The organism is Micromonospora antibiotica (assembly GCF_017599305.1).
Lineage (GTDB): Bacteria > Actinomycetota > Actinomycetes > Mycobacteriales > Micromonosporaceae > Micromonospora > Micromonospora antibiotica.
The window spans coordinates 1-56,614 of record NZ_JAGFWR010000035.1; the positions used below are offsets into that span (position 1 = coordinate 1).

The 56,614-nt window shown below is 73.6% G+C and carries 52 protein-coding genes (1 of these 52 cut by a window edge); 36 read left to right on the forward strand and 16 right to left on the reverse strand.

Annotation, left to right across the window (positions count from 1 at the left end; genetic code table 11):
• Positions 1-182 precede the first annotated feature (182 nt).
• The 3 genes from JQN83_RS30870 to JQN83_RS30880 all read right to left on the reverse strand — a co-directional run bounded on the left by JQN83_RS30870 (position 183) and on the right by JQN83_RS30880 (position 2,357).
• Positions 183-683 carry a hemerythrin domain-containing protein gene (locus tag JQN83_RS30870; RefSeq protein WP_208570679.1) on the reverse strand — a complete coding sequence of 167 codons (501 nt, stop codon included), beginning with the start codon at positions 681-683 and terminating at the stop codon, positions 183-185.
• A gap of 89 nt (positions 684-772) precedes the next feature.
• Positions 773-1,642, reverse strand: coding sequence for an NAD(P)H-hydrate dehydratase (locus JQN83_RS30875; RefSeq protein WP_208570680.1), 870 nt, complete (start codon positions 1,640-1,642; stop codon positions 773-775).
• Positions 1,626-2,357 (reverse strand): histidine phosphatase family protein, encoded by a 732-nt coding sequence (locus JQN83_RS30880; protein WP_208570681.1) that lies wholly within the window; start codon positions 2,355-2,357, stop codon positions 1,626-1,628. The genes JQN83_RS30875 and JQN83_RS30880 overlap by 17 nt, the downstream gene beginning before the upstream one ends.
• 78 nt (positions 2,358-2,435) lie before the next feature.
• Between JQN83_RS30880 and JQN83_RS30885 the strand changes: the two genes are divergently transcribed.
• The 3 genes from JQN83_RS30885 to JQN83_RS30895 all read left to right on the forward strand — a co-directional run bounded on the left by JQN83_RS30885 (position 2,436) and on the right by JQN83_RS30895 (position 4,113).
• Positions 2,436-2,780: an ArsR/SmtB family transcription factor gene (locus JQN83_RS30885; protein WP_208570682.1), complete on the forward strand. Its 345-nt coding sequence runs from the start codon at positions 2,436-2,438 to the stop codon at positions 2,778-2,780.
• A complete protein-coding gene (locus tag JQN83_RS30890) occupies positions 2,780-3,484 on the forward strand; it encodes a cation efflux transmembrane domain-containing protein (protein ID WP_208570683.1) in 705 nt (234 codons plus the stop codon). Before JQN83_RS30885 ends, JQN83_RS30890 begins: the two co-directional genes overlap by 1 nt.
• A gap of 98 nt (positions 3,485-3,582) precedes the next feature.
• Positions 3,583-4,113: a hypothetical protein gene (locus JQN83_RS30895; protein ID WP_208570684.1), complete on the forward strand. Its 531-nt coding sequence runs from the start codon at positions 3,583-3,585 to the stop codon at positions 4,111-4,113.
• Positions 4,114-4,123: 10 nt separating this feature from the next.
• Here JQN83_RS30895 and JQN83_RS30900 read toward each other — a convergent pair whose 3' ends face one another.
• Complete coding sequence (locus tag JQN83_RS30900) at positions 4,124-4,744, reverse strand: L-threonylcarbamoyladenylate synthase (protein WP_208570685.1); 621 nt, start codon at positions 4,742-4,744, stop codon at positions 4,124-4,126.
• A gap of 366 nt (positions 4,745-5,110) precedes the next feature.
• On the opposite strand from JQN83_RS30900, the gene JQN83_RS30905 reads away from it, so the two are divergent.
• Both JQN83_RS30905 and JQN83_RS30910 read left to right on the forward strand, forming a co-directional pair.
• Positions 5,111-5,323 (forward strand): hypothetical protein, encoded by a 213-nt coding sequence (locus tag JQN83_RS30905; RefSeq protein ID WP_208570686.1) that lies wholly within the window; start codon positions 5,111-5,113, stop codon positions 5,321-5,323.
• Positions 5,324-5,362: 39 nt separating this feature from the next.
• Entirely contained in the window at positions 5,363-6,334 is a 972-nt protein-coding gene (locus JQN83_RS30910) for a DNA polymerase domain-containing protein (protein ID WP_208570687.1), read from the forward strand.
• A gap of 21 nt (positions 6,335-6,355) precedes the next feature.
• Here JQN83_RS30910 and JQN83_RS30915 read toward each other — a convergent pair whose 3' ends face one another.
• Positions 6,356-6,862, reverse strand: a complete 507-nt coding sequence (locus JQN83_RS30915; RefSeq protein ID WP_208570688.1) for an Lrp/AsnC family transcriptional regulator — start codon at positions 6,860-6,862, stop codon at positions 6,356-6,358.
• A gap of 72 nt (positions 6,863-6,934) precedes the next feature.
• Between JQN83_RS30915 and pdhA the strand changes: the two genes are divergently transcribed.
• The 6 genes from pdhA (at position 6,935) to JQN83_RS30945 (ending at position 14,494) form a co-directional block, all read left to right on the forward strand.
• Positions 6,935-8,134, forward strand: a complete 1,200-nt coding sequence (pdhA, locus tag JQN83_RS30920; RefSeq protein ID WP_208570730.1) for a pyruvate dehydrogenase (acetyl-transferring) E1 component subunit alpha — start codon at positions 6,935-6,937, stop codon at positions 8,132-8,134.
• Positions 8,134-9,150 carry an alpha-ketoacid dehydrogenase subunit beta gene (locus JQN83_RS30925; protein WP_208570689.1) on the forward strand — a complete coding sequence of 339 codons (1,017 nt, stop codon included), beginning with the start codon at positions 8,134-8,136 and terminating at the stop codon, positions 9,148-9,150. The genes pdhA and JQN83_RS30925 overlap by 1 nt, the downstream gene beginning before the upstream one ends.
• A complete protein-coding gene (locus JQN83_RS30930; protein WP_208570690.1) occupies positions 9,147-10,631 on the forward strand; it encodes a dihydrolipoamide acetyltransferase family protein in 1,485 nt (494 codons plus the stop codon). The genes JQN83_RS30925 and JQN83_RS30930 overlap by 4 nt, the downstream gene beginning before the upstream one ends.
• 183 nt (positions 10,632-10,814) lie before the next feature.
• A complete protein-coding gene (locus tag JQN83_RS30935; protein ID WP_208570691.1) occupies positions 10,815-12,494 on the forward strand; it encodes a right-handed parallel beta-helix repeat-containing protein in 1,680 nt (559 codons plus the stop codon).
• 178 nt (positions 12,495-12,672) lie between these two features.
• Entirely contained in the window at positions 12,673-13,947 is a 1,275-nt protein-coding gene (locus JQN83_RS30940; protein ID WP_208570692.1) for a L,D-transpeptidase, read from the forward strand.
• Positions 13,948-14,125: 178 nt separating this feature from the next.
• Entirely contained in the window at positions 14,126-14,494 is a 369-nt protein-coding gene (locus JQN83_RS30945; protein ID WP_208570693.1) for an STAS domain-containing protein, read from the forward strand.
• A 67-nt stretch (positions 14,495-14,561) separates the two neighbouring features.
• On the opposite strand, the gene JQN83_RS30950 is transcribed toward JQN83_RS30945, so the two are convergent.
• Both JQN83_RS30950 and JQN83_RS30955 read right to left on the reverse strand, forming a co-directional pair.
• Entirely contained in the window at positions 14,562-14,945 is a 384-nt protein-coding gene (locus JQN83_RS30950) for an FKBP-type peptidyl-prolyl cis-trans isomerase (RefSeq protein ID WP_208570694.1), read from the reverse strand.
• Positions 14,946-15,117: 172 nt separating this feature from the next.
• Entirely contained in the window at positions 15,118-15,681 is a 564-nt protein-coding gene (locus tag JQN83_RS30955) for a DoxX family protein (protein ID WP_208570695.1), read from the reverse strand.
• Positions 15,682-15,904: 223 nt separating this feature from the next.
• Between JQN83_RS30955 and JQN83_RS30960 the strand changes: the two genes are divergently transcribed.
• Positions 15,905-16,594, forward strand: coding sequence for a CBS domain-containing protein (locus JQN83_RS30960; RefSeq protein WP_208570696.1), 690 nt, complete (start codon positions 15,905-15,907; stop codon positions 16,592-16,594).
• Positions 16,595-16,626: 32 nt separating this feature from the next.
• Here JQN83_RS30960 and JQN83_RS30965 read toward each other — a convergent pair whose 3' ends face one another.
• Positions 16,627-17,343 carry a helical backbone metal receptor gene (locus JQN83_RS30965; RefSeq protein WP_208570697.1) on the reverse strand — a complete coding sequence of 239 codons (717 nt, stop codon included), beginning with the start codon at positions 17,341-17,343 and terminating at the stop codon, positions 16,627-16,629.
• 17 nt (positions 17,344-17,360) lie between these two features.
• Positions 17,361-18,470 carry a DICT sensory domain-containing protein gene (locus JQN83_RS30970; protein WP_307799955.1) on the reverse strand — a complete coding sequence of 370 codons (1,110 nt, stop codon included), beginning with the start codon at positions 18,468-18,470 and terminating at the stop codon, positions 17,361-17,363.
• A gap of 3 nt (positions 18,471-18,473) precedes the next feature.
• Here JQN83_RS30970 and JQN83_RS30975 point away from each other — a divergent pair, with 3 nt between their 5' ends.
• Together JQN83_RS30975 and JQN83_RS30980 are read left to right on the forward strand one after the other, a co-directional pair.
• Positions 18,474-19,604 (forward strand): hypothetical protein, encoded by a 1,131-nt coding sequence (locus JQN83_RS30975; protein ID WP_307799957.1) that lies wholly within the window; start codon positions 18,474-18,476, stop codon positions 19,602-19,604.
• Between the two features lie 306 nt (positions 19,605-19,910).
• Positions 19,911-21,230 (forward strand): hypothetical protein, encoded by a 1,320-nt coding sequence (locus JQN83_RS30980; protein WP_208570698.1) that lies wholly within the window; start codon positions 19,911-19,913, stop codon positions 21,228-21,230.
• 422 nt (positions 21,231-21,652) lie between these two features.
• Here JQN83_RS30980 and JQN83_RS30985 read toward each other — a convergent pair whose 3' ends face one another.
• Entirely contained in the window at positions 21,653-22,000 is a 348-nt protein-coding gene (locus JQN83_RS30985; protein WP_208570699.1) for a histone-like nucleoid-structuring protein Lsr2, read from the reverse strand.
• Positions 22,001-22,243: 243 nt separating this feature from the next.
• Here JQN83_RS30985 and lon point away from each other — a divergent pair, with 243 nt between their 5' ends.
• Positions 22,244-24,580: an endopeptidase La gene (gene lon, locus JQN83_RS30990; RefSeq protein ID WP_208570700.1), complete on the forward strand. Its 2,337-nt coding sequence runs from the start codon at positions 22,244-22,246 to the stop codon at positions 24,578-24,580.
• 132 nt (positions 24,581-24,712) lie between these two features.
• A complete protein-coding gene (locus tag JQN83_RS30995; RefSeq protein WP_208570701.1) occupies positions 24,713-25,084 on the forward strand; it encodes a DoxX family protein in 372 nt (123 codons plus the stop codon).
• Between the two features lie 57 nt (positions 25,085-25,141).
• Here the strand turns inward: JQN83_RS30995 and JQN83_RS31000 are convergent, their stop codons facing one another.
• A complete protein-coding gene (locus JQN83_RS31000; RefSeq protein WP_208570702.1) occupies positions 25,142-26,863 on the reverse strand; it encodes a DEAD/DEAH box helicase in 1,722 nt (573 codons plus the stop codon).
• A 100-nt stretch (positions 26,864-26,963) separates the two neighbouring features.
• Between JQN83_RS31000 and JQN83_RS31005 the strand changes: the two genes are divergently transcribed.
• The 3 genes from JQN83_RS31005 to JQN83_RS31015 all read left to right on the forward strand — a co-directional run bounded on the left by JQN83_RS31005 (position 26,964) and on the right by JQN83_RS31015 (position 31,036).
• Positions 26,964-27,491, forward strand: coding sequence for a 2'-5' RNA ligase family protein (locus tag JQN83_RS31005; protein ID WP_208570703.1), 528 nt, complete (start codon positions 26,964-26,966; stop codon positions 27,489-27,491).
• Between the two features lie 115 nt (positions 27,492-27,606).
• Positions 27,607-29,868, forward strand: coding sequence for a glycoside hydrolase family 9 protein (locus JQN83_RS31010; RefSeq protein WP_208570704.1), 2,262 nt, complete (start codon positions 27,607-27,609; stop codon positions 29,866-29,868).
• Positions 29,869-30,079: 211 nt separating this feature from the next.
• Positions 30,080-31,036 carry a hypothetical protein gene (locus JQN83_RS31015; RefSeq protein ID WP_208570705.1) on the forward strand — a complete coding sequence of 319 codons (957 nt, stop codon included), beginning with the start codon at positions 30,080-30,082 and terminating at the stop codon, positions 31,034-31,036.
• Positions 31,037-31,076: 40 nt separating this feature from the next.
• Here JQN83_RS31015 and JQN83_RS31020 read toward each other — a convergent pair whose 3' ends face one another.
• Positions 31,077-32,303: an SLC13 family permease gene (locus JQN83_RS31020; protein WP_307799960.1), complete on the reverse strand. Its 1,227-nt coding sequence runs from the start codon at positions 32,301-32,303 to the stop codon at positions 31,077-31,079.
• A 153-nt stretch (positions 32,304-32,456) separates the two neighbouring features.
• Here JQN83_RS31020 and JQN83_RS31025 point away from each other — a divergent pair, with 153 nt between their 5' ends.
• Entirely contained in the window at positions 32,457-33,491 is a 1,035-nt protein-coding gene (locus JQN83_RS31025; protein ID WP_208570706.1) for a linear amide C-N hydrolase, read from the forward strand.
• Between the two features lie 94 nt (positions 33,492-33,585).
• Here JQN83_RS31025 and JQN83_RS31030 read toward each other — a convergent pair whose 3' ends face one another.
• Positions 33,586-35,040 carry an LVIVD repeat-containing protein gene (locus tag JQN83_RS31030; protein WP_208570707.1) on the reverse strand — a complete coding sequence of 485 codons (1,455 nt, stop codon included), beginning with the start codon at positions 35,038-35,040 and terminating at the stop codon, positions 33,586-33,588.
• Positions 35,041-35,179: 139 nt separating this feature from the next.
• Between JQN83_RS31030 and JQN83_RS31035 the strand changes: the two genes are divergently transcribed.
• The 4 genes from JQN83_RS31035 to JQN83_RS31050 all read left to right on the forward strand — a co-directional run bounded on the left by JQN83_RS31035 (position 35,180) and on the right by JQN83_RS31050 (position 40,569).
• Entirely contained in the window at positions 35,180-35,860 is a 681-nt protein-coding gene (locus JQN83_RS31035) for a DUF305 domain-containing protein (RefSeq protein WP_208570708.1), read from the forward strand.
• Positions 35,861-35,917: 57 nt separating this feature from the next.
• On the forward strand, positions 35,918-37,150 hold the full coding sequence (locus JQN83_RS31040; RefSeq protein WP_208570709.1) for a sensor histidine kinase: 1,233 nt from the start codon (positions 35,918-35,920) through the stop codon (positions 37,148-37,150).
• Positions 37,147-37,812 (forward strand): response regulator, encoded by a 666-nt coding sequence (locus JQN83_RS31045; RefSeq protein WP_208570710.1) that lies wholly within the window; start codon positions 37,147-37,149, stop codon positions 37,810-37,812. Before JQN83_RS31040 ends, JQN83_RS31045 begins: the two co-directional genes overlap by 4 nt.
• Positions 37,813-38,091: 279 nt before the next feature.
• Positions 38,092-40,569, forward strand: a complete 2,478-nt coding sequence (locus JQN83_RS31050) for an ABC transporter permease (RefSeq protein ID WP_208570711.1) — start codon at positions 38,092-38,094, stop codon at positions 40,567-40,569.
• A gap of 86 nt (positions 40,570-40,655) precedes the next feature.
• Here the strand turns inward: JQN83_RS31050 and JQN83_RS31055 are convergent, their stop codons facing one another.
• Both JQN83_RS31055 and JQN83_RS31060 read right to left on the reverse strand, forming a co-directional pair.
• Entirely contained in the window at positions 40,656-41,918 is a 1,263-nt protein-coding gene (locus JQN83_RS31055) for a nucleotide sugar dehydrogenase (RefSeq protein WP_208570712.1), read from the reverse strand.
• A 116-nt stretch (positions 41,919-42,034) separates the two neighbouring features.
• Entirely contained in the window at positions 42,035-43,459 is a 1,425-nt protein-coding gene (locus JQN83_RS31060) for a serine/threonine-protein kinase (protein WP_208570713.1), read from the reverse strand.
• 491 nt (positions 43,460-43,950) lie between these two features.
• On the opposite strand from JQN83_RS31060, the gene JQN83_RS31065 reads away from it, so the two are divergent.
• The 10 genes from JQN83_RS31065 (at position 43,951) to JQN83_RS31110 (ending at position 51,843) form a co-directional block, all read left to right on the forward strand.
• On the forward strand, positions 43,951-44,574 hold the full coding sequence (locus JQN83_RS31065) for an RNA polymerase sigma factor (protein WP_208570714.1): 624 nt from the start codon (positions 43,951-43,953) through the stop codon (positions 44,572-44,574).
• 16 nt (positions 44,575-44,590) lie between these two features.
• Positions 44,591-45,325 (forward strand): hypothetical protein, encoded by a 735-nt coding sequence (locus tag JQN83_RS31070; protein WP_208570715.1) that lies wholly within the window; start codon positions 44,591-44,593, stop codon positions 45,323-45,325.
• Between the two features lie 147 nt (positions 45,326-45,472).
• On the forward strand, positions 45,473-46,708 hold the full coding sequence (egtA, locus tag JQN83_RS31075; RefSeq protein WP_208570716.1) for an ergothioneine biosynthesis glutamate--cysteine ligase EgtA: 1,236 nt from the start codon (positions 45,473-45,475) through the stop codon (positions 46,706-46,708).
• The gene (gene egtB, locus JQN83_RS31080; RefSeq protein WP_208570717.1) at positions 46,705-48,042 is read left to right on the forward strand and encodes an ergothioneine biosynthesis protein EgtB; all 1,338 of its coding nucleotides are present in this window, start codon (positions 46,705-46,707) and stop codon (positions 48,040-48,042) included. Before egtA ends, egtB begins: the two co-directional genes overlap by 4 nt.
• 16 nt (positions 48,043-48,058) lie before the next feature.
• Entirely contained in the window at positions 48,059-48,829 is a 771-nt protein-coding gene (gene egtC, locus JQN83_RS31085; RefSeq protein WP_208570718.1) for an ergothioneine biosynthesis protein EgtC, read from the forward strand.
• Positions 48,830-48,869: 40 nt separating this feature from the next.
• Positions 48,870-49,841, forward strand: a complete 972-nt coding sequence (gene egtD / locus JQN83_RS31090; protein WP_208570719.1) for an L-histidine N(alpha)-methyltransferase — start codon at positions 48,870-48,872, stop codon at positions 49,839-49,841.
• A 332-nt stretch (positions 49,842-50,173) separates the two neighbouring features.
• A complete protein-coding gene (locus JQN83_RS31095) occupies positions 50,174-50,761 on the forward strand; it encodes a TMEM165/GDT1 family protein (RefSeq protein WP_208570720.1) in 588 nt (195 codons plus the stop codon).
• A gap of 57 nt (positions 50,762-50,818) precedes the next feature.
• Entirely contained in the window at positions 50,819-51,238 is a 420-nt protein-coding gene (locus JQN83_RS31100) for a DUF1622 domain-containing protein (RefSeq protein WP_208570721.1), read from the forward strand.
• A complete protein-coding gene (locus JQN83_RS31105; protein WP_208570722.1) occupies positions 51,235-51,534 on the forward strand; it encodes a hypothetical protein in 300 nt (99 codons plus the stop codon). The genes JQN83_RS31100 and JQN83_RS31105 overlap by 4 nt, the downstream gene beginning before the upstream one ends.
• A gap of 105 nt (positions 51,535-51,639) precedes the next feature.
• Entirely contained in the window at positions 51,640-51,843 is a 204-nt protein-coding gene (locus JQN83_RS31110; RefSeq protein ID WP_208570723.1) for a hypothetical protein, read from the forward strand.
• A 60-nt stretch (positions 51,844-51,903) separates the two neighbouring features.
• On the opposite strand, the gene JQN83_RS31115 is transcribed toward JQN83_RS31110, so the two are convergent.
• Positions 51,904-53,781 (reverse strand): nucleoside-diphosphate sugar epimerase/dehydratase, encoded by a 1,878-nt coding sequence (locus tag JQN83_RS31115; RefSeq protein WP_208570724.1) that lies wholly within the window; start codon positions 53,779-53,781, stop codon positions 51,904-51,906.
• 188 nt (positions 53,782-53,969) lie between these two features.
• On the opposite strand from JQN83_RS31115, the gene JQN83_RS31120 reads away from it, so the two are divergent.
• Positions 53,970-55,427: a tyrosine-protein kinase domain-containing protein gene (locus JQN83_RS31120; RefSeq protein ID WP_208570725.1), complete on the forward strand. Its 1,458-nt coding sequence runs from the start codon at positions 53,970-53,972 to the stop codon at positions 55,425-55,427.
• 127 nt (positions 55,428-55,554) lie between these two features.
• Positions 55,555-56,614: the 5' portion of a glycosyltransferase family 4 protein gene (locus JQN83_RS31125; RefSeq protein WP_208570726.1), read on the forward strand. The gene runs 152 nt beyond the window's last position; 1,060 of the gene's 1,212 nt are visible here — the first part of the coding sequence; the start codon lies at positions 55,555-55,557; its stop codon lies beyond the right edge, outside the window.

The following is a 56,614-nucleotide window of genomic DNA, read 5'->3' on the forward strand; positions in this document are numbered from 1 at the left end:
GCTCCTCATCGAGGACCCTGCCCATTGATGATCTTTGTGTGAGAACTCAGATCATGGACAGGGTCCTCCCCATTCCGCTAGACCTCCACCACCACGAATCCCCCCGACGGTCAAAACACGAGGCCGAGGGGCCCGACCGGACGGTCGGGCCCCTCGGACGTGATGCGGGTCGAACGTGCGGGTCAGGCGGTGGTGGCGTGCCGGGCGCTCTTGATCGCCTTCGGGTCGTCGGGGGAACGGGGCGCGTCCGGGCGCAGCGCGATCATCCGCTCACCGATCTCCTGGAGCGGGTTGCGGCCGAGCGCCTCCCGCACCTTCGGGAACCACTCCTGCTCCTCCTCCTCGATGTGGTGCTCGACGTTCTCGATCAGCACCGTGGTCTTGGCGACGAAGTGGTCGTCGGAGGCGTCCATCGCGGACAGCTCGGCGCAGAGCACGTCGGCGACGTGGTGCTCCTCGTACGACTCCAGGATGTCGTCCTCCAGGTCCGGTAGGAGCTTGCGGACCTGCGGGTACATCACCTCGTTCTCGAGGTAGGTGTGGGTGGTGAGGGCGGCCACGATCTCGTCGACCACCTTGCGGCGGCGACCGGCCGGGCCCTCCTGCGCCTTTTCGAACTCGCGGAAGAGTCGGCGCATCTCCTTGTGGTCCTCTTTGAGCAGGACGATGGCGTCGGTGGACACCGGCAGACCTCCTTGATCGGCTGACGGCAATCCCGGTACCCCCGGACGAACTGCGCAAACGGATCGCGCCCGGCGAACGTCCGGCACGCTCAGACGGTGGCGATGGTGTGCGGGATCTCGTCGAGCAGTTCCCGGGCCAGGAACCCGATGCGGCCGAACCGGGGCACCAGCCGCTGCCCGCTCACCGCGTGCACCCACGCCGCCCAGCAGGCCGCCTGGGCGGGTTCCGCGCCCCGGGAGAGCAGCCCGGCGAGCAGCCCCGCCCGCACGTCACCGCTGCCCGAGGTGCCCAGCCCGGCGTCGCCGCTCTCCTCCCGCCAGCTCTGGCCGTCGGGGGTGGCGATGTGCCCGTAGAGGGAGACCACCGCCTCGTACCGGTGGGCCAGTTCGCGGGACTCGGCGTCCAGGTCGTCGCCGGGGTCGCGGCCGAGCAGGTGCCGGGCCTCGGTGAGGTTCGGGGTCAGCACCACCTTCCGGTCCGTGCCGACCAGCAGGTCCGGTTCGTGGCTGAGCGCGCCCAGCGCGTACGCGTCGAAGACCAGTGCGGTGTGCGGCCCGGCCGCCGACAGCACCAGGCGCAGCAGGGCGCGGGTCTGGTCGATGTCGTTGAGGCCCGGCCCGACGGTGACCACGTCGGCCTGTTCGACCAGCTCACCGAGGCGGTCGCCCGGGTCCCCGGCGACCGCGCCGTCGGCGGTCTCCGGCAGGCCGACCACCATCGCCTCGGGCACCTGGATGCTCAGCGCGGCGGCGGTGGACTCGGCGGTGGCCAGTTGCAGCACCCCCGCCCCGGCGCGCAGCGCGGCCACCCCGGCCAGCAGCACCGCGCCCGGGGTGAACCGGGAACCGCCGACGACCAGGACGGTGCCCCGGTTGTCCTTGCCGCCGGTCGGCACCGGCAGGGCCCAGTCGCGCAGCAGTCCCGGGGTGATGACCCGGGTGTCAGACCGGTTCGGCATGGATCTCGTCCTCCGTGGTGGGTGGGGCGCCCTGCGCGTGCAGGTGGGTGACGTCGTTGAAGGTGTCCGGGGTGAGCCGGCCGGTGGCGTCGGCCGACCAGCCGGTCACCGAGCAGTTGGCGATCACGTGTTCCCGGGTCAACCCCATCAGCTCCGCCTCGGTCAGCCCCTCCACCAGGTAGCGGAGCAGGAACACCAGGGCGTCGTGCCCGAACAGCAGCACCCGCCGCCCCTGGTGGTCGCGGCGCAGGTCGCCGAGGAGGGTACGCAGCCGCAGCGCCACGTCGGTCCAGGATTCACCGCCGGGCGGCCGGTAGTAGAACTTGCCGAGCCGGTGCCGTCGGGCCGCCTCGTCGGGGAACCGGCGGGCCACCCCGTGCCCGGTCAATCCGTCCAGGATGCCCAGTTCGCGGTCGCGTAGCCGTTCGTCGACACTCGCCGGGATGCCGGTGTCGGCCAGCGCCAGTTCCGCCGTGCGCACCGCCCGCAGGTAGGGCGAGACGACCGCCACGTCGGGTCGGCGGTCCGCCGGCAGGCCGGCCAGCCAGCGGGCGGTGGCCCGTGCCTGCTGCTCGCCGGTGTCCGACAGCGGCACGTCGGCGTCGCGGTGGGTCAGGTCGATCAGCTCCGCGCCGTTCGACTCGGCCGCCGAGGCGGCGACGTTCGCGGTGCTCTCCCCGTGCCGGACGATCCACAGCGCCCCCAGTTCCGCCATGCCCCTCTCCCTACCCCCCACCCCGACCGGGGTAACCGCCCACCAATCCGGTACACCTTCCGCTGAATACATGATCTGATGTACTTTAGTGGGGTGGAGACCGTCACCCACGGCGAGGCCCTCGCCCGCTTCGGCCATGCCCTGTCGGACGCGACCCGGGCCCGACTGCTTCTCGCCCTGCGCGACGCGCCCGGCTACCCGGCCGAGCTGGCCGATCTGCTCGGGGTGACCCGGCAGAACCTGTCAAACCATCTGGCCTGCCTGCGCGGCTGCGGCCTGGTCGTCGCCGTCCCCGAAGGTCGCCGCGTCCGCTACGAACTCGCCGACACCCGCATCCGCCATGCCCTCGACGATCTGCTCGGCCTCGTCCTCGCGGTCGACCCGGCAGTCTGCCCCGACGCCGCCGACAAGGACTGCTGCTGATGAGTCTCCCCCTGCTGCCCGTCACCGCCGCCCGGCCCGATCCGGCCCGCCGTGTCGTCCTTGCCCGCCGGATTCGGCTTCTGGTCGCCGCCACCATCGGCTACAACCTGATCGAGGCTGTCGTCGCCATCGGCGCCGGCACCACCGCAGACTCCACCGCACTGATCGGCTTCGGCCTCGACTCGATCATCGAGGTCTCCTCCGCCGCAGCGGTCGCCTGGCAGTTCGCCGGCCACGACCCCGAGGCCCGGGAGAGAACCGCCCTGCGGATCATCGCGATCTCCTTCTTCGCGCTCGCTGCCTACGTCACGGTCGAATCGGTCCGCGCCCTGGTCGGCGGCAGCGAAGCGGCACACTCCACCGTCGGCCTCGTGCTCGCCGCGCTCTCCCTAGCGGTCATGCCCGGTTTGTCCCACGCACAACGACGCGCCGGCCGGGAACTCGGCTCCCGCACCGCCGTCGCCGACTCCAAACAGACACTGCTGTGCACCTACCTGTCCGCCGTCCTGCTCGTCGGCCTCGGACTCAACAGCGTTCTGGGATGGAGCTGGGCCGACCCGGTCGCCGCCCTGGTCATCGCCGCTGTCGCCGTCAAGGAAGGCCGCGACGCCTGGCGCGGGGATGCCTGCTGCGCCCCGGCCCCCACCGGGGAGGCCCCGGCCTGCGCCGACCGGTGCTGCGCCCCCGCGAACAGGACGACCTGACCGGCCATCAGCCGGCTCCCCGGAGTGGGGTCGATGCCACCCCGCAGCCTCGGCTGGGTGGGGATGGACCGTGGTCGGTGGGCCGATACCCTGCCCGGGTGGACGGTGAACGGCTGGCGGCATCACTCACCGGGCGGCTGGCCGGGCTGGAGTTCGTCGACCTGGGCACCGACGAGGTGACCGCGCGGATCATCGACGCCGTGCTGGCCTGGGCCGCCGATCAGGGCTGGCGGTCCTACCGTCGGGCGGCGAGCGTGCTGCCGCTGCCGCCGCCGATGACCGACCGGCACTCGGTGCTGGACGTGGCGTGTGCCCGCCGGGACGGGCCGCCCGTGGTGATCGAGGTCGACCACACCGACCGGCGGCGTACCTGGGAGAAGCTCGCGGCGGAGGCCGCCGCCGGCCGGGTCGCCCTCTGGGTGCGCTGGGGTCCGGGGCGGTTCGCCGCGCCACCGGCCCCGATCCACCTGGTCACCTGCGAGGTGTCCCGGCACGCAGGGCCCCCGGGCGCGGGTCGCCGGCACAGCCGGACGACGGGGCCGGCCCGCCCGGCACCCGCGCACTCCACCCACGGCGTCGACCCGGTGGTCGAGCCGTTGCCGTTACTGCCCGTCGAACCCGGTTCCTGACCCGACGGGGCTACTCGAAGCGGGTCGGGTCGCCCGCGCCGTAGCGGACGATCTCCGGCTCGTCGGCGGAGAAGTCGACCACGGTGGTGGGCAGGGTGCCGCACTCGCCGGAGTCGAGCACCGCGTCGATCGCGTGGTCGAGCCGTTCCTTGATCTCCCAGCCCTGGGTCATCGGTTCGGTCTCGCCGGGCAGCAGCAGGGTGCTGGACACCAACGGCTCGCCCAGCGCCGCCAGCAGCGCCTGCGCGACCGGATGGTCGGGGATGCGTACCCCGACGGTCTTCTTGCGGGGGTGCAGCAGCCGGCGCGGCACCTCCTTGGTCGCGGGCAGGATGAAGGTGTAGCTGCCCGGGGTGGCCGCCTTCAGCGACCGGAACACCGCGTTGTTGATGTGCACGAACTGGCCGAGCTGCGCGAAGTCCCGGCACACCAGCGTGAAGTGGTGCTTGCTGTCCAGGTGCCGGATCTCCCGGATCCGGTCGAGGCCGTCCCGGTTGCCGAGCTGGCAGCCGAGTGCGAAACACGAGTCCGTCGGGTAGGCGACCAGGCCGTCGCCGCGCAGCAGGTCGACCACCCGGGTGATCGTCCGGGGCTGCGGGTTCTCCGGGTGTACGTCGAGATAGATCGCCATGGCGGCGAGCCTAGTGGGGGAGTGGCGGCGGTCGCCGGTGAGCCCGGAGCACGTCGCGCGCCCATGTCAACATGTGGCACCCGTCGTCGCGGCACTGGAAGCACCGGCGCGGGGGTGGCGGCCTGTCCGGCGTCTCGTGGTGCTGCGCCAGCACCCGCTGCGCGGTCCAGATGACCAGGGCGGGCGTGACCGGTCCGTCGTCCATCGGCATGGGACCCCTCCGGGTACGGGCAGATCCGGGCACCGATCCCCGATCAGGTACCCGGACCGCTACCAGATGTGCCTCATCAGCATCACCTGTAACGTGCACACCGTCAAGGTTGCAAGTGGCAACGTGTGCACGGCGCACGTACATACGGTCGGAGCGTGAGACTCGTGGCCCTCTCCGACATCGCGGACATGCTCGGTGGCGTGTCGCGCACCAGGGCCACCGAGATCACCAACCGTCCGACCTTCCCGGCACCTATCGACACGGTCGCTAGCGGCAAGGTCCGGGTCTGGGACCGGGCGGCAGTCGACGGGTGGATCAGGCAGTACCGACCGAACCAACCGCGTGGCGCGGAGGACGACGAGCGCTGAACGGCTCCGGGTGTCGGGGGTGGCCGTTACCGTGTGAGCGTGGCGACGGCGGCCGAGGAGATCCAGGTGGGGGAGCGGCTGGTCCGCATCTCCAGCCCCGACAAGCCCTACTTTCCTGAGCGCGGGCTGACCAAGCGGGACGTGGTGGGCTACTTCCTCGCCGTCGGCGACGGCATCCTGCGTGCCCTGCGGGACCGCCCCACGATGCTGGAGCGCTGGCCGCGCGGCGTGTTCGAGGGGGCGAAGATCGGCACCCGGCAGGACAACCGGGGTGACGCCTTCTATCAGAAACGGCTTCCGGCCGGCGCTCCCGACTGGGTGCGCACCGCCCACCTCACCTTCCCCAGTGGTCGTACCGCCAACGAGGTCGCGCCGGGCGAGCTGGCGGTGGTGATCTGGGCGGCCAACCTCGGCACCCTGCGGTTCCATCCGTGGCCGGTGACGGCGTCCGACGTGGAGCGCCCCGACCAGCTCCGGATCGACCTGGACCCGATGCCGGGGGTCGGCTTCGAGCAGGTGGTGCCGGTGGCGCACGAGGTCCGGGCCTTCCTCGCCGAGCTGGGCATGGTCGGCTACCCCAAGACGACAGGCGGGCGCGGCCTGCACGTCTACCTGTCCATCGAGCCCCGGTGGAGCTTCGGGGAGTGCCGGCGCGCGGTGTTGGCCCTGGGCCACGAGCTGGGGCGTCGGCTGCCCGACCTGGTCACCACCACCTGGTGGCGGGAGCAGCGGGACCGGCCGGTCTTCATCGACTACAACCAGATGGCCCGCGACCACACGGTGACGTCGGCGTACTCGATCCGGCCCACCACGGCGGCGCTGGTGTCGGCCCCACTGGACTGGGCGGAGCTGGACGACGCCCGCCCGGAGGACTTCGACGTGCTGACCATGCCGGCCCGGTTCGCCGAGCGTGGCGACCCGCACGCCGGCCTGGACGGCGACCGCTTCTCGCTGGAGCCGCTGCTGGCCCTGGCCGACCGCGCCGGCCTGGCCGCCCCACCGGAACGCTGACCGACCGCGCCGGACCGTCACTCAGGCCCAGGGGCTGCCGGCCCCGTCGAACTCGTCGAAGACCAGCCAGGTGCGGGTGGACAGCACCCCGGCTATGCCCTGCACCCGGCTGAGCACCACGTCGCGCAGGGTGGCGTTGTCGGGCGCGCGGACCAGCGCCAACACGTCGTGTTCCCCGCTGAGCAGCGCCACGTGCTCGATGTAGCGCACCCGGGCCAGCTCCGCCGACACCTCCCGCCAGGTGTTCTGCTGGATGGTCAACGAGATGTACGCCGAGGTGCCCAACCCGGCCGGCTCGGGTGCCACCCGGGCCCGGAACCCGGTGATCACCCCGTCGCGCAGCAGCCGCTCCACCCGGGCGTACGCGTTGGTGCGCGACACGTGCACCCGCTCGGCGAGCGTACGCATGGACAGCCGGCCGTCCCGGGTCAGCTCGTCTAGGACCCGTCGGTCCACCTCGTCCAGCGGCGTGACCGAACGTCCCGTTCCGCCCGGCGGGCCCGGCGGCGGGCTGGTCTGCTGGCTCATCAGATACTCCCCGGTAGGCCAATCGTCCCGCGTTCATCACGGATGTTGAGTCAATCATCCAACGGCAGGAGCATAGGGCCACCACACGTCCAGGAGGTCCCCGCCGTGACGACCACACCCCAGGCGGTCCGCAGGGCATCCCCGCGTACCCGTCGACCGGCCACCCCGGTCGCCCCCGACCCCACCGCCGGCCTGCTCCCGCAGACCGCGCCGGTCCGGTTGCTCGACCCCGACGGCACCCCGTTGCCACCCCGCGCCGACCTGCCGGCACCGCCGGTCGAGACGCTGCGCGAGATGTACCGGCGGATGGTCGTCGGCCGGCGCTTCGACGCGCAGGCCACCGCCCTGACCAAGCAGGGCCGGCTCGCCGTCTACCCGTCCTCGCGCGGCCAGGAGGCGTGCCAGGTCGGCGCGGTGCTGGCGCTGCGCGACGACGACTGGGTGTTCCCCACCTACCGGGAGTCGATGGCGCTGACCGCCCGGGGCATCGACCCGGTCGAGGTGCTCACCCTGCTGCGCGGCGACTGGCACTGCGGGTACGACCCGACGGTGGTGCACACCGCGCCGCAGTGCACCCCGCTGGCGACCCAGTGCGTGCACGCCGCCGGCCTGGCCTACGGCGAGTCCTACCAGGGGCGGGACACCGTCGCGCTGGCCTTCATCGGCGACGGCGCGACCAGCGAGGGCGACTTCCACGAGGGGCTCAACTTCGCCGCCGTGTTCAAGGCCCCGGTCGTCTACTTCGTGCAGAACAACAAGTACGCGATCAGCGTCCCGCTGTCCCGGCAGACGGCCGCGCCGAGCCTGGCCTACAAGGGCGTCGGCTACGGGGTGCCCAGCGAGCAGGTCGACGGCAACGACCCCGTCGCCGTCCTGGCGGTGCTCACCCGGGCGGTGGCGCACGCCCGCGCCGGGCACGGGCCGTACCTGGTGGAGGCGCACACCTACCGGATGGAGGCGCACACCAACGCCGACGACGCCAGCCGCTACCGGGACCCCGACGAGGTCGAGGCGTGGCGGGACCGCGACCCGGTGGCCCGGCTGGAGGCGTACCTGCGCAGCCGGGGCGAGCTGGACGACGCGGCGGTCGCACAGATCGCCGCCGAGGCCGAGGCGTACGCCGCCGACCTGCGGGACCGGATGCACGCCCAGCCGACCGTCGACCCGCTGAGCCTGTTCGAGCACGTCTACGCCGAACCGACCCCGCAACTGGTCGAGCAGCGCGAGATGGTCCGGGCCGAGCTGGCCGCCGACGCGGAGGGGGACGCCTGATGGCCACCATGACCATGGCGAAGGCGCTCAACGCCGCGCTGGCCGACGCGATGCTCGACGACGAGCGGGTGCTCGTCTTCGGCGAGGACGTGGGACAGCTCGGCGGGGTCTTCCGGATCACCGACGGGTTGCAGGCCCGGTTCGGAGACAAGCGCTGCTTCGACACCCCGCTCGCCGAGGCCGGCATCGTCGGCTTCGCCGTCGGCCTGGCCATGTCCGGGCTGCGGCCGGTGGTGGAGATGCAGTTCGACGCGTTCGCCTACCCGGCGTTCGAGCAGATCGCCTCGCACATGGCGAAGCTGCGCAACCGCACCCGGGGCGCGTTGAGCGTGCCGATGGTCATCCGGGTGCCGTACGCCGGTGGCATCGGCGGGGTGGAGCACCACTGCGACTCGTCGGAGGCGTACTACGCGCACACCCCCGGCCTGAAGGTGGTCACCCCGGCGACGGTGGAGGACGCGTACTCGCTGCTGCGGGAGGCGATCGCCGACCCGGACCCGGTGGTGTTCCTGGAGCCGAAGAAGCTCTACTTCGCCAGCGGCGAGGCTGAACTGCCGGCCCGTACCGCCCCGTTCGGCCGGGCCGTGGTGCGCCGTCCCGGCACCGACGCCACCCTGGTCGCGTACGGCCCGGCGGTGCCGGTGGCGCTGGAGGCCGCCGAGGCCGCCCGGGAGGACGGCTGGGACCTGGAGGTCGTCGACGTACGCACCATCGTGCCGTTCGACGACGCCACCGTCACCGCCTCGGTGCGCCGTACCGGCCGGTGCGTGGTGATCACCGAAGCGCAGGGCTTCGCCGGGGTCGGCGCGGAGATCGCCGCCCGGGTGCAGGAGCGCTGCTTCCACGCCCTGCACGCCCCGGTGCTGCGGGTCGCCGGGCTGGACATCCCCTACCCGGCGCCGATGCTGGAGCACACCCACCTGCCCGGGGTGGACCGGGTCCTCGACACCGTGGCCCGCCTCCAGTGGGACGACCGGCCCGATCCGCGCTGGCTCGCCCAGGGGAGCGCGGCGTGAGCGCCCGCACCGCCACCGGCACCCGGGTCTTCCTCCTGCCCGACCTCGGTGAGGGGCTGAGCGAGGCCGAGATCGTCGAGTGGAAGGTCGCCGTCGGTGACGTGGTCACCGTGGACCAGAGCGTGGTGGAGGTGGAGACCGCCAAGGCCGTGGTCGACGTGCCCTGCCCGTACGCCGGGCGGGTGGTCGCCCTGCACGGTGCGGCCGGTGAGACGCGCCCGGTCGGTCAGCCGCTGATCACCGTCGCGCCGGCCGACGGCGGCGACGAGCCCGCCGGGCACGCCACCTACCGCGAGGAGGAGCGGGCCGGCTCCGGCAACGTCCTGATCGGGTACGGCACCGGCCACGGCGGCACCCGGCGGCGGCGACGCCCCCGGCTGACCGTGGCCCCCGAGCCGGCCGCCGCGCCCGTCGCGGAGCCGGCCGTCGGGCCCGTCCCCGTTGGCACCGTCGGCCCGTCGTCCGCGCCGAGGGTCCCGGCCGGCGCGGGGACGGACACCCCGGCCACCGGGATGTCCACCGACGGCGTCGTCCCGCCGGCCGGAGGCGGCACCGCGCCGGCCGGCGGGACGGCCCCCCTGGTCATCTCGCCCATCGTGCGCCGGCTCGCCCGCGAGCACGGGGTCGACCTGGCCGGGCTGCGGGGCACCGGCCCCGGCGGCGTGATCCGCCGCAGCGACGTGGAGGCCGCCCTGACCACCGCGCCGCAGCGGCACACCGACGAACCGGGCCGGCCCGTCGCGGACCCGGCCCCGTCGGCGCACGTCGGGCCGGCCCCAGCCGAGGCGTCCGACGTGGTCATCCCGCTGACCGGCATCCGCCGGGTGATCGCCGACAAGCTCTCCCGCAGCCGTCGGGAGATCCCCGAGGTCACCATCTGGGTGGACGCGGACGCCACCGCGTTGCTGGCCACCCGGGCGGCGATCAACGCGGCCACCCCGGACGCCCCGGTCAGCGTGCTGGCCCTGCTGGCCCGGATCTGCCTCAGCGGCCTGCGCCGATTCCCGCAGCTCAACGCGCACGTCGACACCGAGGGGCAGCGCATCGTCCAGTCGGCCGGGGTGCACCTGGGCATCGCCGCGCAGACCGACCGGGGCCTACTCGTGCCGGTGCTACGCGACGCCCAGCGGCTGACCACCAGGGAGTTGGCCGCCGCGCTGGCCGAGACCACCGCCGCCGCCCGCGCCGGCACCCTGTCGCCGGCCCGGCTCACCGGCGGCACGTTCACCCTCAACAACTACGGCGTGTTCGGGGTGGACGGTTCCACCCCGATCATCAACCACCCGGAGGCGGCGCTGCTCGGGGTGGGGCGGATCGTGGACAAGCCGTGGGTGGTCGACGGGCAGCTGGCCGTCCGCAAGGTGACCCAGCTCAGCCTCACCTTCGACCACCGGGTCTGCGACGGCGGCGTGGCCGGTGGCTTCCTGCGGCACGTCGCCGACTGCGTCGAACAGCCGGCGTTGCTGGTGGCGAACGTCTGAGCGGTACGCCCGGAGCCGGTCACCCTGGGCGGGGTGACCGGCTCCGTCGCGCTGTCCGGTGTTCGTCCGGTTCCGGACGGGCCGGCGGTGGGCGGGCGGGTTTTCCGGTCGGTGGGCCGGGAAACCGCCGTCGGCCGTGAACCCGCCGCGTCGGTCGTGGACGCACCGCCGAGAGGAGCCACCGTGCCGTACCAGGGTCTGCCCGTCGCCGTGCGGGACCGCCGTCCCCCCGTCGCCGGGGCGCCGCTGTGGTGCAACGCCCACGACCACGGGTTGACCGGCGACGGGGTGACCAACGACCAGCCGGCGCTCGCCGCCCTGGTGGACCGGCTCGGCGACGGCTACGCGGCCGACGGGCGGGCCCGGGTGATCTGGTGCCCGCCGGGCATCTACTCCATCCGGGACGCCGGCACGGTGTGGCGCAGCGGGGTGTCGCTGATCGGCGCCGGCCCGGCCGCCACCCGGTTCCTGCTCAGCAACGAGGGCAACCGCAGCGACCCGACGCCGTTGGCGTTCTGGACGGTGCTGCAGCACGGCGCGGACCGGGACCGGCACATCGCCGACTGCACCTTCGCCGACTTCGAGATCGACGGCTCCGGGGTGGCCCTGGCCGAGTACAACTACCTGGCCAAGGGCCTCGGTTTGCAGTACGTGGTGCGCGGGGTGTTCCGCAACCTCTACATCCACCACACCGGTGCGACCGGCCTGGGTTGCGACTTCCTCCAGGACACCCTGGTCGACGGGGTGGTGGTGGTCGGCTGCGGCCGGCTGGACAACGGTGAGCAGATGGGCGGCGCGGGCATCGGCATCGGCATCGGTGGCTGGGGCGACATGGAACGGCTCACCATCGCCAACTGCACCGCCCTGGCCAACGGCACCAACGGCATCTTCCTGGAACTCCAGAAGGACCACTGGACGCCGCCGCGCGGCTACCGGATCGTCGGCTGCCACAGTCAGGGCAACCGGTTCGGCATCTCGGACTGGGGCGCCGACGGGCTGATCGTCACCGGCTGCACGATGACCGGCAACCTGGAGGCCGGCTACGACGTGTCGGGCAACGGCACCTCGGGCGTCGCCGGCCGGGGTGGGCTGCTCACCGACTGCGTCATCGACGGCAACGTGGGCGACGGGATCAGCATGGGTAACACCCCGGGCCCGTACACGGTGCGGGGCAACCGGATCAGCAGCAACGGCGGTTACGGCTACCACCAGCACGACCTGGGTCGCGGCTATCCGCACCCGGCGCAGGACGTGGTGGTGGAGAGCAACGAGTTCTGGGGCAACGGCCTGGACGCCGTCCGGGTGGACCGGCCGATGACCGACGCGATGCTGCTCGACAACCGGATCCGCAACAACGGTCGGCAGTGTGCCGAAGCGTCCTGCGGCGGCGGCGAGTCGGTCCGCTACAGCGCCCGGTCCGTGGTCGACCGCTCGGCGAACTGGGCGCAGGACAGTCACCGGGGCAAGGTGCTGCGGGTCGGCTCCCGGGTGGCGGTGGTGGCCGCCAACACCGCCACCGAACTGCACCTCGCCCCGGTCCGCCCGGACGCCCACTCCGCGTGGAGCGGGGACACCCCGCTGCCGGGCACCCCGTACGAGTTGCCTGACGCGCCGCCGACCCGGGCCGGCATCGCGATCGACGCCGCGTTCGACTCGGCGACGGTGCGCGGCAACCGGATCTGGGACAACCATCCCGAACGCACCCAGACCCACGGGCTCTGGATCACCTCCCGGGGCAGTTGTGTCTCCTGCCGGGTGGAGGACAACGACCTGGCCGGTAACGCGGTGGCAGCCATCCGACTGGACACCCCGCCGGTCGGTGGGCGGTGGAACCGCAACCACGGTGACCAGGACTGGGACTGACTGTCAGTGCCGCCCCGACGCGGTCGATCCCGGACATCCGGTGCCCGTGCGGCCCGTCCGGCATCGATGGGGTCGATAAGGCCGGCCGTTGCCCGCCCGGTTCCCCGAAAGCGTGACCCGGCCCGAGAAACGCCGTACAGAATGTGGCCAAGGGGACGGGGAACGGGGGGACGGGAATATGGACGTGAGGCGGCGATTGACGCTTCTGGCGGTGACCATCGCAGCCACACCGCTGGTCCTCGGCGGGTGTACCGCCGAGCGGAAGCCGGCGGCCGGGGCGGCGCCCGGTGGGCCGGCGGCCCCCACGGTGTCGGTGACGCCGGCCGATCGGGCGAAGGACGTACCGGTCAGCGCGGAGGTCGGCACCACCGTGAACAACGGGCGGGTGACCAGTGTGAAGCTCACCGACGACAAGGGGAAGTCCGTCGCCGGGGAGCCGCGGGAGGACGGGTCGAGCTGGGTGCCGGCGGCCCCGTTGAGTGGTGGCCGGACCTACACCGCGGAGGTGACCGCGACCGGTGACGCGGGCCGCACGACCGTCGGGCGCACCACGTTCACCACGGTGGCGAACACCACCCGGCAGGCGTTGACCAGCGTGCTCTACTTCGCCGGCAACCAGACGTACGGCACCGCGATGCCGGTGACGGTGGCGTTCGAACCGGCAGTTCCCGCAGCGGCCAGAGCGGCTGTGCAGCGACGGTTGTTCGTGAAGACCGATCCGCCGCAGCCGGGCACCTGGTCGTGGCTGGAGGACGGCAGTCAGGTCTACTACCGCGCGCCCGACTTCTGGCGCAGCGGGACGACGATCAGTGTCCGGTCCGCGCTGGAGGGGCTGCCGATCGGCAAGGAGTACGTCGGTGATGCCGACCGGCGGTCCACCTCGAAGATCGGCCGGCAGGTCGCCCTGGACATCGACAACGCCACCAAGCAGATGTCGGTCTTCCAGGACGGCAAGCTGGTCCGCAGGATCCCGGTCAGTCTCGGCAAGCCGAGCACCCCGAGTTCCAGCGGCAAGATGGTGATCATGGAGAAGCACCAGCAGACCCGCTTCGACACCCGGGGCGAGCCCGACGGCGGCTATGTGGTCGACGTCGAGGACGCCCAGCGCCTCACCTGGGGCGGCGAGTTCATCCACGCCGCGCCGTGGTCGGAGGGGGACCAGGGCTACACCAACGTCTCGCACGGCTGCGCCAACGTGTCGTCCACCGCCGCCGACTGGCTGATGGGCGTCACCCAGGTCGGCGACCTGGTCACCGTGAAGGGCACCGAGGTGCCGCTGCGGCCGGGCAACGGCTGGACGGCCTGGAACACGGGCTGGGCCGAGTTCGCCAGGGGCAGCGCGCTGCCCGTACCGCCGGGGTTGAAGCCGGCGCCCGCCACCAGCCCGCCGCATCCGGGGGTGGTCGCCGGTGGCTCGTCGCCGGCCCCCGCGCCGTCGGCCAGCGGCGGCTGACCAGGCCCGGGTAGGTGTGGTGTGCCGTGGTCGGCCCGTCGCGACGGGCCGACCACGGCACACCGCGTGGGTCCACCCTGAGGAGGAGTCAGGGTCAGCTCCGGGGCGACCCTGGGACTACCCGGAAACCCGCCTCTGGCAGGGCGGAAACGTCGGAGGTGGGGGCTAGATTCGGGGCATGACGCAGGGAGAGGACCGGTTCCACGTGCGGCTCCGGGTGGCCGACGACGTGGTCGAGGTGCGCGTGGTGGGCGAGATCGACATCGCCACCGTCGGCGAGTTCCGGGTCGCCCTCTGGGCCGCACCGGTCCGTCCGCTGCTGCGGCTCGACCTGTCCGGTGTCCGGGTGCTCTCCGCCGCCGGGGTGCGGGCGTTGGTCGCCGCGCACCTGCGGGTCCGGGCCCGGGGCGGCGAGCTGGTCGTGGTCGACCCCGATCCGGTGGTCGCCCGGGTGCTGCGCGCCACCGGCCTGCACCGGATCATCGCGGTCCGGCACGGCGACGCCCCGGTCGGGGTCACGCACCGCCCCCTGGCCGCCTGCGCCTGACCGCCCACGCGCCCGCCCGCCGGTGTCCGGCGGGGCCGCCGGCCGGTGCCGGCGACCCCGCCGGTGGTCAGCGGACGCCGAGCAGGTCGACGACGAAGACCAGGGTCTCGTTCGGCTTGATGACGCCGCCCGCGCCCCGGCTGCCGTAGCCCAGGTGCGGCGGGATGGTGAGCCGGCGACGACCGCCGACCTTCATGCCCACCACGCCCTGGTCCCAGCCGGCGATGACCTGGCCGCCGCCGAGCGGGAACTCGAACGCCTCACCCCGGTTCCAGGAGGCGTCGAACTCGCGCCCGGTGGAGTGGGACACCCCGACGTAGTGCACGTTGGCCAGCTGGCCCGGCTGGGCCTCGGGGCCGTCGCCGACGGTGATGTCCTCGATGACGAGGTCGGCCGGGGGTGCGCCCTCGATCGGGCCGATCTCCGGCTTACCTGCCTGGGGCGTGTTCATTGCTGATCTCCTCGTCGTCGCACGATCGTCCGGTCGGTGTCGATCCTGCCCGATCGTGACGGACCTATTCCCGTAGGGCCCGACGCCGGACCCCACGGGCGGGGGTGGACGCGCGGCAGGGGCGCCACCGTCGAGGTGGCGCCCCTGCCGGCCGGTCGGCTGTCGCGGTCGGTTACCGGAGCCAGCCGAACCGGCGTACCAGCGGGAGGGTGGCCCAGACCCGGCCGAAGCCGAGGGTGTTCCCCGCGCCGACCAGGGCGAGACCGGCCAGCACCGCGGCGTAGATCAGGTGGTCGTCCATGAAGGGGTTGTTCTCGGGAGGCAGGACGGCGGTCCACATCAGCACCATGAGCAGGCCACCGGCGACCGCGGCGAGCCGCATCCCGATGCCCAGCAGCAGGGCCACCCCGATGCCGGCCAGGCCGATCATGAACAACCAGTCGGCCCAGGCCGCACCGGCGATGTCCTGGTAGAGCCCCTGGAACGGACCCTTCGCACCGAAGGCCAGGAAACCCTTGGTCGGGCTGCCGCCGTTGATCCAGGCGTTCTTCGTCGCGGTCTCGTGGCCGAGGCCGAACAGCTTGTCCAGGAAGGCCCAGAGGAAGATCCAGCCGAGCGCGATCCGGGTCCCGGCCCAGACGTAGCGGGCGGCGCGCTGCCGGGTGGTCTCGGTTCCGGCCACCGGTGCGGTCCCTGCGGTGGTGTTCCGCTCGATCGTCGCGGTCATGGTTCCCACGTCCCTTCTCTGCCTGGCACCGCACTTCCCGGTGGCAGTTACATTCCACGCCGTTCGCGGCCGTCCCGGCAGGGCCGACCGGTACGTGCCGGGGCGGGACCTAAGTCCCCTGCCACGGGCCTCCCGACGGGACCTTCGGCCTCCACGGCACCGGTCCGTCCGCCTCTGCCCCGACCGGTCGGGCCGGCCCTAACGTCGGCCGGGAGAGCCCGAGGAGGTCGTGATGAGGACATGGCAGGTGGACGACGTGATGACCCGGGAGGTCGCCACGGTGGGGGAGGAGACCCCCTACCGGGCGATCGTCGACGTGCTGATCCGGCGCGGCATCAGCGCGGTGCCGGTGGTGGACGGCTTCCAGCGGGTCCTGGGGGTGGTGTCCGAGGCGGACCTGCTGCACAAGGTGGAGCACTCCGGGGTGCAGGAGGAGCGGCGGGTCTTCGCCGGGCGACGTCGTCGGGTGTCCCGGGAGAAGGCCGAGGCGCTGCTGGCGAAGGAGCTGATGACCGCGCCGGCCGTCACCACCCACCCCGGGGCGTCGCTGCCGGCGGCGGCCCGGCTGATGGACCGGGAGGCGGTCAAGCGGCTGCCGGTCCTCGACGACCTGGGCCGGCTGGTCGGCATCGTCACCCGCGGCGACCTGCTGCGGGTGCACCTGCGCACCGACGCCGAGATCCGCGAGGACGTGGTGCAGGAGGTGCTGCGGCGGGTGCTGGCCGTGCGGGACGGGCTGGTCACCGTGCAGGTCCGCGACGGCGCGGTGCGGTTGGACGGCCGGCTGGACCGGCGGACCGCCGCCGAGCTGGCGGAGAAACTCGCCGGCCAGGTCAGCGGCGTGGTCCAGGTCACCAGCACCATCGGGTACGACGTCGACGACGCCGGCCTGGTGGAGCGGGGGATCACCCCGGTGGCCTGACCGTCACCCGAGCACCCGCCCGGGACGGATGGTCAAACCGGGGCAGCGAGTTGGGCGGTGAGCAGGGCGGGTGCCTCGGCCAGCGACGGGCCGTACCAGGTGAGGTGCCGGCCGGACACCAGCGCGCAGTCGGTGCCGGGGAAGGCGTCCGGCCCGTCGTCGGCGGTGAACGCGTAGGGCTCGTCGGGCAGGACCACCAGGTCGGGCCGGCGGGCCCGCAACGCGTCGAGGTCGGGGCGCGGATAGCGCTCGGGGTCGTCGTCGTAGAGGTTGACCACGCCGAGCCGGCGCAGTACGTCCCCGGCGAAGGTGTCCCCGCCGAGCACCACCCACGGCCGTCGCCACACCGGCACCACGGCCCGGCGTGCCCCGGCCCCGACGGCGGGTGCGGCCCAGGCCCGGCGGGCGTCGGTCAGCCAGCCCGGCTCCCCGGTCACCCCCAGCGCGGCGAGCAGCCCGGCCAACTCGTCCAGGGCCTGCGGCACGGTACGCGGGTAGGTGACCAGCACCGGCACCCCGGCCGCGCTGAGCGCGTCGGCGTCGGCCCGCCGGTTCTCCTCCACGTTGAGTAGCACCAGGTCCGGCCGCAGCGCCCGGACCCGATCCAGGTCGGGGTACTTGCTGCCGCCGACCCGGGCCACGTCCAGACCCGCCGGGTGCACACACCAGTCGGTCGCCCCTACCAGCAGCTCCGGCACTGTCACCGCCACCGCCTCGGTCAGCGACGGCACCAGCGAGACGACCCGCATCGTGTCCCTTCCCGTGCTCAGTGGGCGGCGCTCGCGACGGTCTCCCGGGACACCGTGGCGATCGGTACGCCCTCCCGGGCCGCCCACTCGACGGCGTGCCGGACCTCGGCCACCGGCATCGGCCGCCGGTCGGTCACGGTGACCGCCGTGTGCACCGCGAAGGACACGAACGGGTACGACCGGGCCAGCCCGGCGACCGAGGTGTGCACCTGACCGGCCACCGCCAGCGCCTCCTCCCGGCTCAACGCGGGCAGGACCAGCAGGTACTCGTCGGGGGCGAGGCGGATCGCCCGGTCGAGCGGGCGCAGTGGGGCGGTCAGCGCGGCGATCACGGCCTGCGCCTCGCGGGCGGTGCTGCGGCGTCCGAAGCGTTCGGCGGCGCGGGTCGGGTCACCGATCCGGACCCCGATCAGGGCCACCGGCAGGGTGCCGGCGGCGGTCACCCCGTCCATTCCGGTCCAGCGGCGCAGGGCCGGCTCGTCCACCAGGCCCGGCGGTCCCGCGACCGGTTCGGCGGACCGTCCCGGCCCGCCACGGGGGGCCCGGTCGACGCGCTCGGCCATCAGCCGCAACGCCGCCTCCGCCCGGCTCTCACCGGGGGTCGCCGGCAGGTCCCGGACCCGGCGCAGCACCTGATCGATAGCGGTCAGCGCGGCCGGGGGGAGCCGGTCGCCGAGGTGCGCCCGCAGCCGGATCACCTCGTGCAGCGCCTCGTCCCGGCGGAACCCCCAGCGGCCGGCGAAGAGCCGGCCCTCCTCCAGCGTGTCGGCGGCCACCACCTCCCGCCGGTCCCGGGCCACCAGGCTGGCCCCGAAGCGGGGGGTCAGGGCCACCACGCTCCACTCCCGGGCCAGCTCCTCGGTCTCCTCCAGCGCCACCGGGTACGCCCCGTCGGGCAGCTCCGGCGGTGTCTGCCCGACCAGTCCGACCACGGTGACCGCCGCACCCGCGGCGATGCGTGTGTAGCGGGCCCGTTCCCGCTGGAAGTACGGCATCCGCTGGAACAGGGCGATCACCACCAGCGGGCCGTCCTCGGCGGTGGCCAGCGCCGACCGCTCGATGGCGTGGGAGACCGTGACGAGACTCCGCTTGGTCAACAGTTCCGGGGCCGGTCCGTCGTGCAGCACCCCGTGAGCGTAGAGATCCCGGTCGGGGCACACCAACCGCCTGGTGCGGGACCCGCCGCCCGCATCGACGGCCCGGGTGCCGGGCTCATCGTCCGCTTCGACGGCCCAGCGCCGGCCCGCCGCCCGTATCGACCGCTCGGTGCCGGGTCCACCGGCCGCACCGACGAGGCGGGCACGGGGGTCGACGTCCTAGACTCGGCCGGTCACCTCTCCTGCCACGGACGGACCGACCCGACGATGACGCGTACCGCCACCGACGACGGGGCCCGGCTGCGGCCGGTTCCGGCCGGGGCCGCGCCGCTGTTCGTCCGGGCCGGCCAGGCGGTGTACCCCGCCCGTCGGCTCGGCGACCTGGTGTCGCGGCGGCCGGCCGGCGTCACCGGGCACCAGTGGAGTTCGGCGTTGCGCGCGGAGTTCGACCACGTCGTCTGCGCGGCCGACACCGGCGTGCCGCTGTTCGCCCTGACCGTCGGCCCGACCGCGCCGGCCGGGTCGGCGGGGCAGCGGACCGAGCGGATGGTCGCGGCGGTCTGCGCCGCCGTGGGCCTGCCGGTGCTGCGGATCGGCTCGCCGACGCTGCGGGCCGCCGACCACGGCCGACGGATCATCACGTACGTCATCGACGCCCGCGCCTACGCCGCCGGTGCTGGTGCCGGTGGCGACGACCCGGACGACATCCCGGTCGGTTACCGGGACATCGTCGGCCGGTTGCCCGACGGGCGCACCGGAGCGGTGAACGACCTCGGCGCGCTGTCCCGGGCGGCGGCCGTCGAGGCGTACGTGTCGCGGCGGCTCAGTGATCCGATCGTGCGCGGGCTGCACGTGCGGTGGCGCGACGGGACGGCCGAGGGGTGGAGCTGGGTCGAGGTGCGGCCCGGCCGCTGCCTGGTGGAGCGGGTCACCGTGTCCGAGGCGCGGTGGCACTGCGGGGTGGACTCCGCCCGGCTGGCCGAGGACCTCGCGGCGGTGGCGGTGGGCGACCGGTTGGCGGTGACTGACCGGCCGGCGGTGGCTGTGGCCGACGAATCGGCCCTGCTCGACCGGGACGAGCTGCGCCGGCAGATCTGCGTGCTGCGGGACCGGCGCGACGAGTTGGCCACGCCGTTCGCCTTCGGTCACCTCTGCGGGGACTGACCCACCCGGGAACGACCCGCCGTCATTTTCCGGCGACGTGTGGTGACAATCCGGCCCGGCCGAAAAATGGTCCCGGATTCCTCGATCCGCTTTGAACCTTCGTCCGGGCCGGCCCGTACCTAAGCGGGAATGGACAGGATCTTCCCAGCCGCGCCACCCGACGCGGCGGACGGTGCGGAAAGGCATCGTCGGCCATCGACGTGCGACCGGAACGTCGCAGTGACCCCGGTGGGGGAGACCGACCCGAAGGTCGTCTCCTCGTCGGGGACACGAGTCAGGTACCGGATCGAGAAGGAGAGCAATTCGATGCGCAGGTCCACAGGGGCACGCCGGTCGTCCGGTAACGCGCGGAGCAAGCGGCTGCTGGCGGCGGTCGGTGCGCTCGTCGTCTTCGGCGGTATTGCCGCCGTCACCCAGATCTCATCGGCCGGGGACAAACCGCGGCAGCAGCAGGCCCGCAACGTCTCGTCGGCCTGTGTCGCACCGAGCCCCGGCGCCACCTCGCCGAGCGGGCGGGGCAGCACCACCCAGACCTGGCAGAACGGCCGGTGGGTCCGCAACCACTGGGGTGACGGCCAGATGTCCGTCGCCGAGTGCCAGGCCGTGAAGGCCGGCAACGCGCCGGTGACCACGCTGGCCTCGACGGTGGCCTGCCCGGAGGTCACCCCCCGGTTGCCGCAGATCCCGGCCCAGGCCAAGGCCGAGGTGGACAAGGAACTCGCCCTGCTGAAGACCCAGATCGACGACGCCAACAAGCGGTTGTCGGCCGAGGGGCGCAACGGCAAGGCGTTCATCGACAACGCGATCCTCGGCCCGCTGGCCGACAAGCGGCGGTCCGCTCTCAACCGGATCGCCACCGCGATCGGCCGGTTCGCCCAGCGCCCGCAGGGCCTGGAGCAGCTCGCCGGCTGCCAGGTCGCCGCCGCCGCCAACAACGGCGGCCAGAACGGTGGCAACAACAACGGCGGCCAGAACGGCAACAACGGCGGCCAGAACAACAACGGCGGCAACAACGGCAACAACGGTGGCCAGAACGGTGGCAACAACAACGGCGGCCAGAACGGCAACAACGGCAACGCCCTGGGCGTGCTCGCCAAGGACTGCGCCAACAGCCGGTTGCAGCCGCACGACGGCTTCCAGAACGGCAACCGCTGCGTCAGCACCGCGTTCGGCGAGGTCGGCGCGGCGGCCAACAACCCGTCGCTGCTGATCACGCAGTTCCCCAACCAGGTGCAGCGCAACCAGGCGTTCAGCCTGAAGGTCTCCACCCGCAACCTGGTCCGTGACCGGTTCCTGGCGGCCGGGCAGGGCGGCTACTACCTGGAGAGCTCGGTGCTCAACGGTCAGGGCCTCACCCGTGGTCACTTCCACACCGCCTGCCGGATGCTGCAGAACACCAACCAGGCCCCGTCGAACCCGCAGGACGTCCCGGCGTTCTTCGTGGCCACCGAGGACGGCAAGGGCGGCAACCAGTCCGACGACGTGACCATCCAGATCCCGGGCCTGCCGCAGTCGGGTACGGCGCAGTGCGCGGTCTGGGCCGGTGACGGTTCGCACCGGGTGCCGATGATGGAGCGGGCCAACCAGACCCCCGCCTTCGACGTGGTGCGCATCCGGGTCAACTGACCGGACAGGCGACAACGGCCACGGGCCGCCCCGGGCACTCCCGGGGCGGCCCGTGGCCGTTCGGGTGGGTCCACTTCTTCCGGAGGCCGACGCTGCGGCCCGGTGCGGCCGGCGGGTGGCGATCCTGTTCCGGAGGCCCCGCGTTCCGGGCGGCCAGCGAAGCGACGCATTCCACGGCCAGCGGGACGGTGCGTTGCGGACGGCCAGCGGTGCGTTCCGGGCGTTCCGGGCGTCCCGCGGTGCGGTGTGTCCCGAACGGCCCGGGGTGAGGGGGCGTTCCGGGCGGTCAGGGCCGGGCGGGCCGGCAAGGGTTTTCGGTGACGGCGCAGCGGGTGGAAATTGTGGACACGGCGAAAAGCGCCGGGGTCGCCGCTGTTATCTCAGCGTGACCCCGGCGCGTCCGTTCGTGACCTGACCGCCCCTCAGCGGCTCTTCCACGCCTCCACGACCGAGACCGGGATGCGGCCACGCTCGGAAATCTCGTGGCCGTTCTTGGTCGCCCATTCCCGGATGGCGCGGTTCTGCTCGCGGTCCATTCCCGAGACCCCGGCGCGAGCGGGGCGGCGAGCCGGCCGACCGGTCTCGACCGCGCCCCGCCCCATTCGGCGGCCAGCGGTGATGTACGCGTCGAGCGTCTTGCGCAGCACCCCCGCGTTCTCGTCGGAGAGATCGATGGTGTACGCCGCCCCGTCCAGGCTGAACTCGACGGTCCGATCGGCCTTTCCGCCGTCGAGGTCGTCGGTCAGAACGGTGATTACTTTCCTTGCCATCGCCATTACTCCCTGTGTTGAGCGGGGTGTGCTAAGAGTTTGACGTATCTGACGGCAAATCCGCAACAATACGCCTCTCTTTCATTTGGCGGGTCGGGTCAATCCTGGGAAATCCGGGTCCGACCAATGCTGGCGGAGGGTGGAGGCGCGGGCGGGATGTGTCCTGGGTCACATCCCGGAACATGGGGCACGGTTTGTGACTTGAGTGAGACACGCTCAACCTCAAGTGATGGCAGGTGTCCGATGGCAACCCTCGCGGTACTTCCCCTGACCGACGTCGTCCTGCTCCCCGGCATGGTCATCCCGGTGACCCTCGACCCGACCACCCAGGCCGCCGTCGACGCCGCCCGGGCCGGCGGCGACAACACCCTGCTCGCCGTACCCCGCATCGACGGCGAGTACGGCCCCGTCGGCACGATCGCCACCATCGAGAAGGTGGGCCGCCTCCCCGACGGCGAACCCGCCGCCGTGGTGCGTGGCCTGGCCCGTGCCCGGATCGGCTCCGGCGTCCCCGGACCCGGCGCCGCCCTCTGGGTGGAGGCCACCCGGATCGACGAACCCGCCCCCGCCGGCCGCGCCCGCGACCTGGCCCGCGAGTACCGCGCCCTGATGACCTCGGTCCTCCAGCAACGGGGCGCCTGGCAGGTCATCGACGCGATGGAACGGATGACCGACCTGTCCGAGCTGGCCGACGCGGCCGGCTACGCGCCGTGGCTCAGCCTGGCGCAGAAGACCGAACTGCTCGCCGCTCAGGACGTCACCGCCCGGCTGGAGCTGCTCGTCGGCTGGGTGAGGGACCACCTGGCCGAGCAGGAGGTCACCGAACAGATCACCAGTGACGTCCGGGAGGGGCTGGAGAAGTCCCAGCGGGAGTTCCTGCTCCGCCAGCAGCTCGCCGCGATCCGCAAGGAACTGGGCGAGGACGAGCCGGACGGCTCCGCCGACTACCGCTCCCGGGTGGAGACCGCCGACCTGCCGGACAAGGTCCGTGAGGCGGCACTGCGTGAGGTCGGCAAGCTGGAACGGGCCAGCGACGCCTCCCCGGAGGCGGGGTGGATCCGTACCTGGCTGGACACGGTGCTGGAGATGCCGTGGAGCACCCGTACCGAGGACGACACCGACCTGGCGGCGGCGCGGGCGGTGCTCGACGCCGACCACGCCGGCCTGGCCGACGTCAAGGACCGCATCCTGGAATACCTGGCGGTGCGCAACCGGCGTGCCGAACGCAACCTCGGGGTGGTCGGTGGGCGCGGCTCCGGCGCGGTGCTCGCCCTCGCCGGCCCGCCCGGAGTCGGCAAGACCAGCCTCGGCGAGTCGGTGGCCCGCGCGCTGGGCCGCAACTTCGTCCGGGTCTCCCTCGGCGGCGTCCGCGACGAGGCCGAGATCCGTGGGCACCGGCGCACCTACGTCGGCGCGCTGCCCGGCCGGATCGTCCGCGCGCTGCGCGAGGCCGGCTCGATGAACCCGGTGGTGCTCCTCGACGAGGTCGACAAGCTCGCCGCGGGGTACGCCGGGGACCCGGCCGCCGCCCTGCTGGAGGTGCTCGACCCGGCCCAGAACCACACTTTCCGCGACCACTACCTCGAAGTCGACCTCGACCTGTCCGACGTGCTCTTCCTGGCCACCGCCAACGTGGTGGAGAGCATCCCCGGCCCGCTGCTGGACCGGATGGAACTGGTCACCCTGGACGGCTACACCGAGGACGAGAAGGTCGCCATCGCCCGCGACCACCTGCTGCCCCGGCAGCTCCAGCGGGCCGGCCTGACCGCCGACGAGGTGACCGTCACCGACGAGGTGCTGGCGCTGATCGCCGGCGAGTACACCCGGGAGGCCGGCGTCCGGCAGCTCGAACGGGCCCTGGCCAAGATCCTGCGCAAGGTCGCCGTGACCCTGACGACCGACCCGGCCCCGGTCCGGGTGGACACCGGCACCCTGGCCGGCTACCTGGGCCGGCCGAAGTTCACCCCGGAGTCGGCGGAGCGCACGGCGGTGCCCGGCGTGGCCACCGGCCTGGCCGTCACCGGCGCCGGCGGTGACGTGCTCTTCATCGAGGCCACCAGCATGGACGGCGAGCCCGGGTTGACCCTCACCGGGCAACTCGGCGACGTGATGAAGGAGTCCGCCCACATCGCGCTGTCCTACCTGCGCGCCAACGGGCGGCGCTACGGCCTCGACCCGAACGTCCTGGCCGGACGCCGGATCCACCTGCACGTGCCGGCGGGCGCGGTGCCCAAGGACGGCCCGAGCGCCGGCATCACCATGGTCACCGCACTGGCGTCGCTGGTGACCGGTCGGCCGGTACGGCCCGAGTTCGGGATGACCGGTGAGGTGACGCTGTCCGGGCGGGTGCTGCCCATCGGCGGGGTGAAGCAGAAGCTGCTCGCCGCGCACCGGGCCGGCCTGACCGAGGTGATCATCCCGGCCCGCAACGAGCCGGACCTCGACGACCTGCCCACCGAGGTACGCGAGGCGTTGACCGTGCACACCCTGGCCGACGTGGCCGACGTGCTCGCCCTGGCGTTGCGCCCGGCCGAGATCGACGCGGAGACGCTCGGCGGCCGGCCGGTCGGGGCCGCCTGACCGGCCTCGCCCGACCGCTTCCACGGCCCTCGGCGTCCCACCGGGCGTCGGGGGCCGTCAGGGCCGTAGCCTGACCATCCCCGTTACCGCATCCGCCACCCCCACGGTGGCAACCCCCGGAGGCGACCGCCGATGAACCTGTTCCTGTGGATCCTGCAGATCCTGCTCGCCGCGCTCTTCGCCGGCGCGGGACTGACCAAGCTGACCCAGCCCAAGGAGAAGTTGCGCGACCGGATGGGCTGGGTGGAGAACGTCCCGCCCACCCAGGTCAAGGCGCTCGGCGCGGTCGAGGTGCTGGCCGCGCTGGGACTGGTCCTGCCCGGTCTCACCGGCATCGCCACCGTGCTCACCCCGCTGGCCGCCGTCGGGCTGGTGATCGTGATGATCGGCGCGATCGTGGTGCACGCCCGCGCCAAGGAGCACCCCGGCACCGCGATGACCGTGGTGCTGCTGATCCTGGCGGCGATCGTCGCCTGGGGCCGCTTCGGGCCGTACCCGCTCTGACGAACGCGACCGGCCCGCGCCCCCGTCCTGGGGTGCGGGCCGGTGTCGCGTGTCGGGTCAGTGCCCCTCGCCGCCACGGTCGCGCCGTACGGTCGCCTTACGGCCCTTGATGGTGCTGTTGCGCAGCCCCGCGATCACCTCGTCGGCGACGCCCTGCGGCACCTCCACCAGGGAGAACCGGTCGGCGATCTCGATCGAGCCGATGTCGCGGCCACTCACCCGGGTCTCGCCGGTGATCGCACCGACCAGGTCCTGCGGGCGGACCCCGGCGCGGCGGCCCAGGCCGATGAAGACCTGCGCGGTGCCGCCCGTGCGGGGCCGGCCGCCACCGCGCCGGTCCCCGCCCCGGCTGTCGAACCCGGGCCGGGACTCCCGGGGCGGACGGACCGCCACCTGCGGGATCTCCTCGTCGTCGTCGTCGGAGCCGGGCAGGGCCGCCTCGTGGGCCAGCTTGACGGCTGCCAGCGCCACCTCCATCAGGTCGAACTCGTCCGACAGCGACTCGACAATCACCCGGAACGGGTCCAGGTCGTCCTCCAGCAGGCTCTCCCGCAGCGCCGCCTGGGTCAACGCCAGCCGGCGGGTCCGCAGGTCGGCCACCGTCGGGATCTTGTCGATGGTGATCCGCTGGCCGGTGACCCGCTCGATGGTCTTGAGCATCCGGTGTTCCCGGGGCTCGGCGAGGGTGATCGCCACCCCCTCCCGACCGGCCCGGCCCACCCGGCCGATCCGGTGCACGTACGACTCCGGGGCCGACGGCACGTCGTAGTTGACCACGTGGGTGAGCTGCTCGACGTCCAGCCCACGGGCCGCCACGTCGGTGGCCACCAGCAGGTCGGCGGTGCCGGCGCGCAGCCGCCCCATCACCCGGTCCCGCTGCTCCTGGCTCATCCCGCCGTGCAACGCCTCGGCCCGGTAGCCGCGCCCGTTCATCGTCTCGGTGAGCCGGTCCACCTCCTCCCGGCTGCGGCAGAACACGATCGCCGCCGTCGGCGACTCCACGTCCAGCACCCGGCCCAGCACCGCGGGCTTGTGCGCCCGGGTGACGATGTACGCGCTCTGCCGGACCCGGGGTGCCTCCCCGGCGACCGGCTGCTCCCGCCCGATCTGGATCCGCTCCGGGTCGGTCAGGTGCTTGCGGGCCAGGCCGTCGATCCGGGCCGGCATGGTGGCCGAGAAGAGCACCGTCTGGCGCTGCGCGGGCGCGTGCTCCAGGATCGCCTCGATGTCCTCGGCGAAGCCCATGTCGAGCATCTCGTCGGCCTCGTCCAACACCACCGTGGCCAGCGCGCCCAGCCGCAGGGTGCCCCGGGCGATGTGGTCCAGCGCCCGGCCGGGGGTCGCCACCACCACGTCCACGCCCAGGTCCAGGGCGCGCAGTTGACGGCCGATCGGCTGGCCGCCGTAGATCGGCAGCACCCGGGCCCCGAGGTCCTTGCCGTACCGGTGGAACGCCTCGGAGACCTGCACGGCCAGTTCCCGGGTGGGCACCAGCACCAGCGACACCGGGTCACCGCCGGAGCGGTCGTCCGGCATCCGCTGCAACAGGGGCAGGGCGAACGCGGCGGTCTTGCCCGTACCGGTCGCCGCCTGCCCGAGCAGGTCCCGTCCCGCCAGCAGCAGCGGGATCGCCTCGCGCTGGATGGGGGTGGGCTCCTCGTAGCCGAGCGCGGCGAGCGCGCCCAACAGCTCGGCGCGCAGCCCGAGATCGACGAAGGCGGGTACGCCGTCGGAGTCGTCGGGCGCGGAGAGGTCGGTCGGTGTAGGTGCGGAACTCATGGGGCAAAGTTTTCCATCATCCCCGTCGGGCCGTCGCGCCGACCGGCCCCACCGTGCCGACCGGCACAGCCGCGCCCGCCCGCGGGCTAGCCTGACGGGCGTGCGTACGGTGGAACTGCTCTGCTGCCCGGTGCTGGAGGAGACGGTCCGCGCCGCGTGGGCCAGGCTGGCCGGGGCGGGGCTGCCCAGCCTGGCCCGGCACGGCCACCCGACGAACCGGCCGCACCTGACGCTGGCCGCCGTCGAGGCGTTCCCGCCCGGCGCGGTCGACCGGCTCGCCGGTCTCGTCGATGCCGCGCTGCCCCTGCCGGTCCGGCTGGAACGGGTGACGGTGCTCGACGGCAGCGCGCCGCTGGTCTGGTTGGTCCGGCCCACGGCGGAGCTGACCGCCCTGCACGGGGCCGTCTGGGCGGCACTGGACGGCGCGGACGGGCAGCGGCCCTGGCACGCCCCGGGGAACTGGGTGCCGCACCTGAGCCTCGCGCTGCGCTTCCGCGACCACGACCGGCGGCGGGCCCGCGCGGTGGTCGGCGGTGACCGGCCGGAGGGCCGGTTCGTGGCGGCACGCAGCTACGACGGCGACACCCGGACCGTCCGGCCGGTGGGCGGTGACTTCCCGGCGGACTGACGGTGGTCTATGGTGGTCGGAGCGCTCCCGTCGACGGTCCATCCGACCGCCCGGCGGGTCACTGCTGCGCCGGTCCGGTCGGGTGGTCACTGCCATCCCCACCGGAAGAGGCCCCATGCCCCACCATGTCCGACGGCGTCCGGTCGCGCTCGCGGCCGCCGCCCTGCTCGCCCTCGGCGGGCTCGCGGCCGTGCCGCAGCTCGCCTCCGCCGCCCCCGACCCCGGCTCACCGGTCAAGGTCAACCAGGTCGCCTACGTGCCGGGGCTGCCCAAGCAGGCCACCGTCGTGAACTCCGCGAACTCCCCGCTCGGCTGGACGCTGCGCAACGCCGGCGGCGCCACGGTCGCCTCCGGGCAGACCACGGTACGGGGCACCGACGCGCTCTCCGGCGACCCGGTGCACATCGCGGACTTCTCGGCCTACGACACCCCGGGCACCGGCTACGTGCTGTCGGTGGGCGGGAGCAACAGCTACCCCTTCGACATCTCGGCCGACCCGGTGCGCCGGCTGCGCGGTGACTCGCTGGCGTTCTTCTACCACCAGCGCAGCGGCACCCCGATCGACGCCCAGTACGTCGGTTCCCGCTACGCCCGCCCGGCCGGGCACGTCAACGTCGCCCCCAACCGGGGGGACAACAACGTGCCGTGCCGCACCTCCTGCGGTTACACCCTGGACGTGCGCGGTGGCTGGTACGACGCCGGTGACCAGGGCAAGTACGTGGTCAACGGCGGCCTGTCCACCTGGCAGCTGCAGAACATCTACGAGCGCACGCTGTACGTGAACGGGGCCGACAAGTCCGCCGTCGCCGACGGCACGCTGGCCATCCCCGAGCGGTCCAACGGGGTGCCGGACGTGCTCGACGAGGCCCGCTGGGAGCTGGAGTTCCTGCTCAAGATGCAGGTGCCGGACGGCCGGACCAACGCCGGCATGGTGCACCACAAGATCCACGACCAGAACTGGACCGCGCTGCCCACCCGTCCGGAGCTGGACAGCGAGCCCCGGCTGCTCTCCCCGGTGAGCACCGCCGCCACCCTCAACATGGCGGCGGTGGCCGCCCAGGCGTCCCGGCTGTGGAAGCCGTTCGACGCCTCCTTCGCCTCCCGGGCCCTGGCCGCCGCCGAGAAGGCGTACGCCGCGGCGAAGGCCAACCCGAACCGGCTCGCCCCCGCCACCGACAACACCGGCGGCGGCGCGTACGAGGACAACACCGTCAGCGACGAGTTCTACTGGGCGGCTGCCGAGCTGTACGCCACCACCGGCTCGACGGGCTACCGCAACGACCTGAGCAGCTCCCCGCACGCCCGGGGAGCGGGCTTCACCCGGGGCGCGTACGACTGGAGCTGGACGGCCGGGCTGGGTGACACGACCCTCGTGCTGGTGCCGACCGGCCTGGCCAGCGGCGACGTGAGCGCGATCCGGTCGGCGATCGTCGGTTTCGCCGACCGGATGCTCGCCCAGATCGCCAACCAGGGCTACCCGGCCCCGGGCAGCGGCAACGGCACGTACTACTGGGGTTCCAACGGCGCGGTCGCCAACAACGCCAACGTGCTCGCCCTGGCCTACGACCTGACCCGCACCACGAAGTACCGCAACGGGGCCTTCGCCGCCTACGACTACCTGCTCGGCCGTAACCCGCTCAACCAGTCCTACGTGGCCGGGTACGGGGACAAGCCGGTGCGCAACCTGCACCACCGGTTCTGGGCCAACCAGAACGACGGCTCGCTGCCCACCGCGCCGCCCGGCTCGCTCTCCGGCGGCCCGAACAGCGAGTTGCAGGACCCGGTCGTGCAGGCCCAGCTCGGTGGCTGCAAGCCGCAGAAATGCTTCATCGACGACATCGGCGCGTACTCGGTCAACGAGGTGGCGATCAACTGGAACGCGGCGCTGGCCTGGCTGGTGCACTGGGCGGCCGAGCAGGCCGGCAGCGGCACCGGCCCGGACCCGACGCCGACCCCCACGGTGACGCCGCCGCCGACCACCACGCCGCCCCCGCCGACCACCACGCCCCCGCCGCCCACCACCACGCCCCCGCCGCCCACCACCACGCCGCCGCCGGCCGGTGGGTGCGCGGTGACGTACTCGGCGAACAGCTGGAGCACCGGCTTCACCGGCAGCGTCACGCTGGCCAACACCAGCGCGGCGGCCTGGTCGTCGTGGCGGTTGACGTTCCGGTTCACCGGTAACCAGCAGATCAGCCAGGGCTGGTCGGGCCGGTTCAGCCAGAGCGGCAGCGAGGTCACGGTGACCAACGAGAGCTACAACGGCGCGGTCGCGCCGAACGGCTCGGTCAACCTCGGCTTCAACGCCACCTACAGCGGCACCAACGCGACCCCGACCGGGTTCGCGGTGAACGGGACGGCCTGCACCCTGCGCTGACCCGCGCCCGCACCGGGCCGCCCGTCGCACGTCGACGGGCGGCCCGGTCACGGTCCCGCACGGGCCCCGGCCGGTGCGGGACCGGGCGACGCCGCCGGCCGCGTGTCGCCCTTCGGGGGCTGTGGGAGGAATGCTCGGTCTCCACCGGTTCACCACGGTTACGGTGCCCTCAGGTTCATCCGCACCGTGTCGCACCGGGAGAGGACCGACCATGCGCGTGCCCAGCCGAAGCCCCGGCCCCCAACCCGGCGTCACCCCGCCCGCCCCGGCCCGGCGGACGCCCGCCCCGACCCGTCCCGTACGGCCGGCCGCCCCCGACCTCGACGCCTACCGGCAGGCCGTCGCCGAGCTGCTGGTCGAGGTCGGCGCGCTCGCCGGGACCGCCGGCACCGCCGCCCGTCAGGTGCTGCTCGACCAGCGGCTGCGCGAGCCGGCCATCGCCGACGTGCTCGACGCCACCGGGCAGGGGGTGCTGGGCGCCCGGGAGACCCTGCTGCTGGAGTTGGCCCGCCACCAGCCCGACCAGCGCGACCCGGGCCCCGACCTGACCGCGCTGGTCCGGATCTACCTGCTCTCCCGTATCGACCTGATGTGGTGGCGGGACACGACGGCCCTGGCGACCGACGAGCAGGTCGACACGCACCCCGACCTGATCGACCTGGAGTGGCTGCGCCGCCGCGGCCTGCTCGGCTTCCGCTACCGGGAACAGCCGGCCAGCATCCTGGGCCGGGGGGTACGCGCCGTCCGGGGCCGGCTGCTGCCGGAGACCGCCCCGCCCACCGCCGGGGTGCCGTTGCGCCGGACCCGCCGGGAGGTCGTCGCGCTCCTCAACGACCTGGCCCGGGAGTTCGGCCGGTCAGCTCCGCCCGGCACCCCGCCGCTGTGGGTGACCAGCCTGACCCACAGCGCCGAACACCAGTACCGGCTGCGTCGGCTCGGCCAGCCGGCCATGCTCCCCAGCAGCCACTGCCTCGGCTGGGCGGTGGACCTGGAACTGGCCTGGTACGCCCGGTTCGGCGCGCGGGAGGTGCTGGCCGAGATCCTGCTGGCCCGGCAGGCCGCCGGTGAGCTGAACGTCATCGACGAGGGTCCGGCCTGGCACGTCTGCCTGGCCCCCGCCGCCCGCGCCCGGCTGCGCTCGGCGTACGAGGCCGAGATGGGGATCTGAACGCCGACCGTGCCCATGCGGGCGGGACACCGCCGTCGGGTCAGCCGACGACCAGCAGGGCGAGCACCGCGGCGACGGTGCCGAGCACCGCGACCACCGCGCTGGTCGCCACGAACCGGCCCAGCGGCACGGTCACCCCGGCGGCGCGGCAACGCTCGAACCACAGCAGGGTCGCCAGCGACGCCCACGGCACCGCCAGTGGGCCGACGTTGGTGCCGATCAGCAGCGCCAGCAGCCGGGTCCCGTCACCGGGTGGGAGCACCGCCTCACCGGCCAGGTAGGCGGGCAGGTTGTTGACCAGGTTGGCCAGTAACGCCCCGGTGCCCCCGGCGCGTAACGCCCCCACCGTGCCCCCGGCGTCCCCGAGCAGCACGGAGACCAGGTCGTCCAGCCCGTGCCGGCCGAGGGTCTGCACCACCAGGAACAGGCCGGTCACGAAGACCAGCAGCCGCCAGGGCAGCAGCGCCGGGCGCAGGGTCCGCCGGGACCGGACCGCGAAGCCGACCACCACCAGCCCGGCGGCGAGGGCGGCGGCGACCCCGATCTCCACCCCGGCCAGGATGCCGGCGACGAGCAGCAGACAGCCGGCGACCGCCGTGCCGAACAGCAGCCGGTCCGTCGGCCGGTGCGGTGGGGGAGGGGTGAACCGGTCGGCGTCGCGCCGCCCCCGCCGCCAGTACCACAGCCACAACCCGGCCATGGTCACCCCGATCGCCGCGACCTGCGGCAACGCCATCCGGGCCGCGTACGCCGCCGGGGTCAGCGCGATCCGGTCGGCGGCGAGCAGGTTGGTCAGGTTCGACACCGGCAACAGCAGGCTGGCGGTGTTGGCCAACCAGACCGTGGTCATCGCCAGCGGCCCCGGGGCGGTGCCCAGCCGGCGGGCCAGCGCGATCATCACGGGGGTGAGCAGGACCGCGGTGGTGTCCAGGTTGAGGGCGATGGTGGTGAGCGAGGCGAACCCGACGCAGAGCAGGAACAGGCTGGCGAAGCTGCCCCGCGCGGCGATCGCCAGCCGGGTGGCCAGCACGTCGAACACCCCGGCGACGGCGGTCAGCTCGGCGAGCACCACCACCGCGCCGAGGAAGAGCAGCAGCGGCAGGATGCGGTGCAGGGTCGCCGCGGCGTCGGCCCGGGGCAGCAGCCCGGTGGCCACCGCGCCGAGGCCCAGCAGGGCCAGCCCGATCGCCACCCGGTCCAGCGGGTGCAGCCTCGGACGGCGGCGCCGTCGGGTCGGTACGGGCGGTGTCCCGCCGGCAGGTGTCACGGCGCACGATCCTCGCACAGCCGGCCCTGCACCGACGCCGGTTGGCCGCAACTGCCCGCCGGACGACCCCGTACCGGCGGGCCCGACACATCGGCGTGCGCGGTTACCGCCACGGTGGACATCCCGGCACGGCTGCCCTAGCGTTCAGGAGATATGCGCAGGATGCTGCTGGGGGCCGGACTGGCCCTGTCGCTCGTCGCCACCGGCTGTGCCCAGGCCACCCCGACGGATCGGGCCACCCCGACCGAATCGGACCGGACCGCCTCGGCATCGGCGTCCGCGAGCCCGCCGGTCGCCTCCCGGCAGGACCCGGAGCAGGCCCGGCGTACGCTGGACAGCCTGCGCAAGGTCGACGACCTGCCGCTCTACGAGATGACCTACGTCGGTGGCTACGACCCGACGGTGGGCACCGATGCCCGGCCGGACACCGGCCCGTTCGGATGCTCGTTGTTCGTCGCCTCCGGTGACCCGGCCCGGCCGTTGTTCGCCCGCAACTTCGACTGGGACGCCAACCCGGCGATGGTGCTGCGCACCGATCCCCCCGAGGGCTACGCCTCGGTCTCCCTGGTCGACCTGTCCTACCTGGGGGTGGGCCCGGACCCGACCGGGGACCGCCGGCTGCTCGACGCGCCGTTGCTGCCCTTCGACGGGATGAACGAGCGGGGGCTGGCCGTCGGGCTGGCCGCCGACGACAACGCCACCGCGAAGCCGGTGCCGGGCCGGCCCACCGTCGGGTCGGTGCGCATCCTGCGGTTGGTACTGGACCGGGCGGCCACGGTGGACGAGGCGGTGGCGCTGTTCGGCCGGCACAACCTCGACTTCGACGGCGGGCCCCCACTGCACTACCTGCTCGCCGACGCGGGCGGCCGGTCGGCGGTGGTCGAGTTCGTCGAGGGGACGATGCGGGTGCAGCGGGGGCAGGGGCGGTGGCAGGCGCTGACCAACGTGCCGGTGGTCGACGTGCCCGAGCAGCAGCGTCGCCGCGACCGCCGCTACGGCGTCCTCGCGGCGGCGCTGGACGCGGCCGACGGCCGGGTCGACCCGACGGCGGCGCTGCGCCTGCTGGACCAGGTCCGGCAGGGGCACACCCGCTGGTCGGTGACGTACGGGCTGCGTGACGGTGAGGTCCGGCTGGTCACCGTGGCCGGCGGTGGCACGGAACGCCGTTACCAGTTGCCGATCCGCTGACCCCGCCACCCGCGCGTCCCTGCACGCACGGCGTCCCTGCACCACGAACGGCCCGGCCCACTGGGGCCGGGCCGTTCGTCGTCGGTTGGTCGGGCTACCAGCTCAGGTAGCCGGCCTGGGTCTGCACGTTCAGCTCGGGCATCCGGACCAGGTCGGCCGTCCAGGTGCGCCAGTCGTTGAGCTTGAGCACGTCCAGCCCTTTCTGGATGTCGCTGGAGTAGATGTGCCCGTTGTAGTAGTAGGTCGACCAGGCGCCGCCGGTGGTGAGCTGGGTGTCCGACAGCGGCCCGCGCTCCCAGAAGCCGATCTCCTTCGGCCGGGTCGAGTCGGTGAAGTCCCAGACCGAGACCCCGCCCTGGTACCACGCCTGCACCATGATGTCCTTGCCGAGTACGGGGATCAGCGAGCCGTTGTGGGCCACGCAGTTTTCGGTGTCGGCGTTGGTGCGGGGGATCTTGTAGTAGCTGCGGAAGACCATCGTGCGGGCGTCGCCCCGACCGGTGATGTCGTAGACGGCGTCCGCGCCCCGGTTCGGGCCGACGATCTCGTTGCAGGTGGCCGCGCCGCCGCCGCCGAGTTCGTCGGTGAACACCACCTTGGTCCCGGCGTTGTTGAACGTCGCCGAGTGCCAGAACGCGAAGTTCGCCGTGTCCCGCACCCGGTTGATCACCCGGGGTGCCTCCCGGTCGCGGATGTCGAGCAGGACGCCGTCGCCCATGCACGCCCCGGCGGCCAGGTCCTTGGCCGGGTAGGCGGTGATGTCGTGGCAGCCGGTGGTGGCCGAGGTCTGCCCGGGGATGCCCTCGTAGCCGCCGTCGGGGAAGAGGTTCGGGGTGGCCACCACCGACGCCTCGGTGGGCTTGTGCACCGGGACCTTCACGATGGAGATCGAGTCGTGCGGCGGCTGGCAGTCGGGGAAGTCGGCCCGGGGGCTGTACGACGACACGTACAGGTAGACGGCCCTGCGGTCCTTGCCGGGGACGAGGGTGTGGGTGTGTGAGCCGCAGGCGGTCTCCACCGACTTGACGTAGCGCGGGTTGGCCTTGTCGCTGATGTCGAAGACCTTGATGCCCTCCCAGGACTCCTTCACCGTCGCCGGTTGGCTCGCGCTGGCGCACGAGTCGTCGGTGCGGGACGAGTCGGTGGAGAGGAAGAGCAGGTCGCCGTAGACGGAGATGTCGTTCTGCGAGCCGGGGCAGAGCACCTGCGACACGATCTTCGGGGCGCTGGGGCGGCCGATGTCGTAGACGACGAAGCCGTTGTAGTTGCCGACGAAGGCGTACCGACCCTGGAAGGCCATGTCGGTGCCGAACGCGCTGGTGGTGTCGAACGGCGCCTGCTTGGGCAGGTTGGCGACCTGGCGCAGGTTGGGGCTGCTGGAGACCTCGTCGACGGCGAGGCCGGGGGCTGCCGGCGTCCCGCTCTCCGTCGCGGTGGCGGGTGCGGCGTTGCCTGCCGGGCTGGTGGCGACGCTCGCCACCAGCAGGCCGGCGGCGACCACGCTGACGATCTTCAGCTGCCGTGGTCGGGGCAGGGAGAACCTGATCATCGGCGGAACCCTTCGAAAGGGGACGATGCGTATCTGGCACCTTACTAGCCAGTGATGAGAGTTGATGTGATCCGCGTCACATCTATTCGTCGCGGTGAATGGATACGATCGCGTCGACCTCGACCGGAGGGGGAGCCGCATGACCGGCCCACGTGGACGCGTCCTGCTCGCCGTCACAGTCGCCGTCACCGTCCTGGTGTCGGTCGGGGTGGCCCTGCGCCCCGACGACCGGCCGTCCCCGGCGGCGCAGGGCCGCACGGCCACCCCGACGCCGACCCTCCCGGCGGACGCTCCGGCGGTGATCGTGCCCGGCCGGCCGGGCGAGCCCGCCGCGACCCGGCCCGCACAGGAGGTCCGCGAGCCCGGCACGCCCCGGTACAACACCCTCGACGTCTGGTTCGTGCGGATGATGATCCCGCACCACCAGCAGGCCCTCCAGTTGGCCGCGCTGGCCCCCGACCGGGCCGCCAGCGCCCAGGTCAAGGCGATCGCCGCGCGGATCCGGGGTGCCCAGGCACCCGAGGTCGGGCTGCTGCGCGGCTGGCTCGACGCCCGTGGCCTGGCCGCCGAGGAACCCGGCCACGAGCACGGCCGGATGCCGGGCATGCAGACCCCCGAGGCGATCCGGCAGCTCACCGACGCCCGGGGCGTCGCCTTCGACCGGCTCTTCGTGCGCCTGATGACCGCCCACCACGAGGGCGCGGTGACGATGGCCACCCAGTTGCTCTCCGCCGGGGTCGACCAGCAACTCAACGAGTTCGCCACCGCGGTGGCGACCGAGCAGACCGTGGAGATGACCCGGCTACGCGAGCTGCTCTGAGCCCCGGCCGGGCCAGGGCCCGCATCGACCCCGAACGGGGCACTACGCTCGGTCACCGTGAGCCGTACCCTCTTCGGTCGCCCGCTGCGCGGCGTCGCCTTCGACGTGTGCGTCAGCGCGCTGGTGGTGCTCTTCACCCTGGTCACGGCGGCAGCCCAACCCGGCGTGTCGGCCCAGCCCGGTGGCTGGCCGTCCGCGCTGGTCGGCCTGGCCATGGCGGTGGCCCTGCTGTTCCGGCGCGGCCACCCGTCGCTGGTCGCGGTGCTCGTCGCCGGTCTGGCGTTGACCCAGGTGGTCGCCGGCTGGGGTCCGCTGGCCTACGACGTCGCCGTGCTGATCGCCCTCTACAGCGTGGTCAAGTACGCCGACCGGCTGCGCGACGGCATGCTGGCCGGTGCCGTCGCCGCCGTCGGGGTGCTGCTGGCCGCCTCGCAGGCCCAGACCAACGCCGCCTGGTGGGCCCCCGCGATCTATTTCGGGCTGATCACCGGCGGGGTGTGGCTGGCCGCGTTGAACGTCCGCACCCGCCGCCTCTACGTGCTCAGCCTGGAGGAACGGGCCGCCACGCTGGAACGCGAGCGGGAGGCCGAGGCCCGCGCGGCGGTGGTCGGCGAACGGGCCCGGATCGCCCGCGAGCTGCACGACGTGGTGGCCCACAGCATGGCGGTGATGATCGTGCAGGCCGACGGGGCCCGCCTGCTGTTCGACCGGGAGCCGGAGACCGCCCGGCAGGCGGTGAAGGTGGTCGCCGACACCGGCCGGCAGGCACTGGAGGAGATGCGGCGGCTGGTCGACGTGCTGCGCGAGCCCAGCCCACCGGAGCCGACCACCGGCCAGGGCGCGGTCACCCCGAGCACCGAACCGGAACGCCGCCGCGCCACCGTCGCCGAGCTGCCCGCACTGGTGGGCCGGTTCCGCGACGCCGGCCTGCGGGTCGAGTACGTTGCCCGGGAGGTGCCGGCCACCCTGCCACCCGGGCTCGACCTGACCGTCTACCGGGTGGTGCAGGAGGCCCTCACCAACGCCCTCAAGCACGCCGGGGTCGGCGCGCACGCCACGGTCGCGCTGGGCGTCGACGACGGGCTGGTGGTCCGGGTGAGCGACGACGGGCGCGGACGCCCGCCGACCCGGCCGGCGCCCTCCGGCGGCCACGGCCTGGTCGGGATGCGCGAGCGGGTCGGCGTGTACGACGGCCGGCTCACCGCCGGACCCCGTACCGGTGGCGGGTGGCAGGTCGAGGTACGGCTGCCGCTACCGTCGACCCCGGACCCGGAGGTGATCGCGGCATGACGGTACGAGTGGTGATCGTGGACGACCAGGCGCTGGTGCGGGCCGGCTTCCGGATGGTGCTGGACTCCCAGCCTGACCTGACGGTCGTCGGCGAGGCGATCGACGGGGCGGACGCGTTGCGGGTGCTGGCCGGGGTCGAGGCCGACGTGGTGGTGATGGACCTGCGGATGCCGACCATGGACGGGGTGGAGGCGACCCGCCGCATCTGCGCCGCCTCCGCCGACGGCCGGCCCCGGGTGCTGGTGCTGACCACCTTCGACACCGAGGCGGACGCGTTCGCCGCGCTGCGCGCCGGGGCCAGCGGGTTCCTGCTCAAGAACGTGCCCCCGGAGGAGCTGCTGGCGGCCATCCGGGTGGTCGCCGAGGGCGACTCGGTGGTCGCCCCGTCGATCACCCGCCGACTGCTCGACCGGTTCGCCGACCGGCTCGGTCCCGCCCCCACCGAGGACCCGCGCCTGGCCCAGCTCACCGACCGGGAACGGGAGATCCTGCTGCTGGTCGCGCAGGGCCTGGCCAACGCCGAGATCGCCGCCCGGGTGCACGTCGCCGAGGCGACGGTGAAGACCCACGTCGGCCGGATCCTGGCCAAGCTCCAGCTCCGCGACCGGGTCCAGGTGGTGGTCCTGGCCTACGAGAGCGGCCTGGTCACCCCGGGCGGCTGAGCCCGGGTACGACCTGGGGCGTACGGGTGTCCCGGTCCGGGGCGACCTGTGGCGGAGTCGGCCCGAGCGGGCGGGTGGACGCCGGGCGGCGGGCCGCTGCCTAGCGTCGGAGGGGACCGCACCACGCCGACCGGGAGTGCCCATGTCCGTGCCCACCGTCGCCCACCCCGCGCCCCACCCACCCACCGTCGCCGGCCGTCGCCCCACCGGCTGCCGCCCGCCCGTGGGGTCCGGGGCCGTGCCGCGCCGGGCCGTCGGCCGGGGCCGGCGGTGACCGGGATGTGGCGGCTGACCCTGCGTACGCTGCGCGCCGACGCCCTGCGCCTGCTGCTCTCCTCGGTGGCGATCGTGCTCGGGGTCGCGTTCGTCGCCGGCACGCTGATGCTCACCGACGGCATGCAGGCCGGGGCATACGAGCGGGCCGGCGCCTTCGACCGGCACACCGACCTGGGCGTCTACGCCGACCGGACCACCCTGCCGCCGTCCCTGGTCGACCGGGTGCGCACGGTCGACGGGGTGGCCGAGGCCGCCGGGGAGCTGACCGCCCTCGTCGGGGTGGTCGGCGTCGACGGCCGGCCGGTGCTCGGCGTCGGGTTGCTCGCCGCGATCCCCACCGGGCCCGCGTTGCGCTCCTACGACGTGGTCGCCGGCCGGCTGCCCGACCGGCCCGGCGAGGTGGTCCTCGACGCGCCCACGGTCGCCGCGCAGGGGTTCACGCTCGGTGGCCCGGTCGGCGTCGGCGGCGCGACCGGCCCGGCCCGCCCGTACACCCTGGTCGGCACCGTCGACGTGGCCGGAACCACGCGCGACGTCGGCGGCCCGTTCGTCGGGTTGGTCGGCGCGGACGCGTTGGCTGTCAGCGGGCGGCCGGGCTACGACCGGATCATGGTGGCCGCCGCGCCGGAAACGGCGGGGCCGGCCCTGGCCGGCCGGGTGGCCGCGGTGGTCGGTGGGGACGCCACGGTGAAGTCGCGGCAGCGCATCCTCGACGAGGCCGTCGAGGACGGGGTGCGCGACCTCGACCAGTTCCGCCTGGTGCTGCTCGTCTTCGCCGGGGTGGCGGTGGTGGTGGCGGGGTTCGTCATCGCCAACACCTTCGCCATCGTGCTCGCCCAGCGGACCCGGCGGACCGCGCTGCTGCGGCTGGTGGGGGCCCGCCGGGGGCAGGTCTTCCGGGCCGCCGTGCTGGAGGCGGCGGTGCTCGGGCTGGCCGGCTCGGCCCTCGGGGTGGCGCTCGGTGTCGGGCTGGCCGCCGGGGCGGCGGCCCTGACCCCCCGGCTCGACCTGCCGCTGTCCGTCGCCGGTCTGACGGTGACCGCCCGGACGGTCGGGCTCAGCCTGCTGCTCGGCACCCTGGTCACCGTCGGGTCCGCACTGCTGCCCGCCTGGCAGGGCACCCGGGTGCCGCCGATGGCCGCCCTCGCCGACGCCGCCGGGCAGCCGGCCCGGGGTGCCGGGCGGGCCCGGCTGACCCTCGGCGCGCTGGTCGGTGTCGCCGGCATCGCCGCGTTGGCCGGGGCCGCCGCCGTCGGACAGATCGCCCTGGTCGCCGTGGGTGGGGTGCTGTCCTTCTTCGGGATAGTCATGTTCGGTCCGTTGCTGGTGCCGGTGCTGGTCCGGTTGCTCGGCCGGCCGTTGCGACCGGTGTTCGGGGCCACCGCCGCGCTCGCCGTGGCCAACGCGGCCCGCAACCCGCGCCGGGTGTCGGCGACCGCCACCGCCCTGGTGATCGGCATCGGGTTGGTCTCGGCGTTCGTGGTCGGCGCCGGCAGCGTCAAGGTGGGCGTCGAGCGGGCGGTCGACGCCCGCATCGGTGTCGACTTCGTGGTCACCGGCGTCGGTGTCGGGCTGCCCGCCCCGCTCGCCGGGGAACTGGCCGCCCGACCCGAGGTGGGGGTGGTGCACGAGCACCGTAACCGGGTCGTCGACGGCGTCGAGCTGCGGTCGGCGCACCCGGCGCTGGCCCGGCGTACCCTCGACGCGGTCGACGTCGGGGACGTCGCGGACCTGGGGCCGGGGACGGTGCTGGTGCACCGGGAACTGGCCGCCGCCCGGGGCTGGCGGGTGGGGTCGACGGTCACCGTCGCCGGCCGTCCGTTCCGGGTGGCCGCCGTGGTCACCGCCGACGGCCCGACGTCGCAGGGGGTGCCCGCCGGGCACGTGGTCGACCTGGCCGACGCCGACTTCACCGCGCTCTACCCCGACGAACGCGGCCAGCTGGCCGAGGTCGAGCCGGCCGACGGGGTGTCCGCCGAGCGGGCCCGCGCCGCCATCGGGGCGGTGGTCGCCCGGTACCCGACGGTGAACCTGCTGGACCAGGCCGCCTACAAGAAGACGCTCACCGGCACGGTGGACATGCTGCTCGCCTTCGTCACCGCGCTGCTCGGCCTGGCCGTGGTGATCGCCCTGGTCGGCGTCGCGAACACGCTCAGCCTGTCGGTGGTGGAGCGGAGCCGGGAAAACGCCGTGCTGCGTGCCGTGGGGCTGTCCCGGGGACGGATGCGCCTGCTGCTGGCCGTCGAGGCGGTGCTGACCGCCCTGGTCGGCGCGTTGCTCGGCACCGCGCTGGGCATCGCGGTCAGCGCCGGGACGGTGGCCTTCGTGGCCCGGCTGGGTGGCGGCTTCACGCTGGTGCTGCCCTGGGGGCGGCTCGGGCTGATCCTCGCCGTGGCCGTGCTCGCCGCGCTGGCCGCCTCGGTGCTGCCGGCCCGTCGTGCCCTGGCCCGTCCGGTGGTGGAGGCGCTCGGCGCGGAGTGACCCCGTGGTCGCCCGCCGGCCCGGCGACGCCGGGCCGGCGGGCCGCTGCGCGCCGAGCGGGGGCGTCGCCCGTCCCGGGGCAACGGTCAGAGGCGTTCCACCATGTCGCCCCGGCACCGGTCCCGGGTGTCGAAGACGTACCGGGCGTGCCGGGTGACCAGGTCGTAGTCGAAGCTGTCGTGGTCGGTCACCAGGACCACCGCGTCGGCTGCGGCGATCTCCCGCGCGGTCAGCTCCACGACCAGCACCCCGCCCGGGATGTGCTGCGGCTCCGCGTACGGCTCGACCGCGCGTACGTCCGCGCCGAGCGCCTGCAACCGCCGGGCCACGTCCACCGCCGGCGAGTCGCGCATGTCCCCGGTGTTCTTCTTGTACGCCAGCCCGAGCAGCAGCAACCGGGCCCCGTTGACCGGCCGGCCGATCCGGTTCAACCCGGCCATCACCCGCTGGGCCACGTGCTCGGGCATCTGGTGGTTGATGTCGTCGGCCAGCTCGATGAACCGGAACGGTCGGCCCAGGGTGCGCTTGACCTGCCAGGACAGGTAGCACGGGTCGATCGGCAGGCAGTGCCCGCCGACCCCCGGGCCGGGGCGGAACGGCATGAACCCGAACGGTTTGGACGACGCGGCCTCGATGGCCTGCCAGGCGTCGATGCCCAGTTGGTGGGAGGCCATCGCCAGTTCGTTGATCAGCGCGATGTTGACCTGGCGGAAGGTGTTCTCGATCAGCTTGGTCAGCTCGGCGACCCGGGTGGAGTCCACCGGCACCGTCCGTTCGACCAACCGCCGGTAGAAGCCGTCCACCCGGGAAAGCGACGCCGCGTCCACCCCGGACACCACCTTCGGGGTGTTCTCCAGCCGCCAGGTGGGGTTGCCCGGGTCGATCCGTTCAGGGCTGTAGCCGAGGTGGAAGTCACCCGGGCTGCGCAGCCCGCTCGCCGCCTCCAGCAACGGCCGGAGCAGGTCCTCGGTGGTCCCCGGGTAGGTGGTCGACTCCAGCACCACCGTGCAGCCGGGCCGGACGTACGGGCCGACGGCGGTGCCGGCCTGCTCGACGTAGCTCAGGTCGGGGGCCCCGTCGCGCAACGGGGTGGGTACGGTGATCACGCAGATGTCGAAACCCTCGGCGTCCGGGTACTCGGTGCTCGGCCGGTACCGGCCGCTGGCGAGGGCGCGGCCGAGCCGGTCTGCCCCGATGTCCTCGACGAAGGATTCGCCGGAGGCGAGCCGCTTGACCCGGTCGGCGTCAACGTCCAACCCGACCACGTCCAGTCCGGCTTCGACGGCGCGCATGGCCAGCGGCAGTCCGACGTATCCCTGGCCGATGACGACGAGTTTCTCTGCGTTCACCTGGGCTCCCTGCAAGCGTGTCCTTGCACGGAGCCTAGATGGCGATATAGCGATCTACGCCCGTTTTGGTGTTCCTGGGGGCTCTAGGGGCGTTCCTGCCCAAACGAGAGGATCGTTCAGCTGTCGGCCGGCGGCATGCCGTCGCCGTCCCCACCGCCGCCACCGCCGCTGCCCGGGTCGGTCGTGGCGGCCGTCGGTTCCGGCGCGGTGGGCCCCGGAGGGAGCGACGACTCCGTCGCGGTGGGTCCGACAGGGGGAGTCGTCGCCGGCGCGCTGGGCGGCGCGGACTTCGTGGGCAGCGACTGCGACGAGCCGTTCGGCAGCGGCGTCGGACTGACCGAGGCCGACGGCGACGGCTTCGCAGTCTGGTTGCCCGGCCGGTTCGACCGCTCCGTCTCCTGGGGGCCGGTCTGCTCGACGACCGCCGGGAGCTCGCTCTGCTCGGTGGGCGCCACCGCCGGACCGGTGCTGCGGATGTTCGGCACGCCGTTGTCGAGCGACTTCGCGGCACCCAGGGCGGCACCGAGCGCGGTCAACGCGACCAGTACCGCGGCCAACGCGCCGACCAGCGAGCCCCGACGGGTCCGTCCCGACCCCGCCCCGACCACCGTCCTGGGCGTCTGCGCCCCGACGAGGCGGGGGGTGTTCGCCCCGGACGGGTCGCGCAGCGGCGGCGTCACCAGGGCGGTCATGGCGGTCGCGGTGCCGTCGCCACTCGCGGCGCGGGCGGCGGCGGCCATCTCGGCGCCGGTGGCGAAGCGGTCCGCGGGGTCCTTCTCCAACGCCCGGGCCACCAGGGCCCGCACCGGAGCCGGGATGTCCGCCGGCAGCTCCGGCGGTTCGTCGTCCAGATGGCGTACGGCCACCTGGAGCGGGTTGTCTCCGGTGAACGGCGGCTGCCCGGTCAGGCAGCAGTGGGCCACCGCGCCCAGGGCGTAGATGTCGGTGGCGGCCGAGACCGGCCGGCCGGACGCCTGTTCGGGTGCCATGTAGAGGGCGGTGCCCGGCACCGCGTTCGTGCTGGTGATACTGGTCACATTGGTGGAGCGGGCGACGCCGAAGTCGACCAGCACCACCGTGCCGTCCTCCTGCACCAGCAGGTTGCTCGGCTTGACGTCGCGGTGCACGATCCCCCCGGCGTGCGCGGCGTGCAGGGCCTGGGCGACCTGGGCCACGACCGACATCGTCTCGGTCACGTCCAGGTGGCCGGCCGACTCGATCCGGCGCGACAGCGGCTCGCCCTCGACGAATTCCATGACGAGGTAGTCGGCCCGGGTGCCGTCGGCGAGCCGGTCCTCACCGCAGTCGAAGACCTGGACGATGCCGGGGTTGCGCAGCGCGGCCATGATCCGCGCCTCGGAGCGGAACCGGGCGATGAAATCGGGGTCCGAGACGAGCGCCGGCAGCAGCACCTTCACCGCGACCTGGCGACCGAGAACCAGGTCGGTGGCACGCCAGACATCGCCCATGCCGCCGGTGGCGACACGTTCGTCCAGGCGGTAGCGACCGCTGAGCACGACCTCGGATGACAACACCCCCATACCGTACCCAGGGTCCTCCCGTCCGGCAGACGGCGATATCCCTTCCGGGATTTCGGGAGGCGGCCCGGTGGAGGTCAACCCTGACCAGCGGTGACCGACACCCCACCCATGGTCACCGGTGACGGGTCGTCGGCGTCGTCCGCCCGATGCGATGACCCGGGGTGTCGAGAACCAGGTGTCCCGACGGCGATGCGGGCACGCGCGACGCGCCACCAGGGAGTTGATCTATCTCACCCTTTCCGGCCCGATGTCCGCTTGCCTCCGCCGCCTCCGGCTCCTAATGTTGCCCACTCTGGCCCGTCCCGGCGCCGGTACCGCGCGCAGACCGACGCCGTACCCCGCGCGGCGGTGGCAGAGAAGTCATCCGGCGTGAGGTGCGATCGGGTCAGCGGGGGGCTGAAGGTGCGCGAGGTGGTCCGCTGGGCGGGCCGAGGCTGCGGCACGCGTCCGCCCGCCACCGGCCCGGGTCGCCCGCTGGGAACGACGCGGCCGTGACCGGTGACCTGACCGAAGCGGTCGTCGCAGCGCAGGCCGGTGACGAGGAGGCGTTCCGCATCCTCTACCGCAGCCTCCAGCCGGGTCTGCTGCGCTACCTCACCGCGCTCGTCGGCCCCGACGCCGAGGACGTGGCCTCCGAGACCTGGTTGCAGATCTCCCGGGACCTGTCCCGGTTCACCGGCGGCGAGTTCCGTGCCTGGGCGGTGACCATCGCCCGGAACCGGGCCATGGACCACCTGCGCCGTCAACGTCGCCGCCCGTCCCTGCCGGTGCCGGTGCAGGAACTCAACGACCTCGCCGGGGACGCCGACACCGCCGAGCGGGCCGGCGAGACGATCGGGACGGAGTCCGCGCTGGCGCTGATCGCCACCCTGCCACCCCGGGAGGCGGAGGCGGTGCTGCTGCGGGCGGTGATCGGGCTCGACGCCGAGACCGCCGGGCGGGTGCTCGGCCGGCGACCGGGTGCGGTCCGTACGGCCGCCCACCGGGGGTTGCGCCGGCTGGCCGCGTTGCTGGACCGTGGCGATGAACCCGAGCCGTCCGACGGCGAGCGGGTCGCCCCGCCCCGCCCCCGCCCGACGCCCCAGGTGTCCCAGGCCGAGCCGGCGGACGGCTGACATGAGGGGAGACTGGATGAACGTCGGCCGGTCGGCCCGAGCCGGCCGGACGGTGGACCGGGCCGAGGCCGAGCGGCTGCTCGACCAGGCCGGTGTCGACGCCCCGCCGGCCACCGCCGAGCCGCTCGCCCGATTGCTGGCCGCTGCCGCCGCCCCGGCCCGGCCCGGTGAACTCGCCGGCGAGCAGGCGGCGGTCGTGGCCTTCCGGGCCGCGCGGGCCGCCGGGGTTCCCGCCCCCGCCGTGGTCGCCCGCCGGGGCCGCCGGTTGACCACCGGCGTGGTGACGTGGATCGCCGCGCTGGCCGCCACCGCCACCGCCGGGGTGGCCTTCGCCGCCGTCACCCGGGACGGGCCCGCCGAACGGGTGCCCGGCCCGGCTCCGTCGTCCACCACCGCCACCCCCACCGCCGCCGGGTCGGCACGACCCACCCCGCAGCGGTCCGGCCCGGTCCGGCAGGACCCGACGCGACGTCCCCCCTCGGGGCCGGGCGGCGCCCCCTCCGCCCCCGGGACGGTCCCCGGCCCCGGCGGTCCGGCCGGGACCGCCAAGGTGACCGGGCAGTGCCGGGCCTACCTGGCCAAGTCGCCCGAGCAGCGGGAGAAGGCGTTGACCAAGCCCGGCTTCGCCGAGGTGGTGGCCGCCGCAGGCGGGGCGGACCGGGTGGAGGCGTACTGCCGCCAACTCGTCCCGGGACGCCCACCGGGGGCACCCTCCGCCGGTCCCGGCGGAGGCCCCGGCCGTAAAAACTAGTCGAAAAGGCTTCACAAAAATTTCTTCCCGTCCGGTCTGCGAGATCGGTCCGGGAGAAAGAGGATGGAGGTACGACAGGGTCGGCCGCCACGGCCGTTCCCGACCGGTCGGCGCGGCCGGATCCCAGCGCCGGAGAGGGGCCGTCTCGTGGTGACATCGCCGGAGCTGGACCACACGAGCGTGCTCGGGGAGATCGCCGGTGCCGCCGGCCACCTCGCCCGGATCTGCTTCAAGACCGGGCCACCCACCCTCACCGGCGTCGAACTGGAATGGACCGTCCACGACGCCGCGGACCCCGCCCGACCGTTGAACCGGGCGAGGCTACGAGCGGCACTCGGGCCACACAGCCCACCCACCCTGGACGACACCAGCCCCGCCCACCCCCTGCGGCACGGCAGCACCGTGACCGTCGAGCCGGGTGGGCAGGTGGAGGTGTCCACCGCGCCGCGATCCTCGGTCGCCGCGCTGGTCTCGGCCACCCAGGCAGACATCGACGAGCTCGACGCGCTGCTCGCCCGTGCCGGGCTGGTGCTCGGGCGGACCGGCATCGACCCGTGGCGGGCCCCGAGCCCGGTGGTCGACACCCCGCGCTACCGCGCCATGCGCTGCGTCTTCGACCGCCGTGGTCCGGCCGGGCAGACCATGATGTACAGCACCGCCGGCCTCCAGGTCTGCCTCGACATCGGTGAACCCGCCGGACTGGCCGACCGCTGGGCGGCGGTGCACGCGGTGGGGCCGGCACTGGTGGCGGCCTTCGCCACCGCCGACCGGCACGCCGGCCGACCCACCGGCTGGGCATCCGCCCGGATGGCGGCCTGGCTGGACATCGACCCGGCCCGCACCGGTCCCGTCTGGTCGGCCCAGCAGCCGGACCAGGACCCGGTGGCCGCCTGGATCGACTACGTGCTGGCCGCGCCGCTGCTCTGCCTGCGTCACGACGGCCCGGACTGGACACCACCACCGGGGATCACCTTCGCCGACTGGATCGCCGGGGCGCTGCCGCACCCGCCGACCACCGACGACCTGGACTACCACGTCAGCACGCTCTTCCCGCCGGTCCGCCCGCGCGGCTACCTGGAGGTCCGCTACCTCGACGCCCAGCCCGGCCGGGACTGGACCCTCCCGCTGGCCGTGCTGACCGCGCTGCTGCACGACGACCACACGGTCCGGGCGGCCCGGACGATCGCCGCACCGGTGGCCGACCGCTGGCACCCCGCCGCACGGCACGGACTTGCCGACCCGGCCCTGGCCACGGCCGCCGCGGCCCTGCTCGACCTGGCCCGGCAGACGCTGCCGGCGCTGGACCTGCCGACCGAGACCCAGCACGAGATCGACCGCGGGATCCGTCGACGGATCGTCGCCGCACAGAAGGGGGACCGGTGACCACCACCGAAGAACCGGGCACGGGGACCGAGCCGCTGCGCAGCCGGATCGCCGCCGAACTAGCCCGGACCCGGGCCCGCACCGACGCGCTCACCGCCGCCGTCGACGACGACGACCTGGTCCGTCAGCACTCGACGCTGATGTCACCCCTGGTCTGGGACCTCGCCCACGTGGGCAACCAGGAGGAACTCTGGCTCGTCCGCGACGTCGGCGGGCGGGAGCCGGTCCGGCAGGACATCGACGACCTGTACGACGCCTTCAAGCAGCCCCGCAAGGACCGGCCCGCGTTGCCGCTGCTGCCACCGGCCGAGGCGCGGGCCTACGTGGCGACCGTCCGCGACAAGGTCCACGACCTGCTCGACGGGATCCGGTTCACCGACCGGGCGCTGGTCGCCGACGGGTTCGTCTTCGGCATGATCGTGCAGCACGAGCAGCAGCACGACGAGACCATGCTCGCCACCCACCAGCTGCGTTGCGGCCCACCGGTGCTCGACGCGCCCCCGCCCCCCGAGCCACGGGCACGGGTCGCCGCCGAGGTGCTGGTGCCGGCGGGACCGTTCACCATGGGCACCTCCACCGATCCGTGGGCGCTGGACAACGAACGCCCCGCCCACCCCGTCGAGCTGCCCGCGTACGTCATCGACGCCACGCCGGTGACCAACGGGGCGTACCGGGAGTTTCTCGCCGACGGCGGGTACGACGACCCGCGCTGGTGGAGCGCGGCCGGCTGGCGGCACCGCACCGAGGCCGGACTGACCGCACCGATGCACTGGCGACGCGACGGCGACGGCTGGGCCTACCAGCGGTTCGGCAGGTGGGCACCGGTCCGTGACGACGAGCCGGTGGTGCACGTCTGCTGGCACGAGGCGCAGGCGTACGCCCGCTGGGTCGGCAAGCGGCTGCCCACCGAGGCGGAGTGGGAGAAGGCGGCCCGGTGGGACCCGTCGACCGGCCGGTCCCGGCGCTGGCCGTGGGGCGACGACGAGCCGACCGCCGAGCACGCCAACCTGGGGCAACGGCACCTGTGGCCGGCGCCGGTCGGGGCCTACCCGGCGGGTGCCTCGCCGCTCGGTGTGCACCAGCTGATCGGCGACGTCTGGGAGTGGACGGCCAGCCCCTTCCACGGTCACCCCGGCTTCGCCGTCTTCCCCTACCGGGAATACTCGGAGGTGTTCTTCGGCGGCGACTACCGGGTGCTGCGTGGCGGCTCGTTCGGCACCGACCGGGCGGCCTGCCGGGGCACCTTCCGCAACTGGGACCACCCGATCCGGCGGCAGATCTTCAGCGGCTTCCGCTGCGCCCGTGACGCCCGGCCCGAGGAGGCCCACGGGTGACCGGCGGTGTCGCCTGATGTGCCGGCACCTGGCGTACCTCGGCCCCCCGGTGACCCTGCGGTCGCTGCTGTACGACCCGCCGCACTCGCTGGTGCGGCAGTCCTGGGCGCCCCGGGACATGCGTGGCGGCGGCACGGTCAACGTCGACGGCTTCGGCGTCGGCTGGTATCCCGGCACCGGCCGGCCGGGTGGGGACGACGGTCGCGGCGGGGATCCGGTGCGGTACCGCCGGGCCGGCCCGATCTGGTCCGACCCGACCCTGCCCGAGCTGGCCGGGGTGACCACCTCCGGCGCGGTGCTGGCGGCGGTGCGCTCCGCCACGGTCGGCATGCCGGTGCAGGAGAGCGCCGCCGCGCCCTTCGCCGAGGGGCGCTGGCTGTTCAGCCACAACGGGGTGGTGCGCGGCTGGCCGGACTCGGTCGTCGAACTGGCCGGGGGACTGCCGGTGCGGGACCTGGTCACCCTCGACGCGCCGACCGACTCGGCGCTGCTGTGGGCGCTGGTCCGGCACCGGTTGCGGGCCGGCGCGTCGCTGGCCGGGGCGGTCACCACGACCGTCCGGGAGGTCGCCGCCGCAGCCCCGGGATCACGGCTGAACCTGCTGCTCACCGACGGCGTGTCGGTGGTGGCGAGCGTGTGGGGGCACGCGTTGTCGGTGCGCGCCGACGACGGCACGGCGTGGCTTGCCTCCGAGCCGGTGGACGACGCGCCCGGCTGGCGGGAGGTGCCCGACCGGCGGTGGGTCCGGGCGGGACCGGACGGGGTGCACGTCGGCGAGCTGGAGTGACCTGACGGAACAGGACGTTTTCGGTGCAGGAGAGGACGACATGAGCGCGGAACCGCTGGAGATCTACCTGGAGGAGCGGGACCTCGACCGGGCGCTGCGGTCCGATGTGCGGACCGGGCTCGCGGCCGACCCGAAGTGGCTGCCACCGAAGTGGTTCTACGACGCCCGGGGCAGCGAGTTGTTCGAGGAGATCACCCGGCTGCCGGAGTACTACCCGACCCGGGCGGAACGGGCGGTGCTCGCCGAGCGGGCGGCCGACATCGCGGCGTCGACCGGGGCGAAGACGTTGATCGAGTTGGGCTCCGGTTCGTCGGAGAAGACCCGGCTGCTGCTGGACGCGTTCACCCGGCACGGCGGGCTGGGCACGTTCGTGCCGCTGGACGTGTCGGTGAGCGCGCTGCGGCATTCCACCGCGCAGATCGCCACCGACTATCCGGCGTTGCGGGTCCGTGGCATCGTCGGTGACTTCACCCGGCAGCTGGACCGGTTGCCGACCGGTGGCCGACGGCTGGTGGCCTTCCTGGGCGGCACCATCGGCAACCTGCTGCCGGCCGAGCGGGCCGGCTTCCTGGCCGCCATGCGGGCGGCCCTGGAGCCGGGCGACCACCTGCTGATCGGCACCGACCTGGTGAAGGACCCGGCGGTGATCGTGCCCGCCTACGACGACGCGGCCGGGGTCACCGCCGAGTTCAACCGCAACGTGCTCCGGGTGATCAACCGGGAGTTGGCCGCCGACTTCGATCCGGATGCGTTCGCCCACGTCGCCCACTGGGACCCCACGCAGGAGTGGATCGAGATGCGGCTGCGGGCCCGGCATCCGATGCGGGTACGGATCGGGGCGCTCGATCTGACGGTCGACTTCGCCGCCGACGAGGAGATGCGCACCGAGGTGTCGGCGAAGTTCCGGCCGGCGGGGGTCGCCGCCGAGCTGACGGCGGCCGGTTTCCTGCCCACCCGGTTCTGGACCGACCCGGACAGCCTGTTCGGGGTGACGCTGGCCCAGGCGGCGTGACCCGTTCCGGCCCTGCGGGGTGACGTTGGCCGGCCCAGCAGGACGTCGCGGTCGAAGCGGCGGCCCCGCCTGCCTGATCCGTCGCGGCCCGTCGGCCGGCGGGGCGTCCGGGTGACGATGTGCACCCGACGTCCCGTCGGCCGGGCCGCTCGGCTAGGCTGGTGGACGCGAAGGGGAGTAGCCCCCAATGTCGTGGTCGACACACTGGTGCGTTCCGCACCCGGCCACGCGGCCCCACCTCACGGTGGGGCGGGCGAGACCTTCGACTCAGGCTGTCACAGCCGGGTCGAGGGCGCCCCACACCTCCTCCCGGCCTGATCGGGAAGGTTCTCATGGACGGTTTCCTCGTCGCGCTGGTGGTCAGCTTCGGCGTCATCTTCGTCGCCGAGCTGGGGGACAAGTCCCAGCTCATGGCGCTCACGTTCGCCACCCGCTTCAAGACGGTCCCGGTGCTGATCGGCATCACCGTCGCCACCGCGATCGTGCACCTGGCCTCGGTGGCCATCGGGGTCGGCCTGAACGCCGCGCTGCCCACCGGGTGGATCTCGCTGGTCGCCGGTCTGGCGTTCCTCGGCTTCGGGGTCTGGACGCTGCGCGGGGACAAGCTCACCGAGGAGGAGAAACGCAAGGCGGAGAAGACCGGCAAGTCCGCCGTCTTCGCCGTCGGTGTCGCCTTCTTCCTGGCCGAGTTGGGCGACAAGACGATGCTGGCCACCATCACCCTGGCCACCAAGTACGGCTGGTTCGGCACCTGGCTCGGCTCGACCCTCGGCATGGTGGCCGCCGACGCCCTGGCCATCCTGGTCGGCCGGTTGCTCGGTCGGCACCTGCCGGAGAAGACCATCCGGTACGGCGCGGCGGTGCTCTTCGCCATCTGCGGCCTGTGGTTGATCCTGGAGGCGGTGCGGGAGCTGTCCTGACGGTGCGGCTGGCCGGGTCCTCCGACTAGCCGGTCCGGGGGCGGGTAACGCCACCCGGTGAGGGTGGACGAGTTGCTGCGCCACGGCGACACGGTCGTGGTGGGCGTGGTGGAGACCTTCGGTGCGACGGTCATCGTCGTCGGCGCGCTCTGGGCGGCGCTGCGGTTCGTGGTCGAAGGGCTGCGACACCGCAGCGCCGCCGTGTTCACCCCGATCCGGCTCTCCCTCGGCCGGTTCCTCACCCTCGGCCTGGAGTTCCAGTTGGCGGCGGACATCCTGCGTACCGCGGTGTCGCCGACCTTCGCCCAGCTGGGTCAGCTGGCCGCGATCGCCACCATCCGGACCGCGTTGAACGTCGTGCTGCGCCGGGAGATCGCCCAGGAGCAGCGGCAGGTGACCGCCGACACGGGTGGTCGACCGCAGCCCGACCCGCAGCCGACGCCGACCGGTGCCGCAGGTGGCGGGGCGCCCGGATGAGCGGTCTCGCCGCCCCGCTCGCCGCCGTGGTGAGCGCCCTCGCCCTGGGTGTCGGTGGTGTGGTGCTGCTGACGGTGCGGTCCTGGCGGACCGCCCTGGGGGTGCTGCTCGAACTGCTGGTCGCCGCGGGTCTGCTCCGGCTGCCGGGTGGGCGGAGCTGGCCGGCGTTGGCGACGGCGGTGGCGGTCATCGTGCTGCGCCGGGTGCTCTGGGCCGGCCTGGGCACGCCGGCCCCCGCCGACCACCAGCCCGCTGGCGGCCCGGGTCCCCCGGGCGGGCCACCGCCCGCTGGCTGACTTCCACCCGCTGGCGGACTACCGACCCGTCGGGACGGGTAAGCCGAGCACATCCCCACCGGGGGTGGCACGGCACGGAACGAAGGTGACGGGAAGGATTCCCCTATGAGCCGGCACGACGAGCCCAACGAGTACGGCTTCGCGGGCGGGGCCACCGCCCCCCAGCCCCCGCCGGGCGGTCGCCCCGACGAGCAGGACCGGGCGGAGGCGGTAGCGGTGCCGGGCGACGACCTGACCGAGGCGGTCACCGAAGCGCTGGACGAGACCGAACCGGACGGGCGGGACCGTACGGCGCACCGCGGTCGTTGACCGTCACGACCGTCCGCCCGGTGGTCCCCGGCTGGGGACGGCACCGGGCGGACGGTGGGCTCAGCGGGGGGACGGCAGCGCGGAGAGCCGGGTGGTGTCGCCGAGCCGGGCGAGGTTGTCGTCGCAGCACGCCGCCAGCCGTTTGACCATCTCGTCGGGGTCGCCGTACGGGTCGAGCCCGGCTAGCTCCTCGGGGGCCAGCGCGGGCACCCGGACGTGGGAGATGAGCGGGTGCAGCGGCCGGCTGTCGATCTCGTCGACGCCGAACAGGTCCTCGTGCAGTTTCTCCCCGGGGCGCAGACCGGTGTAGACGATCTCGGGCGGCGGGGACGCCTCGGCGGCCAGCCGTTGGGCCACCTCGGCGATGCGTACCGGTTCGCCCATGTCCAGCACCAGCGCCTCGCCGCCCCGGCCCAGGACGGCGGCCTGGAGCACCAGGTGCACCGCCTCCTGCATGGTCATGAAGTACCGGGTCACGTCCGGGTGGGTCACGGTGATCGGGAGCCCGGCCCGGACCTGGGCCTGGAAGGCGGTGAGCACCGAGCCCCGGCTGCTGAGCACGTTGCCGAAGCGGACGCTGAGGAACTTCGCGCCGTACCGGTCGGCGTAGTGCGCCATCAGTCGCTCGGTGATCCGCTTGGAGTAGCCCAGCACGCTGATCGGGTTGGCCGCCTTGTCGGTGGAGATGTTCACGAACTCGGCGACGTCCCGGCATGCCTCCAGCACGTTGAGGGTGCCCTGGACGTTGGTCTTGACCGCCTCGCCGGGGTGCCGTTGCAGCAGCGTGAGGTGCTTGAGTGCGGCGGCGTGGAAGACGATGTCGGGCCGCCGGTCGGCGATGACCCGGGCGATGCCGTCACCGTCGCGGATGTCGGCGAGGATCAGCTCCGGCCCGTCCAGCAGCGCCCGGCCGTGCAGGGACATCTGCAGGGCGTGCAACGCGGACTCGTCCCGGTCCAGCATCATCAGCTCACCGGGGTCGCAGCGGGCGATCTGCCGGCACAGCTCCGAGCCGATCGACCCTCCGGCCCCGGTGACCAGGACCCGGCGTCCGGCGAGACCGTTGCGTTCCACGGTCAGTTCGGCGACCCGTTGGGCCCGGCCGAGCAGGTCGGTGAGTTGCAGGTCGCGTACGGCGTCGGCGGTGACCGGGCGGTCGAGCAGTTCCCGTACCGGCGGGAGCACCTTGAACGCGGCACCGGCCTGCAGGGTGCGGCTGCGCACGTCGCGCATCAACGCCGCGTCTGAGCCGTTGATCGAGAAGATCACGGTGCTGGCCCGGGTGTCCCGGACCGCCTGGGTGAGCCGGTCCCGACCACCGAGCACCCGCAGCCCGGCTACCCGCAGCCCCTGTTTGTCGGGGTCGTCGTCGAGCAGTCCCACCGGCAGGTATCCGCTGGCCGGGTCGCCGAGCAGCACCCGGACCAGGCGTTCGCTGGCGGCGTCGACCCCGTAGATGAGGGTCCGGTCGGCGGAGCGGGCCGGTCGGGCGTCCCGGTCGCGTCGCCACCGGTAGGTGACCCGGCCGGCCCCCATCATCAGCAGCGCCACGGCGGCACCGAGGACCGGCACGCTGGCGGGGACCGGTCGGTCCGTCATCGGCAGCAGCGCGGCCAGGGCCACGGCGGCGGCCAGCACCACGGTGCCACCCAGGTCACGGGCCTCGCCGACGCTGCCGACCGGGTGCCGGCCCCGGGCGGTGAACCGTACCTGTTCGAGGGCGGCGTGGATGACCGCGCACACGCCGGCGGCCCCGAGGGCGAGCGCGCACTGCCGGGGCGTGATGCCGAACTCGTAGCGCGCCCAGGAGGCGATCAGAAAGCCCGCGCACCAGGAAGCGGTGTCGAGCGTTAGCAATGACAGGGCCTTCGCGCGTCGGGTCACCCAATCGCGCCGCTGGATGGGGGCGTCGTCGGGCAGGGGGTCTACGTGGTTCATTGGCGTCCTCTGCGTTTTGTTTCGTTATTGCGAGGATTCGGCACTGCTAAGAGGTTTGCATCGTATACGTTGCTTTTGCCGTCTAACGGACTACATGCAGGGTTTAGATACTCTCACGCTGTTATGGGAACCTAGGGAGACTTCGTGCTTTTTCACCAGCTGACCGTTCCGCCGGAACGGAGGGCGTGATGGACGTCCGCACCTGCCTGCGCCTGGTCCGCCGACACTGGTGGATCGTCCTGGTCACCCTGATGCTCACGGTCGGCTCGGCGGCGCTGGTCACCGTCCGTACGGCGCCCCGGTACGTGGCCTCGGTGACCTTCTTCGTCACCGCCCCCAACCAGGGCGTCAGCAACGCCTACCAGGGCGAGCTGTTCCTCCAGCAGCGCGTGAAGTCCTACGCCGACCTGCTGCGCAGTGACCGCCTGGCGCAGGCCATGGTCGCTGAGACCGCCCTCGGCCTGACCGCCGACGACGTCCAGCGGCGGGTCGCCACCTCCACCGAGCCGGGCACCGTGCTGCTGCGTGCCACCGTCACCGACACCGACCAGGCCCGGGCCATGAAGGTCACCGAGGCCCTGTCGGCGAAGTTCGTCGAGCTGGTCAAGAAGATCGAGACCACCTCGGACGGCAAGGCCGGTCCCACCCGGATCGAGGTGGTGGGCGGCCCCCGGGTCAGCGCCAGCCCGGTCTCCCCGCAGCCCAACCGCAATCTCGCCCTCGGTGTCCTGGTCGGGCTCCTGCTCGGCGTGGCGCTCGCGGTGCTGCGCGGCATGGTCGACGTGCGGCTGCGCGACGCCGCCGGGTTGCAGCGGGCCACCGGTAGCCCCCTGCTCGGCGACATCCCCTTCGACCAGGGCGCCAAGGCGGCACCGCTGATCGTCGGGGACGCGGCGACCTCGGCCCGCGCGGAGGCGGTCCGGAAACTGCGGACCAACCTGCGCTTCGTGGACGTGCACGAGCCCGCCCGGGTGATCGCGGTGACCAGCGCGTTGCAGGGGGAGGGCAAGACCACCCTGTCCTGCAACCTGGCGATCGCGTTGGCCGAGGCGGGTTGGCGGGTGCTGCTGGTCGACGCCGACCTGCGTCGCCCGAAGGTCGCCGACTATCTCGGGGTCGACGGCGGCGTGGGCCTCACCGACGTGCTCGTCGGCGACGTCCAGGTGGGCGACGTGGTGCAGCGTTGGGGCGACAAGTCGCTGCTGGTGCTGCCCAGCGGCTCGACCCCGCCGAACCCCAGCGAACTGCTCGGCTCGAAGGCGATGGCGGACCTGCTGCTCGCCCTGCGCGAGTCGGCGGACATCGTGGTGATCGACACCGCACCGCTGCTGGCCGTCACCGACGGCGTGGTGGTGGCCGTGCAGGCCGACGGCGCGTTGCTGGTCACCCAGCAGGGGCGCACCTCGCGTGCCCAGGCCGCCGCGGCGGCCCGCTCCCTGCACTCCGTGTCGGTGCGGCTGCTCGGCTGCGTGCTCAACATGGCCAAGGTGGCCCGGGCGGACGCCTACCAGTACGAGGCGTACCGGATCGCCACCGCGACCGGGGCGTCGGTCCCGGCCGATCGGGCCACCGCCGCCCAGCGCGGCGATCAGGGGCTGCCCCCCGTCGGCGACCGGACGCAGGAACTCACCCGGCTGCCGCGATGAGTGCTGCTCCGGGTCCGGCAGCGCGGGGATGCCCCGTGTCGGGGGCGGCGGTTCGCCGCCGCACCCCGGCGCCGGCCGACCCCGTGCGCCGGTCGGCCGGCGGCGGTACGGGCGGGGGAGCGCGACGATGAAGGTCGGGATCCTGTCGTACCACTTCCCGCCGGAACCGGCCTTCATCCCCGGCAGCCTCGCCGAGGAGCTGGCCCGGCGCGGACACGAGGTGCGGGTGCTGACCGGCTTTCCGGACTATCCCGGCGGCCAGGTCTATCCGGGCTGGCGGCAACGCTTCCGGCACGTGACCCGCAGCGAGCGGTTGACCGTGCGTCGGGTGCCCCGCTATGCCGGCGGGGACGCCTCGCCCGTCGCCCGGATGGCCGGCTATCTCTCCTTCGCCGGCAGCGCCGCGTTGGCGGGCCGGCGGTACCTGGCCGACGTCGACGTGCTGTACGTCTTCCAGTTTCCCGCGACCACCTTCGCCACCGCCGGGTTGCTGCGGCTGCTCGGCCGGGTGCCCACCGTCCTGCACGTGCAGGACCTGTGGACCGGGGAGGTCGCCCCGGGGCAGGCCGCACAGGCCCGGCCCGGCCGGATCGCCACCACCATGCGCCGGGTGCTGCGGGAGGCCGACGCGGTGGCGGTCACCGCCCCGTCCATGCGGGAGCTGGTGGTCGCCGACGGGGTGGCCGAGGCGCGGGTGCGCACGGTGCTCAACTGGACCGACGAACGGATCTTCCAGCCGGTGCGACCGGGCCGCGACGCCCAGGCGCTGGTTCGCCGGGACGCCCGCTGCGTGGTCATGCACGCCGGCACGATCGGCGTACGCCAGGGCCTGGAGACCGCGGTACGGGCGGCGGCGGCGCTCGACGACCGGATGGACCTGGTGCTGGTGGGCTCCGGGGCGCAGGAACGGCGGGTCCGGGGGCTCGCCACCGAGTTGGGCGCCGACAACGTGCGCTTCCTCGAGCGGCGGTCTCCGCTGGACATGCCCGAGCTGTACGCCGCCGCCGACTACCAGCTGGTGACCCTGCGCGACCTTCCCGAGCTGAGCGGGACGGTGCCGAGCAAGGTGCAGTCCGCGCTGGCCTGCGCCGCCCCGATGGTGGCCTCGGCCGGTGGGGACACCGCGGCTCTGGTGGAGCGGGCCCGCGCCGGGCTCTCCTGCCCACCCGAGGACTGGGCCGCGTTGG

Excerpts from the sequence above, each read along its gene's own strand:
- egtC (WP_208570718.1), top strand. The coding sequence starts at position 48,059 with ATGTGCCGGCACCTGGCGTACCTCGGCCCCCCGGTGACCCTGCGGTCG.
- JQN83_RS30885 (WP_208570682.1), top strand. The coding sequence starts at position 2,436 with ATGTACTTTAGTGGGGTGGAGACCGTCACCCACGGCGAGGCCCTCGCC.
- JQN83_RS30985 (WP_208570699.1), bottom strand. The coding sequence starts at position 22,000 with ATGGCAAGGAAAGTAATCACCGTTCTGACCGACGACCTCGACGGCGGA.
- JQN83_RS31025 (WP_208570706.1), top strand. The coding sequence starts at position 32,457 with ATGCGCAGGATGCTGCTGGGGGCCGGACTGGCCCTGTCGCTCGTCGCC.
- JQN83_RS30900 (WP_208570685.1), bottom strand. The coding sequence starts at position 4,744 with ATGGCGATCTATCTCGACGTACACCCGGAGAACCCGCAGCCCCGGACG.
- JQN83_RS30875 (WP_208570680.1), bottom strand. The coding sequence starts at position 1,642 with ATGCCGAACCGGTCTGACACCCGGGTCATCACCCCGGGACTGCTGCGC.
- JQN83_RS31050 (WP_208570711.1), top strand. The coding sequence starts at position 38,092 with ATGTGGCGGCTGACCCTGCGTACGCTGCGCGCCGACGCCCTGCGCCTG.
- JQN83_RS31120 (WP_208570725.1), top strand. The coding sequence starts at position 53,970 with ATGGACGTCCGCACCTGCCTGCGCCTGGTCCGCCGACACTGGTGGATC.
- JQN83_RS31010 (WP_208570704.1), top strand. The coding sequence starts at position 27,607 with ATGCCCCACCATGTCCGACGGCGTCCGGTCGCGCTCGCGGCCGCCGCC.
- JQN83_RS31045 (WP_208570710.1), top strand. The coding sequence starts at position 37,147 with ATGACGGTACGAGTGGTGATCGTGGACGACCAGGCGCTGGTGCGGGCC.
- JQN83_RS30915 (WP_208570688.1), bottom strand. The coding sequence starts at position 6,862 with ATGAGCCAGCAGACCAGCCCGCCGCCGGGCCCGCCGGGCGGAACGGGA.
- JQN83_RS31035 (WP_208570708.1), top strand. The coding sequence starts at position 35,180 with ATGACCGGCCCACGTGGACGCGTCCTGCTCGCCGTCACAGTCGCCGTC.
- JQN83_RS30950 (WP_208570694.1), bottom strand. The coding sequence starts at position 14,945 with ATGAACACGCCCCAGGCAGGTAAGCCGGAGATCGGCCCGATCGAGGGC.
- JQN83_RS30890 (WP_208570683.1), top strand. The coding sequence starts at position 2,780 with ATGAGTCTCCCCCTGCTGCCCGTCACCGCCGCCCGGCCCGATCCGGCC.
- JQN83_RS31015 (WP_208570705.1), top strand. The coding sequence starts at position 30,080 with ATGCGCGTGCCCAGCCGAAGCCCCGGCCCCCAACCCGGCGTCACCCCG.
- JQN83_RS31060 (WP_208570713.1), bottom strand. The coding sequence starts at position 43,459 with ATGGGGGTGTTGTCATCCGAGGTCGTGCTCAGCGGTCGCTACCGCCTG.
- JQN83_RS31070 (WP_208570715.1), top strand. The coding sequence starts at position 44,591 with ATGAACGTCGGCCGGTCGGCCCGAGCCGGCCGGACGGTGGACCGGGCC.
- JQN83_RS31095 (WP_208570720.1), top strand. The coding sequence starts at position 50,174 with ATGGACGGTTTCCTCGTCGCGCTGGTGGTCAGCTTCGGCGTCATCTTC.
- JQN83_RS31110 (WP_208570723.1), top strand. The coding sequence starts at position 51,640 with ATGAGCCGGCACGACGAGCCCAACGAGTACGGCTTCGCGGGCGGGGCC.
- JQN83_RS30965 (WP_208570697.1), bottom strand. The coding sequence starts at position 17,343 with ATGCGGGTCGTCTCGCTGGTGCCGTCGCTGACCGAGGCGGTGGCGGTG.
- JQN83_RS31105 (WP_208570722.1), top strand. The coding sequence starts at position 51,235 with ATGAGCGGTCTCGCCGCCCCGCTCGCCGCCGTGGTGAGCGCCCTCGCC.
- JQN83_RS31030 (WP_208570707.1), bottom strand. The coding sequence starts at position 35,040 with ATGATCAGGTTCTCCCTGCCCCGACCACGGCAGCTGAAGATCGTCAGC.
- JQN83_RS31000 (WP_208570702.1), bottom strand. The coding sequence starts at position 26,863 with ATGAGTTCCGCACCTACACCGACCGACCTCTCCGCGCCCGACGACTCC.
- JQN83_RS30960 (WP_208570696.1), top strand. The coding sequence starts at position 15,905 with ATGAGGACATGGCAGGTGGACGACGTGATGACCCGGGAGGTCGCCACG.
- egtD (WP_208570719.1), top strand. The coding sequence starts at position 48,870 with ATGAGCGCGGAACCGCTGGAGATCTACCTGGAGGAGCGGGACCTCGAC.
- JQN83_RS31115 (WP_208570724.1), bottom strand. The coding sequence starts at position 53,781 with ATGAACCACGTAGACCCCCTGCCCGACGACGCCCCCATCCAGCGGCGC.
- JQN83_RS30945 (WP_208570693.1), top strand. The coding sequence starts at position 14,126 with ATGACGCAGGGAGAGGACCGGTTCCACGTGCGGCTCCGGGTGGCCGAC.
- JQN83_RS30980 (WP_208570698.1), top strand. The coding sequence starts at position 19,911 with ATGCGCAGGTCCACAGGGGCACGCCGGTCGTCCGGTAACGCGCGGAGC.
- JQN83_RS30940 (WP_208570692.1), top strand. The coding sequence starts at position 12,673 with ATGGACGTGAGGCGGCGATTGACGCTTCTGGCGGTGACCATCGCAGCC.
- JQN83_RS30925 (WP_208570689.1), top strand. The coding sequence starts at position 8,134 with ATGGCCACCATGACCATGGCGAAGGCGCTCAACGCCGCGCTGGCCGAC.
- JQN83_RS30880 (WP_208570681.1), bottom strand. The coding sequence starts at position 2,357 with ATGGCGGAACTGGGGGCGCTGTGGATCGTCCGGCACGGGGAGAGCACC.
- lon (WP_208570700.1), top strand. The coding sequence starts at position 22,244 with ATGGCAACCCTCGCGGTACTTCCCCTGACCGACGTCGTCCTGCTCCCC.
- JQN83_RS30995 (WP_208570701.1), top strand. The coding sequence starts at position 24,713 with ATGAACCTGTTCCTGTGGATCCTGCAGATCCTGCTCGCCGCGCTCTTC.